Here is a 55,789-nt window from a genome sequence, read left to right on the forward strand (position 1 = left end):
ATCGATCTCGTGCCGCAAAAGCCGCGCAAACGCGAGATCAATGTCGTACTATCGAATTCGTTCGGGTTCGGGGGCACCAACGCATCGATGATCATGCAGCGCGTGACCAACTGACGTATCGTATCGACAAGAGTCCACCGTTTCGCCGCATTCGGTGATAAATCCTAGCCATGGACGCAGACTATCGGCCGCCGCGTGCATTTCGCGAGGCCGCGATTGAACCGACAGGATTCAGGTTGCATCGATGAGTGAGAGGCCGCCCATTTCACCGAGGAGTCCGCGCGCCGCGCTGGAGCCCGAGCAGGTTCCGCCGCCGCCGAAACGGTCCGACCGCGCCCGCAATCCGTTTGTCGTGTTCGGCAATGCCGTCATTACCATTGTGCTGGTCCTGATGATCGGCGCCGGCGGAGGCTATTTCTACGGCAAGCAGAAGATCGAGGCTCCGGGCCCGCTGCAGGAGGACAAGATCGTCAACATCCCGGCGCGCGCGGGCATGACCGACATCGCCGATATCCTGCAGCGCGAAGGCGTGATCGACAATAATCGCTGGGCCTTCATCGGGAGCGTGTTTGCGCTTAAGGCGCGATCCGAACTCAAGCCCGGCGAATACGCGTTTCAGAAGAACGCCAGCCTGCGTGACGTCATCGGCACCATGGTCGAAGGCAAGGTGGTCCAGCATGCCGTCACTATTCCCGAAGGGTTGACCTCCCAACAGATCGTGGCCCGCCTTTCCGAGAACGATATCTTTACTGGCGATATCCACGAGGTGCCGCGCGAAGGCACCTTGCTGCCGGAGACCTATAAATTCCCCCGCGGCACCACGCGCGACCAGGTGATTGCGCGCATGCAGCAGACTCAGAAGCGCGTGCTCGCGGAAATCTGGGAACGCCGCAGTCCGGATATTCCGGTCAAGACGCCGGAACAACTGGTGACATTGGCCTCGATCGTCGAGAAGGAAACCAGCAAGGCGGACGAGCGCAGCCGCGTTGCGGCGGTATTCGTCAATCGCCTGCGGCAAAAACTCAAGCTGCAGTCCGACCCGACCATTATCTACGGTATCGTCGGCGGCAAGGGGACACTGGGGCGGCCGATCAAGCGCAGCGAAATCCTGCAGCCTTCGCTTTACAATACCTATGTGGTGGACGGCCTTCCGCCGGGGCCGATCTCCAATCCCGGGCGCGCCTCGCTGGAAGCTGCGGCCAATCCGGCGCGCACGCGTGACCTGTTCTTTGTGGCGGACGGTACCGGCGGCCATGCCTTTACCGAAACTTACGACCAGCATCAGAAGAACGTCGCCAAACTGCGCGCGATAGAAAAGCAGGTTCCGAACGATACGGTTGAACCGGCGGACGATCCCCAGCCGGCTGCGGCGGCGGCGCCCACCGATGCTGCTCCGGCAACGCCAGCGGCGACCAAACCGGCCCCCGCGAAAAGGCCCGCTCGCGTCGCTCCAGCCCGGCAGGGGGCTGCGCAAACCACGGCATCGCCGCCGGTGGTTCAGCGATAACGGGACGCCGGCAACCGGCCGGAACCGAATTCCACTTTGCCTGAAAACGTCCTAAACTCGCGCCGTCCTTCAGCGAGTCTCAAGTCCGCCCTTTGTTAGGAGAATCTCACGCGATGGCGTTGTCGAGCATGACCGGCTTTGCCCGAAGCCACGGCGCCAGCGGACCCTATGCGTTCGAATGGGAATTGAAGTCGGTCAACGCCAAAGGCTTCGACCTGCGGATGCGATTGCCGCCCGGATGGGACGATCTGGAGGCTGTGGCGCGCAAGCGCGCCGGAGAACTGCTGTCGCGTGGCACGGTCTATGCCAATTTGAACGTCAAGCGCACAAGTTCGGTCTCGACCGTCCGTATCAATGAAGAGGTGCTGGCGTCGATCGTGAAGGTCGCAGGCGTGCTCGCCGGCAAGATCGATGCGGTGGCGCCGAGCATCGACGGGCTGCTCGGGATCAAGGGTGTCATTGAGGTCGTCGAGCCCGAAAGCAATGAGGCCGAAGACAAGGCCGCCAGAGCCGCCGCCGCAGCGGCGTTCGAGCAGGCGCTCACGGACCTCGTCGAGATGCGTCGGCGCGAGGGCGCGACGCTCGGGCAGATCCTGATCCAGCGAATGGACGAGATCGAGCGGCTGGCGAAAAAGGCCGAGGGCGCCCCGGGCCGCAAGCCCGAGGCGATCAGAGCGCGGCTTGCCGAGCAAATCGCGGCATTGCTTGAGTCCTCCGAACGCTTCGATCCCGACCGGCTCAATCAGGAAGCGATCATGATCGCGGCCAAGGCCGACATTCGTGAAGAACTCGACCGCATCGCCTCCCACATCTCGCAGGCCCGCGAGATGATCGGCAAGGGCGGGCCGATCGGACGGCGGCTCGATTTTCTGGCGCAGGAATTCAACCGCGAGGTCAATACCTGCTGTTCCAAATCGAACGATCTCGAACTAACCAATGCCGGCCTCGAAATGAAGAACGTGGTCGAGCAATTCCGCGAACAGGTTCAGAACCTGGAGTGAACCATGACGGCTGGCGGCCACGGGTTTGATGGGGTTGAGCGGCGCGGGCTGATGTTCGTGCTGTCGTCGCCGTCGGGCGCGGGCAAGACCACGCTGTCGCGCCTTTTGATCGAACGAATGCCGGGCCTGAAGATGTCGGTATCCGCGACCACGCGGCCGATGCGGCCGGGCGAAATCGACGGCCGCGATTATTTGTTTGTCGACAAATCCAGGTTCGAGGCGATGGTGAAGCGGGACGAGTTGCTCGAATGGGCGACCGTGTTCGACAATCGCTATGGCACGCCGCGCGAACCGGTCGAAACAGCCCTGTCGGCGGGGCAGGACGTGCTGTTCGATATCGACTGGCAGGGCACCCAGCAATTGCGCGAAAAAGCCCGCGCCGACGTCGTCAGCGTGTTCATCCTGCCGCCGTCGGCAGCCGACCTCGAGAAACGGCTGCATACCCGCGCGCAGGATGCGGACGCGGTGATACGCGGCCGAATGAGTCGCGCCACCCATGAATTGAGCCACTGGGCTGAATACGACTACATCGTGATCAACCACGATATCGACGAAGCCTTTGCCGAGGTGCAATCGATCCTGAAAGCCGAGCGGCTCAAACGCGAACGCCGTACCGGTTTGACGACGTTCGTGCGGGAGCTGCAACGGCAACTGGAGAAATAGCCGAAGCGCTCAGGCTGCGGCACTTCGCGACAGCCGCTCCAGCATTTCGGCGATCCTGCGGTTCGGATCATCCGCAGCGCGCGGATCGCGCGGGGCTCTCGGGATGGGCGAGTCCGGCATCGCATGGGCCGGCCGCGGTGGACGATCGGTGACGATCGAATCCCAGATCGCGCGTCGATCGCCTCGTACCACGCGCTGCCTCGCCCGTCGTCGTCGCAGGTTGAATCTGAAAATCGCGCGTCCCATCAGTCCGGCAAATGACAGCGCCCCGACAACGGCGATCAGCAGCATCAGGATCGAACGCGACTGCTTTTCGGAAGAAGATGAGTCGGCGGCGGCGAGTGAGACGGCAGCGGCCGCGACGGGCGGCCTCGTCGTCGGTGAATTTGACGGCGCGGTCACGCCGGGATTTTCGACCGCAAGTGCTGGGCTGGCCGATGATTCGACGCTCGACGGCTCAGGCCAGCGCGAAGCGACTACGGACGGCCGCGCGTTCGCATCCGGCGGGTTGGCAAGCGGGCTATTTTCGGGACCGGCCGCGCTGGCAGGCGCTGCCGGAACCGGTGGCCAGACGCTGGCCTCGGTTTTGTGCTCGACACGCGTCTGCGGCGGCAGTTCAGCGCGGGCATCCGCGATTGAATCTCGCACCGACGGTTCTGCTTTCGACGGCGCCGGCCTGGCCGTGAGCTGCGAAGACTTCTCGCCCTCGCGCCGCAGGTACCAGCAGTGCCGGTTGCTTGGATGATCGATGCGATAATACCAATGGCTGCCCTCAGGCACCTGGTCCTTTGGTTCGGAAAGACAATCGGCCGCCGCGCCATAGGATATCGTCGTGAGAGGGAGCCCTGCGAACAGGCTGGCGAAGATTGCTGACGCGAATTTCGCGGTTCGGTTTGGCATGTGCATCTCCGGTGATGATACGCAATACTTTCACGCGCCAAATCTCCGCAAAGACTTGGGTCGCAATGCGCCGCAATTCCGGACACGGCAGGGCTTAATTCAGGCTCGGATTCATGAGGCGAAAAAGTGGCGCTCTCGAAAGAGCGTCCCAACACCTTTTCGAATGTGAGGTTACTCGCTCGCGAGCACGTCGCTGAACAGCACGTAACGCTGTCCATCGAAACGCACCAGCCGCATCTGCTTGATCGGGCGCAGATCGGTCGGGCTGGTCCTCAGGCGGATACCAGGCAGCAGCAACGGCAACTCCATGTCCAGATGGGAGGCCTGCTTCATGATATTCTCGCGGGTGAGATCGTCGCCGCATTGCTTGAGAATCTGAACCACTGCAAAACCGATATTGTAGCCATAGGGGGCGTAATAGTCGCTTTTGTCGACGCGCGGATTGTATTTGTCCATCCATACGTTCCAGGCCTGCATGGCCGGATCGTCTTTCCACTGCGGGTCGGCCGGATCCTTTTGATAGGCCGCGGAGATGATACCCTTGGCTGCTTCAAACCCGGCCGGCCGAATTGCGCCCGCGATCGAGGAGCCGATGCTGACCACGAATTCCTGCGGGTGCCAGTCGATGTCGTAGGCCTTGCGAATCGCCTGCGCGGAGAATTTGGGCACCGTGACGATGAAGAATACGTCGGCACCGGATGACTTCAGCGAAACCACCTGGGAATCAACCGTGGGATCGCTGGTGTTATAGGTCTGCGACGACACGATCATCGTCGAGGCCTTGTCGCCGAGCCCGCGCTTGAATCCCAAAAGATAGTCGCGGCCGAGGTCGTCATTCTGCGACAGGATGGCGATCTTCGCGTCGGGTTTCACCGAAAGAATGTATTTGGCGTAGATCTCGCCCTCCGACGCATAGTGCGGCGTCCAGCTCATGGTCCACGGATAATGCGCGGGGTCGTTGAAGACCGTGGCGCCGGAGCCGACGAAAAGATGCGGCACCTTTTGCTGGTTGATGTACTTGACCACGGCCATATTGGTGGCGGTGCCGACGGGATTGACAAGAAACAGCACCTCGTCGCTTTCGATCAGGCGCCGGATCTGCTCGACCGTCTTGGGCGGGCTATAGGCGTCGTCGAGGCTGATGAAATTGATCTTGCGGCCATTGACGCCGCCCTGGTCGTTGATCATCGCGAAATAAGCCGTGGCGGAGACCGCGCCCGCCGAATAGGCCGATGCCGGCCCGCTGTAGGGCGTCGTGGTCCCGATCTTGATTTCGGTGTCGGAGGCGCCCGGCCCGTATTGTTTCTGCGCCAGCGCCGGCGTTGCGGCAAAAACAAATGTCAGTGCAGCCAAAACGCCCCGTACCAAGGCGCCCGGCGTCGCATGATTTCCCTGGGCCATTGGAGTCCTCCCTGTTGGCGAGGCTTACATGGCACTCTGCCTCCTTTGACGAGGCTTAAGAGGGCTCTGCCTCAGTTTTTCAATATGATGCGTCCGACGACTTTTCCAGCCCGCAATTGGTCTATCCATTTCTGGACGTCGCCCATCGGCTCTTCCTTCATCGGCGTCGGCTTGATCTTGCCGGCGCGCGCAAGCGCCATCAATTCCTGTCCCTCGGCCAGGGTTCCGACCATGAAGCCCTCGATGGTCATGCGCTTGTAGATCCATTGCACCATCGGCAGGCTGAAATTGCCGCCCATCAGTCCGGAGACCACGATCTTGCCGCCGCGCGCGATCGCGGCGACCGCAAAGGCCATCGATTTTTCGTTGCCGGCAAAATCGACGATCGCGTCGAATCCGCCCTCGGTCTCCTTGATGATGCGCTTGACCACGTCGGTCTCGCCGGGATCGTAGGCGACCGCGGCGCCGTTTTTCAGCGCGGTCTCGCGCGCGGCCGGGCTCAAATCCGCCACCGAGATCTTCTGCTTGAACATGGCTTGTGCGAAAGCCAGCCCCATCATGCCGACGCCGCCAAGACCGATCAGCAGCAAGTTGCGCTGTCGCGGCCGATCGACCAGGCGCTTCAGCGCGCCGTAGGCGGTCACGCCGGAGCACATCAAGGTCGCCGCCTGATTGACCGGCAGAGGGTCGTAATCCAGCAGATACCTGGCATCGGGTACCAGCACGTGGCTGGCGAAGCCGCCATCGATGGCGACTCCCAGAAAGCGCTGCTTGGCGCAGAGATTTTCATCGCCATTGAGACAGTCACGGCACTGGCCGCAACCGATCCAGGGGAATACCGCCTTGCTGGCGCCGATCAGGCTTTTTGGAACATCGGGGCCGACTTCCTCCACGATCCCGGCGATCTCGTGCCCCAGCGTGAACGGCAGCACCATGCCGCGTGTGGTGTCGAGTTTCTTGCCGCCGCCAAGATCGGCGTAACCGTCCTGGATATGCAGGTCCGAATGACACAGCCCGCAGCGCTCAACGCGCACCAGCACTTCCTTGCCCTGCGGCTTAGGTGTCTCGACAATGGTTTCGCACAGCGGCGCATCGAATTTGACCAGTGATTGGCGTCGCATCAGCGCCATGGCGTTTTCTCCTCAGGAAATCTTCAATTTGGTGTTTCGTATATCGGTCAATTCGCGGGCCATGGCAACAAAGCCGCTCACCGGAATGGTTTCGGCGCGCCGCGTCAAATCGACATCGGCTGCGGCGGCGAGCCGCGCCGGATCGACCGCCAGTGATTTGAGGCTTTGCCGCAGCATTTTCCGCCGCTGGCCGAAGGCCGCCGCCGCGACCTGCTCCAGCGCCTTGCGGTCGCACGCTTCCGGCGTGGTGCGAGGCACCAGGCGCACCACTGATGAGGTGACCTTGGGCTGCGGCACGAATGCCGCAGGCGAAATGTCGAACAGGATTTTGGTCTCGGCGCGCCAGTTCGCAAGCACGCCCAGCCGTCCATAAGCTTCGTCATCCTCGCGCGCCACGATGCGCTCGGCCACCTCGCGCTGAAACATCAGCACCATCATGTCGTACCATGGCGGCCACGGCTCGATCGACAGCCAGTCGATCAGAAGCGCGGTTGCGATATTATAGGGCAGGTTGGCGACGATTTTAGCGCGCACGCTTCCGAGCAATGGCCGCGGATCGAAAGCCTGCGCATCGGCACAAACAATCTCCAGCCGGCCCGGATATCGCCTCGAAATCTCTTCAAGTGCCGTCAAGGCCCGCTCGTCGCGCTCGATCGCGATGACGCGCCGCGCGCCCAAGGCCAATAGCGCGCGCGTCAACCCGCCCGGACCGGGACCAATCTCGACAATCGTTGCGTCTTCGAGCGGGCCCGCCGCGCGCGCGATTCGTGCGGTGAGGTTGAGGTCCAGCAGGAAATTCTGCCCGAGCGATTTGCGCGCCGATAGAGCATGCCGGCGAATAACGTCGCGAAGCGGCGGAAGGTCGTCGATCGCACTCATCACCGCTGGGCGGCCGACATGCGGGCGGCGAGCCGCAATGCCGCGATCAGGCTCGATGGGTTGGCCCTGCCAGTGCCGGCAATGTCAAATGCGGTGCCGTGATCGGGCGAGGTGCGTATGAAGGGCAGGCCCAGCGTCACGTTGACGGCGTCCTCGAACGCCAGCGTCTTGACCGGAATCAGCGCCTGGTCGTGATACATGCAGATCGCGCAGTCGTAGGTTTTGCGCGCGGCCTCGTGGAACATGGTATCGGCGGGCAGCGGTCCCCTGATCTCAATACCGTCGCCGCGCAGGATTTCCACGGCGGGCGCCACGATCGCCTGATCCTCGGTGCCGAGCGTACCGTCTTCGCCGGCGTGAGGATTGAGGCCGGACATTGCGATCCGTGGACGGGCGATGCCGAAGCGGGTCTTCAATTCCGCGACCACGATGCGGGCGGTCGAGACGATCAACTCACGCGACAGCCGCGCAACGGCGTCGCGCAGCGACAGGTGGATCGTCACGGGCACAACAACAAGGGCAGGGGACCACAGCATCATGACCGGTTGCGGCGGTTGGCCGCCGCTCGCCGCGAGTTCGGCGAGAAACTCGGTATGACCGGGATGCCTGAAGCCGGCGCGGTAGAGCACGTTCTTGGCAATGGGATTGGTGACGACCGCGCCGGCGCGGCCGGCTGTCACGTCGCTGACCGCCTGACGTATGGACGCCATGGCCGCATCCGCACTGGTGTCGTCCGGCCGGCCGGGTTCCGCAGTCGCCTTGTGGCCGGTGGATACCACCGGCAGCGCGTCCGCGAATGCATCGAGTGCATCCTCGGCGCGAACGTCGGCGAGCTTGACCTTCAGGCCGAGCGCGCCGGCGCGGCCGGCGAGCAAGTCGCGATCGCCGAGCAGGTAGAACGGCGGAAGGTTCAGTTCATCGCGGCGCAGCCACGCCTTGATCGTGATATCGGGCCCGATACCCGCAGGTTCGCCTGTTGTCAGCGCGAGGGGTTTTGCCATGCATCAACGATATTCGATCATCGCGGCTTTGCGGACTTCCTGCAGGTAGGATTTCGACTTTGCCTCGTATTTTGCCGCAAACATCTTGTCCCGGACTTCCTTTTTTTTCGGCGTATCGATGGTGGTCGGCTTTCTTCCGCACAACGCAACCATCTCGACGCCTTGTTTGGTCACCTCCGGCTCGGTCAAATGGCCGATCGGGGTCTTGTCGAGCATTTCACGAAGCGGCGCCGGCAAATCGGCCGAGGTCTTGGTCACCGCGTCGCGAATCGCGGCATTTTGCATCGTCTTGAAAAAACCGTTGGCCTCCGCGCAGGTTTGCACGCGGTTGCGCAAGGCTTCGGCCTCCTTGCGTCTTGCCTCGACCACAGCCGGCGCGGATCCCCGCTGGACGATCAAAACGATCGGCTGCATCTTGTATTCGAAACTCTCGGTGTCCGATTTCTCGTCTTCCTTGGCGGCCGCTACCACTTCCTTCTCGCCGACCTGCAGGCTCTCCTTGAAACGTCCGCGCACCAAACTGCCCCAGACCATGTCGGCTTTTATGCGCTCCTTCAGCGTTTCGGGCCGAACACCCTGAGCTTCCAGGGCTTTGGTCAGTTGGTCGGAGGTGATCCGCATCCTCGTGCTCATCTCGGCGTACGCCTGGTCGATATCGGAGGATGTGGGATCGACGCCAAATTTCTTGGCTTCCTTGATTTTCACCTTTTCATCGATCAATTCGTCGACCACTTCCTGTCGGGCGGGAGCCTTGTGGGTGGTCATGAATACCAGCTTGGTGCGCTGCTCGATATCGTAGTTGGTAATGGGGTCGCCGTTGACCATGACGGCGACGGTTTGCGCGTGCAAAGCCGAGCCATAACCCGCCAACGTCAGCGCAGCGGCACAACCCAGGATCAGAAGCGAAAGCCGGCGAGAGAATGTAGTCGTTGTGGTCATCTTCGCTATATCAACCTGCTTGAACTGGATTCGCACGGCGCGCGGAACTGGTCCCCCGACAACGTGACGACGCCGGTTCTATTGGATACCCGTCGCGACCCCGGTCGGACTGGGTGTCGAATTGGCAATGGTTCGCAGGCCGAGCTGCAGCATAAAGGCATGACCGAGCACCGGCGGCGAAGTCGTAGAGGCGTAGGAGTAGGACGTGACGTAGTTGGCGGCCAGCACGAAGCAGTCGTCGACATATCCGGCGCCGACGACATACTGGTTGATCTGGTTTGCTACAAGATCCCAACGCGCGGCTCCCGTCAGCACCCAGTTCGCTGCTACCTTGACCGACCCGCTGGCCAATATTCCTTCGCGGCGGTTCAGGTACCCCAGCTCCGGTTGTGGGGCATAGTTGCCGTACATCAGGCTAACCGACCAGCGGTCGAAATTGGCGCGGCCCTCGGCCTCGAAGCGCTGAACGTTCAGCGTTGCCTCGTCGAGGCGCGAGCGAACGCTGAACGAATAGGTCTTGTTGGGCGAATATTCGGCGCTGGCGACATAATCGGACCGCGCGGTCGCAAGGCCGGAGTCGACGGCGGTGTTGGTCACATCCTGGACCGCGAATGAATTGAGACCGAACAGCTGGTAGGACTGCCCGAACATTACCTTGACGGCGCCGCCCTGATCGAATTGCGTGGTCGCCTGCACACCGACATTGGCGCGACCGCCGCCCTCGACGCGGTCATAGCCTGAGAATTTGTCGACGCTGAACAGATTGCTGGTATCGAAGGTCATGCTCTGCGCGTCTTCGTTGGGAAGCTTGCCGGCATCGGGTTCGTTGGGGCGAATGATGACTTGTGCGATCGGTTCGATCGTCGTGGTGCCCCAGGGCTGGACGTTGATGAAGGGATAGCGATATTCGAGTCCGACCGTCGGCATCAAACGCAGGGCCTGGGTATCGCCGGTGGGGAGGAAGTTCGAAGTGCCCGGCTGGTTTGCGACCGAGGTGTCGATCGCATCGGCGCGGAGACTTGCAAACGGTGTCCAGATTTCGCCCAAGGGATCGGTGTATGACCGCCGCCAATCCACCTCACCTGTCAATCGCGTATAGGTGCCGGGCATGCCCCGAAGCAGGCAGTACTTGGGGATGGTCATGGCCGAATCGGCTGAGGTCGGCAGGCAGTAGCCGTTGGCGGCCGCCATCGGCGTGATCGGATCGAAAACCGCGGTGTCGCGTGTCAGGCTGGTGAAGTTGCCCTTGTAACTGAACTCTCCACCGAACACCGAGTGGTTGATCACGTTGGAATAGTCGATCACCGGCGCCACGACCGGCACCTGGGACTGATTGCCCGAAAGACTGAGATAGTAAATCGCGCGCGCGTCGAAATAACTTCGATTGCCGACGCCGGTCAGATAAAGCTGGGAAACGGCTTCGGTTGGCAGCGTGAGAAACGAGGCCATCGGGTCTTTGTAGACGGCCAGCCTGTAGTTCGACAGCAACATATAGTCGCTGAGCAAGACGCCATCCCAACCCCAAACCCATTTGTCATTGAGCGCGAACTGGCCCTTTGTTTCGACGCCGCCGCGGAAGGTGCGATCGCCGGGCTGGCCGGCGAAAGCTCCGGGATCCAGCTGATCGATGCCATAGGCGCGGATCTGGTACGCTCCATCCATCGTGCGTTGGCGGAATTCACCCTGGAACAACACGCCCTGCTTGGTGGTGAAACGCGGGTTGATGGTCACATCATAGTCGGGAGCGATCGCCCAGTAGAACGGCACCTCGAGGCCGAACCCGTAACCCGAGCCTTCCGTATAGAATGGCATCAAAAACCCGGTCTTGCGCTTTACCGTCGGATCGGGTGTCGAAAGATATGGCAGATACGCCATCGGAACGCCGAAGAACTCCAACTGCGCGTTCTCGAAGTACAGCATCTTCTCATTCGTGTCGTGAATGATGCGCGCGGCCTTGACCTGCCACAATGGCGGCTTCTTCGGGTCGTCCCTGCACGGCGCGCATGCGGTGTAAACGCCGTTCTCGAACACCTCGTAGCTGCCGCTGGAGCGGTCGGCGCGGGTCGCAGCCATTCGGGTGTGATCGGCGGTGTCGACGCGCAACGAGTCGACGAAACCGTCGCGGTAGTCGTCGCTCAAATCCATGATGTTCGCGTAGGTAATCTTGCCGTCCGCGTCGGTCATGCGGACGTTGCCTTCGGCATGGAGCCGTTTGGTCTTCTGGTCGTAAATAACCTTGTCCGCCTCGAGGTTGGTTCCGTTGTAAAACAACTGCACGTTGCCAACCGCCGATACCCGCGAGTTGTTGTAATCGTAGTCCACCTCGGTTGCCTGGACGAGCATCTGTCCGTCTTTCACGGCAGGAGCCGGCTTCGGCTTGGGAGGCATCGGATTGAAGGTGTAGGTTTGCGAAGAGGCCGGGGTTGTCGTCACAACACCGAATGCGCCGGCAAGGATGAACCCGAAAACCATTGCGAGCACGGGTCCGCGGGCGGCGGCCAAACGAGTCCGAGGACGGCGCACAGGGGTGCGCCGCCTGAACGCAGGCGACATACACTGGCGGGCGGCGACAACGGCCACTACCCGTCCTCCTGGTACAGCAAGGCCAAAAAGCCGGTGAGGCCGCCCACGCACACAGGCAGCCACGCCGAAGCGATCGGATGCATCAACTCAGCCTTGCTCAAATCATCGGTTACTTTCGACAGAACATAGAGCAGAAAGCCCGCTCCCACACCACTCAAAACCATTTTTTGGACTCCGCCGAAGCGGAAGAATCGCAGGCTGACGGACGCTGCCAGCAACACCATCGCGGCCAGCAAAAACGGCTGTGCGATAAGCTTGTGGTACTGCAACCGGTACCCGGCGGTCGCAAATCCGGAGCTTTCCGAGGATCGGATATAGCTCGGGAGTTGCCAAAAAGACACAGTCTCCGGCGTGGAGAAACTGTTGCGAACCTGAGCTGGCGTCAGAGTGGTCGGGAGGAAGAAACTGTCCTGGTCGACGGGAGGTGCGTCGAGGGAGTAGCGGCGGACGGATTTGAGCAGCCAGCGCCCCTTTTCAAGCGTCGCCTCCCGCGCTTCGATTCGTTCCCTGAACTGGTAGTTGGTATCGAACCTGAACAACGTCAGCCCGGTCAGCCGCACCCCCTGCTGCTCGCTGCGGGCCGCGTTGATGATGACCTGGCCATCGTTGTTCACCTGATTGATCCAGAAGCCAAAGGCGTCTTGTAGTCCTCCGCCGGGAGCGGAGCCGAACAATTCATCCTCCATGTGCTTGGCGAGTTCGCGCAGGTTGGCGGACATCGGGTTGTAGAGGGCCGTGGCGAGGACGCCTAGCATGAGCGCGCTCGCCAGCGCCGGCGCGATGAACTGCCATGCCGAAACCCCGGCGGCGCGCGCGACCACAAGCTCCAAACTCCGCGAAAGCGCCAGATAGCAGACCATCGCTCCGATCAGGATGCAAAACGGCATCAGCTTCTCGAGCAATTGCGGCACGCGGAACAACGACGTCTCCGCGACCATGATCGGAGACACCGAAGCAAGCCCCGACGTCTTCCGGACCATTTCGATGTAATCGACCAGCACGAGCAGGACGAAGATGCCGACGAACACGCCCAGTGCCGCGACCACGAAGCGGCCGGCAAAATATCGTCCAAGCGTGTTGGTCATTATGCTCATGCTGTGGCCGGCCGCCTGAAAAGCCGCCGGAACCGTGCGTTCGACCTTTCGGCCGCTTCCATTAGCCTGGCCGGCGGTTCCACCACGATGCTTCGGATGACGATCCAAAGGCTCACGGCGATAGTCGCCGCCAGCAACAGATACTGAACGAGGGCGGCCAGCGGCGAGGTTGCCGTCATCACGGAGCAGACGAATCCCGCCATGCGCACCGTGAACACCGCCAGGATCGAGCTGGTAATCGAAAAGTTCCGGCTCTGACGTGTGGTGCGCGGCGCACCGAGAAACGCGAAGGTCAGGATTGCAAATGCAAAGGGATAGATCGGCGCCAGGAAACGGTCATGCAATTCGGCGCGAAACTGTCCGGGCAATTGCACGTAAACCGGATCGGCCGGCGCCGGCCAAATCAACTCCGATAAATAGCGCTCGCGAATCCCCAGCGTGACGTCATGGCCCTGATTGGAGAATTTCGACATGTCGAACGCATAACGACGGAACGCCACCAGCGCGGGATCGCGCTTGCCGGCTTCGAAACGTTCGAGATTTCCGTCCTCCATGATCAGAAACGAACTGCCCTCGTTCTGCAGCACCGTCCCGTGATCGGCGATGATGCTGACGCGTTCCTTGGGATCGCGGCGGTCATCGATAAAGAGGCCGACAAGCACGCCGCCGGGCTGCCGCTCTCGAACACGGATGGTCAGGTTCTGGTCGAGCTGAGTGAAGCGGCCCGGTTGAAGGATGTTGGCAAGCACGTCCGCGGTGATTTCGGCGTTCCATTGTTTGAGGCGGCGCATTCCCTCTGGCGCGAGATAGGCCGCGATAAAGGCGACCATCAACGCTACCACGCAGGTGGCATAGAAGAACGGACGAAACAGCCGGACCGGCGAGAAGCCGGCCGCATTCATCACGATGATTTCGGAGTCGGTTGCGAGCTTGTTGAGGGTATGGGAGACCGCGATCATCAGCGCGATCGGTGCGATGATCAGTACCAGCGACGGAATGATCAGGCTGGTGATGCCGAGAAAGGTAAGGATTGTTTGACCCTGGCTCGTCATCAGGTCGATGCCGCGCAACGCCTGCGTAATCCAGATCACCCCCGTCAGGCTGATCAAGACCACCACAAACGACGCAAGCGTCGTGCGAAAAATATACTTGTCGATCGACCCCATCGTTACCGCACGATCCCCGCCCGCGAACCGGACCTGCTGCTTGCGACCAAATCCCCAAATCGGGATCCCTCTGGCCGTGCCGCGGTCGTCCAGCCGCTCACCCTCTCACTACCATCCCTTTGATCCGTCAACAAAATGGCTGCGCGATGGCGCTCTTCAGATATGGTTAATAATTCAGGGTTTGTGGCCTTCCGACCACGGGAACGCTTGGCATCGCGGTCGCTGACAGGTCATAGTGCCATGGACCAACCTCTTGACGGACGCAAAGCGGGCCGAAGAGAACACTCACAGAACGCCCCCCGGCGGGTTCCCGACCCAGCGAAAGCCCTGATTTTTGGAGGATTACCCATGCCCGACGCCGTCAAGGTCGGCTTTGTTCCGCTTTCCAGCGCCCCCCGCGGTAGCCTGGTAGTATTCTGCGATGACGGGCTGAAATTCGGTGCGGCGACCGATCGAGCGCTCGGTGCGACGGCCAATATCGTCAAGCGCGCCGCTGAAACCAACCAGTTCAAGGGAAAAAACGGCGCGACGCTGGATATCCTGGCGCCACAGGGCCTCAAGATCTCACGCCTGATCGTGGTCGGCGCCGGCAAGCTCTCGACCCTCAAGGACAATGATTTTCTCAAGCTTGGCGGCGTGGTCGCCGGCAAATTGCGCCCCGGCAACAACGCGGTGACGGTCATCGCCGAACTATCGACCGGAGCCATGAAGCCCGATCAGGCGGCCGCGGTTGCATCGGGCATCCGGCTGCGCGCCTATAAATTCGACCGCTACAAGACCAAGAAGAAGGACGGTGAGGACGCCGCGTTGCGCGCCGATGTTTCGCTGGCCGTCGGTGACGTCGCGGCTGCGCGAAAGGCCTTCGCTCCCGGCGCTCACATCGTCGATGGCGTCATCACCGCGCGCGATCTCGTCAATGAGCCGCCCAACGTGCTGTTTCCGGTGGAATTCGCCCGCCGCGCCAGCCAGTTGCGCAAGCTCGGCGTCGAGGTCGAAATTCTCGACGTTAAAGCGATGATGAAACTCGGCATGGGAGCGCTGCTTGGCGTCGCCCAGGGCTCGACGCAGCCGGGCAGGACAGTGATCATGCGCTGGAATGGCGGCAAGCGCGGCGGTCAGCCCGTCGCCTTTATCGGCAAGGGCGTTTGTTTCGATACCGGCGGCATTTCCATCAAGCCCGCCGCCAGCATGGAGGACATGAAGGGCGACATGGGCGGAGCCGCCTGCGTGGTCGGATTGATGCATGCGCTGGCGGCGCGAAAGGCGAAGGTCAACGCGGTCGGCGCCATCGGGCTGGTCGAGAACATGCCCGACGGCAACGCGCAACGCCCCGGCGATATCGTAACCTCGATGTCCGGCCAGACCATCGAGATCATCAACACCGACGCCGAAGGCCGGCTGGTGCTGGCCGACGTGCTCTGGTACGTGGCCAAGAAGTTCAAGCCGAAATTCATGGTCGATCTGGCGACGCTCACGGGCGCCATCATGGTGGCGCTCGGCACCGAATACGCCGGAATGTTCTCCAACAACGACCAATTGGCGGGACGGTTGACCGAGGTCGGGCTTGCGACCGGAGAACGGGTCTGGCGCATGCCGCTTGGCCCGGAATACGACAAGCAGATCGACTCGCAATTCGCCGACATGAAGAACACCGGTAGCCGCAACGGCGGTTCGATCACCGCCGCGCAATTTCTGCAGCGCTTTGTCGACGACACACCGTGGGCGCATCTCGATATCGCGGGGACGGCGATGGGCGCCCCGAAAACCGAGATCAACCAAAGCTGGGGTTCAGGGTATGGCGTTCGCCTGCTTGAGCGGCTGGTTGCGGAGTACTATGAAGCCAAGAAATAGTTGAGAACCGGATGACGGAAGTTCTGTTCTACCATCTGCAGGACATGTCGCTCGAAAGCGTCTTGCCGCCCTTGCTCGAAAAATCGCTGGAACGGGGCTGGCGGGTTGTCGTGCAGTCGACGTCGGAAGAGCGCGCCGAAGCGCTCGACGCCCATCTGTGGACCTATCGCGAGGACTCATTTTTGCCGCACGCCACCTGGCGCGCCGGCGATGCGCAGGATCATCCGATCGTGCTGGCGGTGGCAGAGGCCAACCCGAACGGGGCCAATGTCAGGTTTTTGATCGACAACGCCGCCTTGCCCGCCGATACCGACAGCTACGATCGGGTGGTTCTGGTTTTTAACGGCGAGGACGGCGACGCGCTCGCAGCCGCCCGCGGCGCCTGGACGGATTGCAAGGCGCGGGGGTTCGAGGTCACATACTGGCAGGCCGACGAGCGGGGCCGGTGGCAGCGGCGGGAATAGCGATATCGGGCGATTAATGATAATCTGCGGTTTCGGCTCCAGCGCTTGCGCATAGCCATGGTCGTGCCGCAAAGTGATGTTGGGACAACCGCTTAGAGCGGACGGGGATTGAGTTCATCGTGCGAGACAAATACCGTCATCGAAATCGGCTGTTGGCGTTACTGTTGCTCGCCCCCCTGATGGAGGGCTGCGGTGGCGGCGTATCCGATATGTTTCAGTCCGATCTGTTGTCGAAAGACGCGGAATGGTTCTCGCGTCCGAGCAGGCTGTTCATCAGGGCCGTTTCGATTGAAACCCCGCCGCTCACTCCGAACAAGCCGGTTACGGCAGACGATCTGGTCAACGCCGACGGGATCTGTTCGGGAATGGCGCCCTCGGACGCTAACGCCCTGACCGAGGGAGCGGCCGGCGCGCCCCCGGCTCCCTCAACAACGGGAACGGTGGCGCTTGGTCATACCGAATGCGATGTCGTGCGCGGCATTGGTGCACCTGACAGCGTCAATCTCTCGAAGAACGAGCGTGGCGATCGGCTGATGGTGATCAATTATTCGCGCGGGCAACGCGCCGGGATCTACACCTTCACCTCTGGACGGCTGTCATCGATCGAGCGCTGGCCCGAGCCGGCGGCGCCGCCGAAGGCGGTGAAATCCAAGGTGAAGAAGAAGCCGGCGGCGACCTGATCGTTTTCCCGGTGTGATCTCGATCGGGCGGCGTGGCTTAGCCCGCTGCTTCGTCATATTGCGAACTTGCCGCCAGCCATTCTTCCTCGGCCCGCAGCAGCGCGGTTGCCGCACCGGCGCGCGCCTTGCTGAGCTGGGTTGCCTGCTTCGGATCGCGCCTGAACAGATCCGGCAGCGCCAGTGCGGCATCGATCTTGGAAATGATGCCGTTGATGCGCGCGATTTCCGCCTCGGCCTCGGAAATTTTCTGCTTGAGCGGTATGCGCTTTTCACTCCGGTTGCGCTGGGACTTTTCGCGGCTGTTGCTGCGTTCATTGTCATTGCGCTCGCGCGAATTGGTGCGCATGCCGCGCGCCGACAGCACCATGCGGCGATAATCGTCGAGGTCACCGTCATAGGTCGTCACGGTGCGGTCGGCGACCACCCATAGCTGATCGGCGCAGGCTTCGATCAGATAGCGGTCATGGGAAACCATGATGACCGCGCCGGGAAAGTCGTTGATCGCCTCGGCAAGCGCGGCGCGGCTGTCGATGTCCAGATGGTTGGTCGGCTCGTCGAGGATGATCATGTTGGGGCCGAAGAAGGTCGCGAGCCCAAGCAACAGCCGTGCTTTCTCGCCGCCCGACAGGCTTTTCACCAGGGTGTCGCCAGCCTTGCCGGAGAAACCGATCGCGCCGGTGCGTCCGCGCACTTTGGTTTCGGGAGCGTCCGGCATCAGCTTGCGGACATGATCGTAAGCCGAGCCGTCGAGATTGAGTTCATCGACCTGATGCTGCGCGAAATATCCGACCGAGAGTTTTTCCGCACGCGTGACGTGGCCGGAAAACGGCCGCAGCTTGTTGGCGAGCAGCTTGACCAGGGTGGACTTGCCGTTGCCATTGGCGCCGAGCAAGGCGATGCGGTCATCGGTGTCGATACGCAAGGTAACCCGATTGAGCACTGGCTGTTTCGGATCGTAGCCGACCGAGACGTCGTCGACGGCGATGATCGGCGGTGACAACATCTTCTCGGGTATGGGGAATGAAATCTCGCGCACGTCCTGTGTCACCAGCGCGGTGACCGGCTTCATCCGTTCCAGCATCTTGACGCGCGACTGGGCCTGACGAGCCTTCGAGGCCTTGGCCTTGAAGCGATCGACAAAGGCCTGCAGCCGCTTGCGCTCGTCGGCCTGCCGCTTGGCGTGCTTGGCGTCCAGCATTTCGCGGGTGGCGCGCTGTTCCTCGAATGACGAATAGGTGCCCTTGTAGAGCGTCAGTTTGCCGCGATCGAGATGCAGGATCTGATCGACCGAGGTGTCGAGCAGGTCGCGGTCGTGGCTGATGACGATCACGGTGCGCGGATAGTTGGCCAGGTGATCTTCAAGCCACAGCGTGCCCTCGAGATCGAGATAGTTGGTGGGCTCGTCCAGCAGCAATAGATCGGGGGCGGCGAACAATGTTGCGGCAAGGGCGACGCGCATCCGCCAGCCGCCGGAAAATTCCGAACAGGAGCGAGCTTGATCGGCGGTGGAAAATCCGAGGCCGGAAAGGATCGCGGCGGCGCGGGCAGGGGCGGAATGGGCCTGGATGTCCACCAGCCGGGTTTGAATGTCGGCAATTCGAACGGGATCGTGCGCGGTTTCGGCCTCGCGCAACAGCGCCTCGCGCTCAAGATCGGCTTTCAGCACCACGGCGATGAGGCTTTCCGGGCCATCCGGCGCTTCCTGGGCGAGACTGCCGACACGCCAACGTGGAGGAATCGCGATGGTGCCGGCCTCAAGGGGCAATTCGCCGCGGATCGCGCTGAACAGCGTGGATTTGCCGACACCGTTGCGGCCGACGAAACCAACCCGCGCGCCGGGGACGATTTGCGCCGAGCTATTGTCGATCAGGAGCCGTCCGGCAATCCGGACTGAAATGTCGGTGATTGAAAGCATGGGGGCTTTTCACCGGAGCCGTCCAAAAACGCAACCGGTTTATCGGCGGACATCGCTCGGGTGTCCCCGATATGCCGAAAATATGCTCAGTTGGTTCGAGAACCTCGGGGGTCCTCGCTATCGCGCTTGCTCAATTCATCCATCAGATGCTGCAGGTGAGACGACAGACGCGAGGACTCGGGGCGAAGATTCTGCTGCAGCCGTTCGCCCACAGCGTCGCAGATCGATCGGCTGGTTTTGCGATCGATTGGTTCGCTGGTTTCGGTGATTCGGCTATTCATGGGACGAGTTCCGCTTCCTTAGGCCATTCCGATAATCCAATAAGGTGACGCCAAACCAATTCACCCGACACGAAATGGTTGCCCGTCGCGGGCCGGTCGTGTCTCTTTTTCGTAAATATCGAGTGAACGCCTGGCGGTTCCATCCGGCCGGAATCGTGCAAAAGGCCCCGGCCGCGACCGGCTGGGGCCTTCAACGACGGGTCGGGAAGATCAATAGCAGCGATTAATCAGGCGCCAGCGGGGTCCCCACGGTGTCGGGACCAGTCGCCGCGCGTAGCAGCCGCCGTAGCCATAGCCATAATAGGCCGGGCCTCCGACATAGAAACGGGGACCACCCCATCCCCAGCCGCCGCCGCGCCAGCCACCGTGCCAACCGTGGCCGCCAAAGGCGGAGGCGGAAGTCGGCGCCAAGGCGGCCACACCGAGCGCAGCCGCGGCAACTGCAACAAGCGAGAGTTTGCGTAACATGGTCGTCTCCTCAGGTTCGGCGCGAGCGGCGCCATCGGTGAAAATGCCGTCCCGAACGCTCCCGGCTTTTCGAGGCGTTCGATCGAGCAAATCCTAAGCCTGAGAACCTGAATGAAACCGGGACGTTCGTTTCAGAGTGGGTTCACCTTCGTGAAATTGTTGTAATTTCAGGCTGCGGTTGCCGGCGCGGGTGAGCCTGCGCATTCCGCCAGATCGCTTGCCGTTCTCCGGCGGCGTCGATATAAGCGCGGCAACTCCCATCAGCGCTTTTCAAGGACGAAATCATGGCGATTGAACGCACCTTTTCGATCATCAAGCCCGACGCGACCGAGCGTAATCTGACCGGCGCGATCAACGCGCTGATTGAGAAGGCCGGACTTCGGATCGTTGCCCAAAAACGCATTCACATGACGCGCAAACAGGCCGAGACCTTCTACGCCGTCCACAAGGCGCGGCCTTTTTTCGGCGAACTGGTGGATTTCATGATTTCGGCGCCGGTCGTGGTTCAGGTCCTTGAGGGTGAAAACGCCGTCCTCAAGTATCGCGACGTCATGGGCGCCACCGATCCGTCGAAGGCGGCCGAGGGCACGATCCGCAAGCTGCATGCAAGGTCGATCGGTGAAAACTCGGTGCACGGCTCCGACGCCGCCGAGACCGCCGCGCTCGAGATCGCCCAGTTTTTCTCGGGCAACGAAATCGTCGGCTGAGCGACCGACGTTGCCGCGCAACCGGCCGGCAATGGCTTGCGCAGGCGCGCGCCCGCGCCAAAGGGGTAGGCTGTGAATTTTCTATCGCAGGTCTTTGATCCCGCAAATATCAGCGCCCTGTTTTCGCAGCTTCAAACCGACGTGCACACGCCGGCGTTCTGGCTGGCGGTCGGCAAGATCATCTGGATCAACGTCCTGTTATCGGGCGACAACGCGCTGGTAATCGCGATGGCGTGCCGTGGCCTGCGGCCCGGTCAACGGCTGTGGGGCATGGTGATCGGCGCCGGCATCGCGGTGATCCTGTTGATCGCATTCACCGGGGTCGTCGCGACCTTGATGGTGCTGCCTTACCTGAAGCTGGTTGGCGGATTGGCGCTTCTGGTCGTCGCCGCCAGGCTTCTGGTGCCGGAAGATCAAGGCGACGACGTTACCGCGGGCACCAGTCTTTGGCACGCGGTGCGGATTGTCGTGATCGCCGATATCGTCATGAGTCTGGACAACGTCATTGCGGTGGCGGCTGCCGCGAACGGTCAGCTTTCGCTGTTGATCCTCGGCCTTGCCATCAGCATCCCCATGATTGTCGCCGGAGCGGCATTGATCATGATGGTGCTCGACCGGTTTCCAATTCTGGTCTGGCTGGGCGCAACCTTGCTGGGCTGGATCGCGGGCGATGTGATCGTGACCGATCCAGCCGTGCAACCCATCCTGCACCGGCTGCTCGACGGCCAGATCGCACTCCATCTCGACGCGAACTCGGCGGTTTTCGACGTGTCGCCGCATGTCAGTCTCGACGGCGATCTCGTCGAGACCATCTGCTCGGTGCTTGGCGCAACCATCGTATTGGTGGCGGGATCAATCTGGCGACGGCGCAAGCTCCGACGCGCCGGACATTCCGCGGACGTTGCCGCAAGCGAGACAGTTTAGCGGATCGACCAGCGGTGGCGCGAGGAAGGGGTCGAGACCGCAGACCAGCTGGAATTCCTCAGGCGGGAGCGCTGCGACGAAGTGCAAGGCTATCTGATCGGTCGGCCGCAACCGATCGAAAGCTATGCGGCAACGGTCGGGCAGGAAGCTTCGATGCCATACCGGGTGGAAATGGGGCGCTGAGATCCTAGCGCCGCATGATCGATCCGGAGCGGCCGACCAGCCTTGCCAATTGCTTGAAGCGGCTGCCGACGCGATCGGCGACGAGATCGACCATCCTGTGCTCGAACACCAGCAACAGCTTGCGGCCCTGGCTTCGAAAATGGGTTGCCGGCAACACGCCCGGCCGCGCCGCCGAGATCAGGTGGGCGACGCGAAATGCCGCGCCGAGCACGCGCGCCCGCTCGTCCATCGCCGGCGGCACCAGTTCCCGAATCAGCGCCGGCGGTTCGTTTTCTTCGCTCAGGCCCGCATAGCGGTAGAACACAGACAGCGCGACAAAGGCCTTGCCTTGGTGGCTGATCGAGCCGAAATTTCCATTGGTGATGAGATTGAGCGTCTGCTCGCCGCGATAGTCGGGATGCACCCGCCATCCGATGTCCGACAGCAGGCAAGCCGCATGGCGCAGGCGGCGTTCCTCCTCGGTTTCGCGCAGCTTGACGACCCGGACAAAGCGGTCGGTCCATCCGATCAATTCCTCGGCGTGGCGCGCGGATCGCGACAATAATTCGTTGAGGGCTTGTGCGGCGCAGATCAACCCGTCCTTGGCGCGCTCGGCCTGCGGCAGCATCCCATAGAGCAGACCTTCGCGAACCCCAAAGGTCGAAAACACGATGGTCTTCGGCTTGGCGACCCGAATGATGTATTCGAGGACCAGCGCCGCATAGGTCAGGAGCGGCCGTCTTGCGTCGGCCACGACTTCGATATTGGCCAGCATATTTGCGGACGCCAGACGACGCAGGCGCCGCACGAAATCGAGCGCGTCCGGCGCCGGTATCGAATAGTCGTGCATCACTCGCAGCGGATAACCGCTCTGGATGATGTGGATGCGCGCCAGCGCCCTCCAGGTGCCTCCGACCGCATAAAAGGTTCGGCCGCGGCCCGCCTTGAGCGGCGCGATACCGGACAAATCGGTCTTGACGATGCGTTCGGCGCGTTTCAGCGATTTATGCGACATATCCTGCAGCGCCAGGCTCCCGAGCGGGAGTGTCACGCCGTGGCGAACGCGGTTGCCGCGCACGTCGATCAGTTCCAGCGAACCGCCGCCGAGATCGCCGACGATGCCGTCCGGGTTGTGGATGCCGGAAACAACCCCCAGCGCGGACAATCTTGCTTCGCGCGGACCCGACAGGATTTCGATGCCGACGCCACAGATGCGTTCCGCCTTGGCGATGAAATCGGGGCCGTTGCTGGCGTCGCGGCAGGCGGCGGTGGCGACCGCGTACACGCGGCCGACCTTCATCACCCGGCATAGCGCGCGAAAACGCCGCAGCGACGTCAGGGCCTTGGCGACGGCATCCGGCGCCAACAGGCCGGTGCTCTGAACCTCCCGCCCGAGACCGCAAAGCGTTTTCTCGTTGAAGATAGAGACAAGGCTGCGTGTCATCGATTCATAGACGACGAGACGCACCGAATTCGAGCCGATGTCGATGACCGCGACGCTGGATGCGCGCTTGCGCGGCCGCTTCACCGTTTGTACCCCTTATGAAGATTGCTGACGTTCGTTACGGCGCGTGAGGCGGCGCGGCGAAGATTCCTTAAGCGACTTTCCACGGCCAGACAGACTCGGATTCGTCATGAAATAATTATGCAGATTGAAGGGCTCTTCGCCTTTCGCGGCCTTCATACGCGTTGACGATCCATCCGGCAACAACCGCCAGCTTTGCTCGGTATCCTTGAGGTTGGCGACCATGATCTGCTCGAGAACCTGCTGATGCACCGTGGGATTTTGCAGCGGACAGAGGATTTCGACACGCCGGTCGAGGTTGCGCGGCATCATGTCGGCGGACGAGATATACACAGCAGCTTTTGCGCCGGGCAGGCCTTGTCCCATCCCGAAGCAATAGATTCGGCCATGTTCGAGGAAACGGCCGATGATCGACTTGACGCGAATATTCTCCGAAAGTCCCGATATGCCCGGCCGCAGGCAGCAAATTCCGCGCACCACGAGCTCGATCGCGACCCCGGCCTGCGACGCCTCATAGAGGGCGTCGATGATGTCGGGATCGACCAGCGAGTTCATCTTCATCCAGATCGCGCCCGGCTTGCCGTGACGCGCATGGCTGGTCTCGCCGTGAATATGTTCGAGGATGCGCTTGCGCAACGTCAGGGGGGATACCGCCATCTTCTCGATGTCGCTCGGCTCGGCATAGCCGGTGATGTAGTTGAAGACGCGCGCGGCGTCGCGTCCGATGATGGGATCGGATGTGAAGTAGGATAGGTCCGTATAGATTCGCGCCGTCACCGGATGATAGTTCCCGGTGCCGGTATGGACGTAGGTCGTCAGACTGCCGCCCTCGCGACGCACGATCAGCGACAGCTTGGCGTGGGTTTTCAGCTCGATGAATCCGTACACCACCTGCACGCCGGCGCGTTCGAGGTCGCGGGCCCAGCGGATATTGGCTTCCTCGTCGAACCGGGCCTTGAGTTCGACCAGCGCGGTCACGGATTTTCCGGCTTCCGCGGCCTCCGCGAGCGCCCGCACGATGGGGGAGTTGTTCGAGGTACGATAGAGTGTCTGCTTGATGGCGACGACGTCGGGGTCGCGGGCGGCCTGTTGCAGGAACTGCACCACGACGTCGAACGATTCATAGGGGTGATGGACGATCAAATCCTTCTGCCGGATCGCGGCAAAGATATCGCCGCCATGATCGCGCACGCGCTCGGGATGACGCGGCACATAAGGCACGAATTCGAGGTCGGGCCGGTCGAGCCGGGTCAGTTGCGACAGCTCGTTCATCGCCAGCACGCCGTCGACCAGCAAAACCTCGTCGTCGGCGGTGGATAAAGCCCGCTGAACGAAAGCCCGCAGTTCTTCCGGCATCTTGGCCTCGATCTCGAGCCGGATCACCGATCCACGCCGCCGCCGTTTCAGCGCGGTTTCGAACAGGCGGACCAGGTCCTCCGCCTCTTCCTCGATTTCGAGTTCGGAATCCCTGATGATGCGGAACGCGCCTTGACCCTTGACGACATAACCGGGAAACAAGCGGCCGATGAACAGGCCGGTGGCTTGCTCCAGCGTAATCAGCCGTACCGCGCCATCCTTGCTCGCGGACATGCGGATGAAGCGATCGATCTTGCCGGGCATGCGAATGAGCGCATTCATCGGCTTGCCGTCGGAAACCCGTGCCAGATGCAGCGCTACGGTAAATCCGAGGCTCGGGATGAATGGAAACGGATGCGCCGGGTCGATTGCCAGCGGTGTCAGCAGCGGGAAAATATTATGGAGGAAGTGATCCTCGATCCAGGTCCGCTCGGCCTTGGTTACGTCGCGGCCATCGACGAGAACGATGCCGACTTCGGCCAGCGTGCCGCGCAGATCGCGCCAGATGGACTGCTGGTCGTTGGCAAGCTTTGAAACCGTTTCGTTGATCAGGACGAGTTGCTCCGACGGGGTCAAACCGTCGGGACTACGCTCGGTGATGCCCTCGCGGACCTGGGCCTTGATGCCGGCGACGCGGACCATGAAGAATTCATCAAGGTTATTGGCGGAAATCGACAGAAATCGCACCCGTTCAAGCGCGGGGTGGCTGGGATTGACCGACTCCTCCAGCACCCGGCGATTGAAGTGCAGCCAGGATAATTCGCGGTTGATGAAGCGTTCCGGGCTGGCGCCCATCGCTGGACGGGTCTCGGAATCTGCTTCTTTTTCTTTTATTACAATAACTTGTGCGGATTCCATAAAGTTCTGGTCCATCCCCGAGCAGGTGGTAACGCGACCGCGGACGATGCCGGCCAAAGCATCGGTTACAGCGATGACGTTTCAAAGACATTGACGTTCCCGGCGCATCCGCCGTCAAGGTGTGGATGTGCCCCTGGATCAGGTATTCCGCAGCAATTCGGCCGCCAGCGCCCTAGTCACCGGCCGGCCCAGCCGCAGGGCTTCGGCGTCCAAAAGCTCGACCGCCTGCCGCGCGGCGGCGTAGGACCGCTCGATCCGGGTCGTGAGATAGCTCACCACGGTTTCGTCGACGGCCAGTTGACGGTCGGCACAAAATTTGACGATCAGCGCGCGAAACAACTGATCGTCCGGCGACAGCAGCGACACGACAGGCACGGCGCGCAGACGCGACCGCAGGTCGCGCAGCTCGATGACAAAAGCCGACGGCGGCGTGCGGGCGGTGATCAGAACAAACGCCTGGTCCTCCCGCGCCAGATTCATCAGGTGAAACAGCGCGCGTTCATCGAAGTCGGATGATTTCAAGTCTTCGACCACCAGCGCCCCGGTCGCCAATGCGCCAGGCACCGAGGCTGCGGTCAGCACATGCGCCGATGTCGAACGAGCGCCGGCCTGTTCGGCCCAGATGGCGGCAAGGTGGCTCTTGCCGGAGCCTTCCGGTCCGACCAGCAACATAATCCGGTTCGGCCAGTCGGGCCAGCTATCGATCAGCGCCAGCCCCGCCTCATTGGCAGGTCCTTCGAGAAAATCGTCGCGGGTGAGGCTTTCTGCGTGCGGCAGCGCAAACGCAAGCTGACGGGGTTGGACGCGGCCGGCCACGCAAGTCTCCATGCCGGGATAGCCCGGCGCATGATGGTCTCTGGTTAACCTAGCCTGCTTCGATGGTGCTCATATGGCGCACCCACTCGACGAGATAGAGCGACACGGAAACCAAAGTAAAGACCGTCACAAAACCCATCAGGATCAGGTCGTACGGCGTCGACTTGAAGCCGAAGCCGAGGGCTGCCAGCACCAACGCCGCGAATGCCACCTGGGCCACCGTATTGAGTTTCGATACCATCAACGGCTTCATCGGGATTGGTTTGCCGAACAACCATGACACAATCACGGCGGCGACGATCATGATGTCGCGGGAGACCACCAGGATAACGATCCAGCGCGGCACCGCGCCCCAGATACCAAGCGCCACATAGATCGAGACCAGCAATGCCTTGTCGGCGAGGGGATCGAGCAGCGCGCCCAGTTCGCTGGCCATGTTGAAGCGCTTGGCGAGAAAGCCGTCGACCGCGTCGCTGACGCCGGCAATGATAAAGATCGCAAATGCGATCTCCATCTGGCTGGAGGCGATCGCCCACACGATGAACGGCACTAGCAGGATGCGGCCGAGGGTAATGATGTTCGGAATACTCACGCGGCGCTTCCCGGCTACCGGCCTGATTTCGCGAAAGATCCGGCCCTTTGCAGCCCGAACCGGTTCCTGTCTACATAGTATATGCGCGGCCCTGTTGCGAGCCATTGCGCATCGGCGGATTCCGACGTAACCAGCCGCCATCATCTGGAATTGGGCATGATCGACCGCAAGAACGGGCTCACTTACGCGGATTCGGGCGTCGATATCGATGCGGGCAATCGGCTGGTCGATCTCATCAAACCGATGGTTCTCGCCACCGCCCGCGCCGGGGCCGACGCCGAAATCGGCGGGTTTGGCGGCTTGTTCGATCTGAAGGCGGCGGGTTTCAAGGACGCGGTCCTGGTCGCGGCCACCGATGGCGTCGGTACCAAGGTCAAGATTGCCATCGAGACCGGCCTGCATGGCAGCATCGGGATCGATCTGGTCGCGATGTCGGTCAACGACCTGGTGGTGCAGGGCGCCGAACCGCTGTTCTTTCTGGACTATTTTGCCTGCGGAAAACTCGATCCGGAGGCCGCCGCCGCCATCGTCGCAGGGGTGGCCGAAGGCTGCCGTGAATCCGGCTGTGCGCTGATCGGCGGCGAAACCGCCGAGATGCCCGGCCTTTACAGGGACGGCGATTACGACCTGGCAGGCTTCGCGGTCGGTGCTGCCGAACGCGGCACGCTGCTGCCGCGTCCCGATATCGCGGCGGGCGACGCGGTGATCGGTCTGGCTTCGTCGGGCGTGCACTCCAACGGCTTTTCGCTGGTTCGCAAGATCGTCGAGACTTCGGGCGTAGGCTTCGAGGCGCCGGCGCCGTTTTCACCGGTGATGACGCTGGGTGGTGCGCTGCTGACCCCGACGCGGCTTTATGTCAGGTCTTGCCTGCGTGCGGTCCGCGAGACCGGTGCGGTCAAGGGCCTGGCCCATATCACCGGCGGCGGTTTCACCGACAATATTCCCCGGGTGCTGCCGAAGCACCTCGGCGTCGGCATCGACCTTGCGCGCCTTCCGGTCTTGCCGGTGTTCAAATGGCTGGCAGAGCAGGGCGGCATCGCCGAACTCGAACTGCTGCGCACCTTCAACTGCGGCATCGGCATGATCGCCATCGTGAAACAGGACGCGATCGACGAGGTTACCGACATTCTCGTCGAGAGCGGCGAGGGCGTTGTCCTTCTCGGCGAGGTGATCCCGGCGGCGGGCGAACACCGTGTGGTCTATAATGGTCATCTCGATCTGGCATGGTGAATGAGGCCATGAAGCGTCGCGTCGCAATCCTGATTTCCGGACGCGGATCGAACATGTCCGCGCTGACCGAGGCGGCAAAGGCCGCGGATTTTCCGGCTGAGATAGTCGTGGTGATTTCCAACAAAGCCGACGCCGGCGGCCTTGCGAAAGCCAGGCAAAGCGGCATTCCTGCCGTCACCATCGAAAGCAAACCCTATGGCGCGGATCGCGCCGCCTTCGAGGCGGCTTTGCAATCGGTGCTGGACCGGAACAAGGTCGATCTGATCTGTCTCGGTGGTTTCATGCGATTGTTCACCGCCGAATTCGTGCAGCGCTGGTACGGCCGGATGCTCAACATTCATCCCTCGTTGCTGCCGTCGTTTTCCGGTCTCGATCCCCACGGCCAAGCGCTGCGCGCCGGCGTGAAGATTTCCGGCGCAACCGTCCATTTCGTTATCCCGGAAACCGACGCCGGCCCGATCGTGATGCAGGGCGCGGTCGCGGTCCGCGACGACGACACGCCGGATAGCCTGGCCGGGCGGATCCTCGGCGTCGAACACCGCATCTACCCGGATGCCTTGCGGCTGGTCGCCAGCGGCCGAACCCGTCTGGAGGGTGGTGTCTGCAGAACGATGGCAGGTCCCGCTGCCGACGCCCTTCTGATTTCGCCTGACGCGAGCTAGGTAGAAAATAAAATCCCCCGGCGAGGCCGGGGGCGCATCATGATTGCTCGCGCGGATCGTGACGACGTTTAGGAGACCTTCAGGTTTTCCGCGGAGCTCTTGCCGCGATTTTCCACAAGGTCGTATTCGACAACCTGATTTTCATTGAGGGTTGTGAGCCCGGCGCGCTCGACCGCCGAGATATGGACGAACACGTCCTTATCGCCGGCCATCGGCTTGATGAACCCATAACCCTTGGTCGGGTTGAACCACTTGACGGTGCCTTTGTGCATCGCCTGTCTCCTGGTCTAGTCATAAAAAAGACGCGGCCACGCTTGTTGCGTGCCACGCCACAAGCGGGCTTCCGGATGTCTGTTGAATCTCCTAGTCGCGAAACGCACAGTCGAACGGCCTAAATCCGATTGTGCCGGATATTGCAACACGAAATTTGTACGTTAGCAAGCCTCGGGCCAGCGGCGGCAAGCCTCGGGCCAGCGAGTTGTGCCTGTGGCCGCAGAACAACAATGCTTGGCAATCGCGGTCCGCAGCCGGTTGCTGCCGATTGACGCTCCGCCGCAAGTCAGCGCAAATCAAACGGTTGATGGGATCTGGCATTTTGTTGGCGTCGTTTTTTCCGGGAATTTGCAGTCATGCGCGATCCGTCGCGGCTATCGCGAGCAGATGATACCCGGTTCGGCGCCAAGTTTTGCCTGGTGTTGGCGCTGGTCGTTGCCTTGGGCGTCATCGTCGCGCCGTCGCCCGCCCGGGCACAGCTTCCGGCGCCATACGCAACGCCGGTGCCGACGGAAATCAATTCCGATATTTCGGCCGGCAGCACCGTTGCGAACCTCGGCAGCAGTTTCCTGGAGCGCCTGGGAAACCAGGCGACAAGCGGTTTTGGCAATGCGCTGCGGCGTAATCCGGGCGGCGGTGGCGCCTCCGAAGCCACCGATGAGCCGCGTTTCCGGACCTGGGGGGAAGCTTACGGAATCTCGGCCACCACCGGCGCGCAGGGCCCGTTCTTCGGCGATCACCGTCAAACCTGGGGTGGTGTCGCCGGTTTCGGCGCGCGTCTGGCGCCCGGCGTCAACGTCGGCGTTTCGGTCGACCAGAGTCATACGGGCATCGACGTCCCCCTGGCGTTTCAGTCAGCCTCGCTCGATCTGACGCAGATCGGCGTCAACGCCTCGGTGGACAAGGGACCGTGGACATGGGCCGCCGCGCTGGTCCACGGCTTTGGAAAAATCAATTCGAGCCGGGACACCGGATTTGGCTTTGCCATGGCCGGCTACGACGCCCAGATCGACGGGGCGCTGACAGAACTCAGCTATTACTGGACCAGCGACCAGAGCCGCATCGTGCCGAAGGCCGCGTTCGAATATGTCCGCGCTACGACCGGATCGTTTCAGGAGTTCGGCGGGATCGACCCGATCACGGCGACCGGTTCGACGGCGGAGCGCGCGCGGATCCTGATCGGCGCAGAGATCGGGCACTACTGGATTTTCGACCGGAAGATTTTCGATCTGTCCGCCTACGGCAAGTTCGTCGACAATGTCGAACAGGACTTCAGTTCGACCACCGTCAGCCTCGGCCCCCAGAGCATCACCGTGCAGGGCATCGGCGAAAGCCGGTATGGTGCGGATGCCGGGGCGTCCGCCTCGCTCAGCCTGAGCAATACCGCGCGGGTCTATATCAACTATGACGCCAAGCTGCGCGCCGCGATGCAGTCGCACCAGGGAACCGTCGGCGTCGAATTCAAGTGGTAGGCAGCGGATCGGCGCCGCGCGCTGTGCGATCGATCACAGCAGGTGCTTGGTACCCTCGAACGGGTTGGCGGCTATCCCGCGAGGAAGATCTCAATGAACTGGCGACTACCCTCTCAGCGGCGATCGAAAAGGTTCGCGAGCTAAAGCTACCTACCAGCGCTTATATTCTATCCATGGCCCTGGTGGAAGTAACGGAAGCGGCGAAGGCGGCGGCTGACGACAGCGAGGACGACGCAGACTGATAGTGCGGCTCTTGAGGCGGCCACGAAGCGACAGAATTTCAGTTTCGATCGACCCGGATAACGCGGCCCTTTTCGATGGCGAGCGCCAGCCGGCCATGTTTCAGCGCCAGCGCCGCTTCGCCGAACAGTTCGCGGCGCCAGCCATGCAATGCGGGTACATCCGCGTTATCGTCAGCCGCGATCTGTTCCAGATCGTCCACGGTTGCGATCACCTTGCTGGCGACCGCGTGGCGCTCCGACGTCATCCGCAGCAGAACTTTCAAAAGCTCGACGATCGCCGCACCGTTGGAATTGCCGCGCGGCTTTTCGATTTTCGGTAAAGTGGAGAGGTCGCGTGCGAGGCCGCGCTGCACCGCCGCCACGATATCGGCGCCCCATTTCGACCTGTCGAAGCCCTTCGGCAGCGAGCGCAAATTAGCCAGCCGCTCCAGGCTGGTCGGCGCATGGGTAGCGATGTCGCCGACGGCGTCATCCTTCAGCACGCGGCTGCGCGGAACGTCGCGGCTCTGCGCCTCCTGTTCGCGCCATGCCGCGACTTCCATCAATACCGCGAGCTCCTTCGGCTTGCGGATCCGGGTCTTCAGCCGCTCCCAGGCGCGCTCGGGGTGAAAATCGTAGGTCTTGGGCGAGGTCAGAACTTCCATCTCCTCGCTCACCCAGTCGCTGCGGCCGCGTTTCTTCAGGTCGGCATCCAGTGCGGTGAACACGTCGCGCAAATGGGTGACGTCGGAGACCGCATAATGCATCTGGTCGGCGGTCAGCGGCCGGCGCGACCAATCGGTGAAGCGGTGGGTTTTGTCCGGCCGATGGCCGGCAATGCGCTCGACCAACTGATCGTAGGCGATGGAATCGCCATAGCCGAGCACCATGGCCGCCACCTGGGTGTCGAAGATCGGGTGGGGGACGATCCCGGCCTGATGCCAGACGATTTCGATATCCTGACGAGCGGCATGGAACACCTTCAGCACCTTCTCGTCGGCCATCAGCGCAAAGAACGGCTTGAGGTCGATGCCTTGAGCCAGCGTATCGATCACGACGGCTTCCTCGGCGCTGGCCATCTGGACCACGCAGAGCAGCGGGTAGTAGGTGGTCTCGCGCAGGAATTCCGTATCGACGGTGATGACCGGGTGCTTGGCGAGGCGGGCGCAAACAGCGGCTAGCTCGGAAGTGCTCGTAATCAGATCCATGAATAGTCCATCACGCTTGTGAGACGGCGTTCTGCCGAAAGCGCTGATATGTCAAGGGTCTTGCCACGAATTCGAGCCTTGAATCTTAGCCGGTGGCGACTTTTCGCAAAACTGCCGCCGCCAGATGGCCCCGGACCGCGGTTGGGATCAGCCGGCCACCCCCTCGTCCGGAAATGAGACCGGTCAATAATCGCGCGCGTGCTGCCGAACAGGCCGCCGCCGCGAAGGAAGCGCGAGCACGATTACGCACAGCGCCACCATCGCCAATCCCATAAATTCGAATACCAATGCGTCAAACACGGCAATTCCCCCCACCAAACCCGTAGACTTGTAAGGAAGGGATTGACCGTTTCTTAATTTCGGGGGGCGGGGCGGCGAGCGCTCCGGCAATAGTCTGATCGACGGTTAATAATTCACGTTCCGCAAAACGTCTGGAACACGCGCTGATCCGGTTCGGGCGGGTCGGCATAGGATGCGAATGCCGGCTGATCCTCATACGGCTTGGACAGTACCGTCAGAAGCCCTTCGAATGGTGCGAAGTCGTCCCGGTTTACCGCAGCTTCGATCGCCGCCTCGACCCGGTGATTGCGGGGAATGAATGCGGGATTGACCGATTGCATCGCGTCTCGCCGCGCAGCGGGATCTTGCGGTTCGTCGCCGGTCCGTTGCCGCCAGCGGACCGCCCATTCGTCGTAAGCGGCGGGGTCGGCGAACAATTGCCGGACGCTGACGTCAAGGGCGGGGTCGAGCGCCGCATCGCTCAATCGCCGAAAGGTCAGGGTGAAGTCGGCCTGGTTTTTGGCCATCGCGTCCAGCAGGTCTTGCGCAAGCGCATCGTCGCCGTCGCGCGCCCCAAACAGCCCAAGCTTGCTTCGCAGCCCTGCCTGATAGGCGGTGTCGAACTTCCCGGCGAACTCGCCGAGTGCTGCCTGCGCTTCGGCTATGGCCTTTTCCTGATCGTCGGAGAGCAATGGCAGCAGGCATTCGGCGAAGCGCGTCAGGTTCCAGAGCGCGATCCGCGGCTGGTTGGCGTAGGCGTAGCGGCCTTGTTCGTCGATCGAGGAGAACACCGTCGCCGGGTCGTATTGGTCCATGAAAGCGCAGGGACCGTAATCGATGGTCTCGCCCGATATCGAGGTGTTGTCGGTGTTCATGACGCCGTGAATGAAGCCGACCAGCAGCCAGCGCGCAACCAGCTCGGCCTGGCGTGCGACGACGCCTTCAAGCAGCGCATGATAGGGGCGGTCGGCCCCTGCTGCCTGCGGATAGTGCCGTGCGATGACGTGATCCGCCAGACGCCGCACGCCTTCGGCGTCACTGCGCGCCGCGAAATACTGGAACGTTCCGACCCGAATATGGCTGGAGGCGACGCGGGTGAGGACCGCACCCGGCAGCAGCGTCTCGCGCATGACGCTCTCGCCGGTCACGACCGCTGCGAGCGATCTCGTGGTGGGAATGCCAAGCGCGGCCATCGCCTCGCTGACGATGTATTCGCGCAGCACCGGACCGAGCGCCGCACGGCCGTCGCCCCGGCGCGAAAACGGGGTCGGACCCGATCCCTTGAGTTGAATGTCGCGGCGGACCCCGTCGGCGTCGATCACCTCGCCCAGCAGGATGGCGCGGCCGTCGCCGAGTTGCGGAACGAAATGACCGAACTGGTGGCCGGCATAGGCCATTGCAATCGGGTCGGCTCCATCCGGGATACGTTTCCCAGCCAGAATCTCGGTTCCCTCGGGGCTACTGAGCCTGTCGGGATCGAGGCCGAGATGGATCGCCAACGGCCGGTTCAGCTTGACCAGCCGCGGCGAAGCCACCGGCGTCGGCGCCACCCGCGCGAAGAAATTGTCCGGTAGCGCCGAGTAGGTGTTCTGGAAGGGAAAATGGACCGTCATGACCTTCAACATAGGCATGGAGTGGAATTAGACAATCGCCTCGTGAGAGCGCGGGTTCGATAGCTGCGTTGTTTTTCCGTCACTTTTCCGGCTTTGCCGTCATTTTCCGAGGATGCGGTCGGTTGCCGCGCCTGAAAGCCTCGGGTAAACCCTCAACCTCTTCGGGGCTGGCTCCGGTCCCCCGATTCGATCCTCCGACATCTGCTTTTGGGAAATCCATGCATCGTTACCGGTCCCATACCTGCGGCGCGCTCCGCGACAGCGATATCGACCAGACGGTTCGTCTGTCGGGCTGGTGCCATCGCATCCGCGACCATGGCGGACTGCTGTTCATCGACCTGCGCGACCACTACGGGCTTACGCAATGCGTGGTCGACCCGGATTCCGCGGCCTTCAAGGCTGCGGAAAGATTGCGCTCGGAATGGGTGGTGCGGATCGACGGCAAGGTCCGTCGCCGTCCTGCCGGCACCGACAATCCGGAATTGCCGACAGGCGCGATCGAGATTTACGTCAGCGAGATCGAGGTGCTGGGTGCTGCCGACGAGTTGCCGATGCCGGTGTTCGGCGAGCAGGAATATCCTGAAGACATCAGGCTTAAGTACCGTTTCCTCGACCTTCGCCGCGAGCGGTTGCACCACAACATCATCAAGCGCGGGCAGATCATCGATTCGATCCGCAAGCGGATGAAGCAACAGGGCTTCTTCGAGTTCCAGACCCCGATCCTGACGGCTTCCTCGCCGGAGGGCGCGCGCGACTTCCTGGTGCCGTCGCGGCTGCATCCGGGCAAGTTCTACGCGCTGCCGCAGGCGCCGCAGCAGTTCAAGCAACTGACGATGATTGCTGGCTTCGACCGCTACTTCCAGATCGCACCGTGCTTTCGCGACGAGGACGCGCGCGCCGACCGTTCGCCCGGTGAGTTTTATCAACTCGACGTCGAGATGAGTTTCGTGACGCAGGCCGACGTGTTCGACGCGGTCGAGCCGGTGATGCGCGGTGTGTTCGAGGAATTCGCCGGCGGTAAGCCGGTGACGGCGAAATTCCCGCTGATTCCCTATGCGGAGTCCATCAGGAGGTACGGGACCGACAAGCCAGACTTGCGCAATCCGATTGAGATGGAGGACGTCTCTGATCATTTCCGTGGTGGTGGGTTTACGATCTTTGCACGAATTCTAGAGACACAGCCCGGCTCCGTCGTTTGGGGAATTCCGGCCTCCAATGGAGGATCTCGTGCCTTTTGCGACCGCATGAATTCATGGGCTCAAGGCGAGGGCCAGCCCGGGATGGCTTGGGTTCTTTTTCAAGAAGAAGGAATCCCCGAAGGAACAGACCTTACAGGGTCACCGGCAGGAAAAAAGCTAACTTCGACGGACCCAGAAATGATCGAATGGGCGAAGAGCGTCGGCAAGTACAGCAATGAGATCGTTGGAAGAGGACCGGTCGCGAATAATTTAGGTAGAGAACGGACAAAAATTCTGCGCGAGCGACTGGGTCTCGGCGTAGGTGATGCGTGCTTTTTTGTCGCTGGCCAGCCGAAGGATATTTATAGGTTCGCCGGCAGCGCGCGCACCAAGATCGGCGAGGACCTCAACCTTATCGCGAAGGATCGCTTCGAGTTTTGCTGGATCGTCGATTTTCCGATGTTCGAGTGGAACGAGGAAGACAAGAAGATCGACTTCTCGCATAACCCGTTCTCGATGCCCAACATGGAGCCGGATGCGTTTCTCGCGCTCGATCCGAACGACGCCGAGACGATTCAGAATATCAAGGCGATCCAGTACGATATCGTCTGCAACGGAATCGAATTGTCATCTGGCGCGATCCGCAATCATCGTCCCGACGTGATGAAGAAGGCGTTCGGCATCGCGGGCTATCCGGAGGACGTGCTGGAGGCGAAATTCGGCGGCATGCTGCGCGCGCTTTCGCTCGGCGCCCCGCCGCATGGCGGCATAGCGCCCGGTATCGACCGGATCGTGATGCTGTTGTGCGGCGAGGAAAATCTGCGCGAGGTGGTGCTGTTTCCGATGAACCAGCGCGCCGAAGACCTGCTGATGGGGGCGCCCTCGGACGTCACGCCGAAGCAGTTGCGCGAGCTTCACATCCGGCTCAATCTGCCGTCAAATTAATCCATTATGGACCGGTCACCGAAGCCTGAAGTTCGGGGCTAGGGGAGCCTCGGGGGAAATGCATGGCATCCTATTCTGAAGATCTCCATTCCGCGGCGCTGGCTTACCACCGGCTGCCGCAGCCGGGTAAGCTCGAGATTCAGGCGATCAAGCCGCTCGCCAACCAGCGCGACTTGGCGCTGGCTTATTCGCCGGGCGTGGCGGCGGCCTGCATGGCGATATCGGCCAACCCCGCGGAAGCGGCCTCGCTGACGATCCGCGCCAACCTGGTCGCGGTGGTCTCCAACGGAACCGCCGTGCTCGGCCTTGGCAATATCGGCCCGCTGGCGTCGAAACCGGTGATGGAAGGCAAGGCCGTTCTGTTCAAGAAGTTTGCCGGCATCGATGTATTCGACATCGAAATCGCGGCCGACACCATCGAACGGGTGGTCGAGACGGTGGCAGCACTTGAGCCGACCTTCGGCGGCATCAACCTGGAGGATATCAAGGGTCCGGAGTGCTTCGAGATCGAGGCGCAACTCAAGGCGCGGATGAAGATCCCGGTATTCCACGATGACCAGCACGGCACCGCCATCATCGTCGGCGCCGCCATCACCAATGCGCTGCTGCTCAACGGCAAGAAACTCGCTGACGTCAAGATCGTCGCCTCAGGCGCGGGTGCCGCGGCGATCGCCTGTCTCAATCTTCTGGTGTCGCTCGGCGCTCAGCGCAAGAATATCTGGGTCTGCGATATCGACGGCGTGGTGCATGAGGGTCGCAACACGCTGATGGACCGCTGGAAGTCGGTCTATGCGCAGAAGACCGACAAGCGCGTGCTGGCGGAGGTGATCGGCGGCGCCGATATTTTCCTGGGGTTGTCGGCCCCCAATGTACTGACCCCAGACATGGTCAAGGCGATGGCCGACAAGCCGTTGGTGATGGCGCTGGCCAACCCGACGCCGGAAATCATGCCGGATGAAGCCCGCAAGGCACGTCCCGACGCCATGATCTGCACCGGCCGCTCCGATTTTCCCAACCAGGTCAACAACGTCCTGTGCTTTCCGTTCATCTTTCGCGGCGCGCTCGATTGTGGCGCCACCGCGATCAATGAGGACATGAAGCACGCCGCAGTGGAAGCGATCGCGCAGCTGGCGCGTGATCCGCCGGTGGACGCGATCGCGCCCGGTTTCGACAGCGGCGAAGTGCAAGGATTCGGCCCGGGCTCGCTGATCCCAAGCCCATTCGACCCGCGGCTGATCCTGCGCATCGCGCCGGCGGTGGCCAGGGCGGCGATGGCCTCGGGCGTCGCCTCTCGCCCGATTGCCAACTTCGAGGACTATGCCGCGCAGCTCGAGCGCTTCGCGTTCCGCTCCGGTTTGGTCATGAAGCCGGTATTCGCCAAGGCCAAGACCCAGCCGGTCCGGGTGATCTATGCCGAAGGCGAGGACGAACGGGTGCTGCATGCGACCCAGGTGGTGCTGGAGGAAAAGCTGGCGCGGCCGATCCTGGTTGGCCGCCCCTCGGTGGTCGAGGCGCGGATCAAGCGGTTCGGCCTTGCCATCAAGGCCGGCCAGGATTTCGATCTCATCAATCCCGAGGACGACCCGCGCTACCGGTCCTACGTGCAATCCTATATCGACGTCGCCGGCCGGCACGGCGTCACGCCCGATGCCGCCCGCACGGTGGTGCGCACCAATGCCACCGTCATCGCCGCGCTCGCGGTGGTCCGCGGCGAGGCCGATGCCATGATCTGCGGCGTCGAGGGCAGCTACCGGAGCCATTTGCGCCATGTGCGCGAGATCATCGGCTTTCTGCCGGGTGTGAGCGATTTTGCGGCCCTGGCGCTGATGATCACCAGCAAGGGCGCCTATTTCATCGCCGACACCCAGGTAAGGCCCAACCCCAGCGCCGAGGAACTGGCGGAAATGGCGGCGCTGGCGGCGATCCATGTTCAGCGCTTCAATATCAAGCCCAAAATCGCGTTCGTTTCGCATTCGGATTTTGGCAGTTACGACACCGATTCCTCGATCAAAATGCGCCGGGCCACCGCTTTGTTGAAGCAGAACCATCCGGAAATCGAGGCGGACGGCGAAATGCAGGGCGATACCGCGTTGTCGGAAGCCGCGCGGGCGCTGATCCTGCCGCATTCGAAGCTGGAGGGCGTCGCCAATATCCTGATCATGCCCAATCTCGATACCGCCAACGTCGCCTACCAGATGATCAAGTCGCTGGCCGATGCGTTGCCGGTCGGGCCGATCCTGGTCGGCCCCTCGCGCCCGGCGCATATTCTTACGCCGTCGGTGACCGCGCGCGGCGTTCTCAACATGACGGCCGTGGCCGCGGTCGAAGCCCAGGAGCGCGCCGGACGTCAGCAACCGACGTTATTTGGGTGAGGCCCAATTCGGGTGGGACCGTGAAAATCGAGTCCGGCCGGGAGCGGCGGCGATCGATTGACCGTTTGAAAACCTGTAGCGGAACGCTCATAATCGCTCCGCCGAATAGCGACCCCGCACTTGCAGCATTCCAGTGAGGCCGACCATGCCAGCGTTTGTTACTTTCGGGCGAATTGTGTTCGCCGTGCTGTTTATCTTTTCGGGGGCGGCCCAGCTTCTGGATTTGGCGGCGACGGCGCAAATGACGGAAAAAATCGTTTTACCGGCAGCACTGGCAACCTACACCGCACAGCTCGAAGGCATCACCGGCATGGCGATGCCGCAGATGCTGGCAATTGCGGGCGGCTCGCTTCAACTGATCTGCGGCGTCATGATCGCGTTGAATTTCGGCGCGCGCTTTTTTGCGATCCTGCTGATCCTGTTCGTCGCCGTCACGACCTTCTACTTTCACGACTTCTGGAACCAGACCGGTGCCGACGCCAGGAACAACCTGGTCCACACCTTGAAGAATCTGTCGATCGTCGGCGCACTGTTCATGATCGCGGGACAGGGACGGAGTGCGCGGACGGAGGACGCCACCTATGGCGATGTCTAGTTGCTAACCGCTGCGCCGCCACGGGGTGACGATGACACCAGCGGCGGCATCCAGGATTTGTGTATCGCCGGCCTTCAGGCCGTGGGCGGCGAGAACATCCTGCGGTGAATGGCGAGGTACGCCGGGGAAGCACGGCGTACCATCGGGTATCCGCACCAGCGGTGCCTGCGACAGCCAGAATGTGTCGTAGCGATCCATGAACATTGCGAATACGTCGGGTCCGCCGATGATCGCGACCATGCCGGAACTCACGCCGGCGCGGGCACAGGCCGCTTCGAATGAGGCGCCGGCCGGATTCCAGAGGGTGGCGTTGGGATTGGATGGTTCGGGTGCGAGCGCAGGTATTTTCGACGTGAGGATGAGGCGCCTTCGCTTCGGTGAGTTCGGCTGATCCTCATGGGAATTCCGCCCATGCACGATCAGGTCGGCGCGATCGAGGGCGGCGCTGAAGAATTGCTTGTCGCCCTCGAATTTCAGTTCATCCGGCATCACCCGATCGGCGTTCGCCAGCATGCCGTCCGCCGACACGATGACATAGCCTTCGATGCGCAATCCCGCCACGCTGGGCAGGCTGGCGCGGCTTACTGCGACACGTCGGTGACAACGCTCGACACCGGACGCTGGCTCAGCGTCGGCAGCTTGACGTCCTTCATCAACTCTTCGTCGTATTGCGGCAGGCTCTTCACTGGCGCCTTAGCCCGCATGGCCACGACCTTATACCCTTCAGTCTTCAACCGCTTCAGGATGTCGGGCAGAAGCGCCGCGGTCTCCTTGTGGAAGTCGTGCATCAGGATGATGCCCTTGCCCTTCTTCTCCAGCCCCTTGAAGATGAGGTTCATGACCTTCTTCGGCTCGTGGTACTTGAAGTCGAAGGAATCGATATCGCATGAGAACATCGCGATGTTGCGCTCGCCGAGATAGGTGACCATTTCAGGCGGATGTTGTAGCGCAGGGAAGCGGAAGAACGGCGCCGGCGAAACCCCGCCCAGCGCCCACTTCACAGCGCTGATACCTTTCTCGATCTCTTCCTTGCGCTGGTCTTCGCTGAGCTTCTTGTTGACCAGCGTTGCATGCGACCAGGTGTGCGTGCCGATGGTATGACCGGCTGCATAAACCTGCTTGGCGATTTCAGGATAGTAGGTCGCGTGCTTGCCTATTTCGAAGAAGATGCCGGTGGTGCATTCATCCGCCAGCGCCTTGAGGACCGCCGGCGTATTGCCCGGCCATGGACCGTCATCGAAAGTCAGCACGACCTCCTTGTCCTTGAGAAAGTCCAGTTCCTTGAAGTGCTCGAAGCCGAAGCCGGGACCGCCGGTAGTGTCGATTTCCACGGTACGAGCCACGCCAAGGGCACCGGGATTGGTGCAGGGAGCTCTTGTCGGGGCAGCAGCTGCCGGGACGGGCGCCGCCTGCGGCGCCACTTGCGGGGCTGCCGCTACCGCGGGAGCCGGGATCTGGGCCCAGGCCGCACCCGACACACACAGCGAAACCGCACTTGCAAAGATCAAACCTGCCGCAATACGCATCTTGTTTCCCTTACACTGATCCCGTGTCCGATCCTGGCTTTTCTGCCATGGCCCGAGCCGTTTTTCCACCTCGATGCATAATAGCGTAGTCAAACCTGTGCCGCCACGGCAACGGCTTTATTACTTTGAACCGATTTGCCGGCCGGTTCGGTTAATTCCACGGGCCAACAGGCCGGGGGCGCGTCAGGAATCCGCGAGCGCTCGCGCGATAGCGGTTTTTATTCGGGTATCCGTCGGTTCGACGGTTTCGGGGAACACGTCGGCGATATAGCCCTCGCGGCCGATCAGATATTTGTGGAAGTTCCAATGAGGAACATCGTTCGGTCGTGCTTCGGCCGCCCATCGGTAGAACGGATGTGCATCAGGGCCTTTCACGACGGTTTTTGCTGCGATCGGAAAGGTAACGCCATATTGGTGTTGCGCGGTGTTGGCGATTTCCGCCGAACCGCCCGGTTCCTGTCCGCCGAAATCATTCGAGGGAACGCCGACGATGACGAACCCTCGATCATGAAACCCGGTCCATAGCTCCTGCAATCCGCCATATTGCGGCGTGTAGCCGCACAGCGATGCTGTGTTGACGACCATCAGCGGATGTCCGGCGAAATCGGCGAGCCGGATATCGCCGCCGACCAGCGCCGGGAACGAGAACGCATAGGCGGTGATCCGGCTCATAGCCACTTGCGCCAGGACCCTCCGTATCGGGGCTGGAGCCGCGATCGCGGCCAGCGCTGCGGTCATGACGGTCCTGCGGTCGATCACGGCCATCCCCCGGAGCGATTTAGGCGAGCGGCAAACATAGGCGGTCGGCGACCGCCGCTCAACAAGCCATCACGGCCGGCCGGACCAAGTCTTTGCAGCCTAGCGCAGCGACACGATGAAATCGGTTCCCTCGCCGGTTTCGCCGGCGTTGATGCCCTGATCGGAAACCACGATCGAGCCGCCGGTCGAAAGCGACTCGGCAATTCGCGCCATGGCATCGGCAGGTATGGTGATACGATTCAAAGCCTCGGCAGGGCTATCCGGGACCGGCATTACCTTTACTTCGGCGGCCTCGGTTGTCTTCTTCCGCCGCCGCGACACATGCTCGTCCTCGTCCCGCCGCTCGACATGCCGGGCCGGGATCGAAACCACCGACCAGTGCAGCAGGTTGGCGTCGTCCTTGTCGACTTGTGCCGTGAACACATGGGTTCCCAACGGCCGGTCGTCCGCTGCGATCGTCACCGGCACGCTGAACAGCGGCTTGAAATTCTGCCGCACATAGAGCTTTGAGTCCTTGCGGCTGATGAACACGGCGATCTGACCGGTACGCTTTGGCGCGGCTGCCGTTACCGGGTCCGGTTTCGGGGCGGCGGCTTTCTCCGTGCTCTGCAGGCGGGTCTGGTCTTTTTTCGCATCGGGGATGGCGGCGGTGTCCGCCGCTGGCGGGGTTTTCTCGCCAGATTTTTCAGCCGGCTTGGTTTCGACCGACTTGACTTCGGCCGGCTTGACTTCGGCTGGCTTGACTTCGGTCGATTTGGCTTCAATCGGCTTGGGCGTGTCGGAAACGGACGTCTTGAGGTCATCCACCTTTGCCTCGACCCTGGTCTCGTCGGCTTTGGTATTTTCGGTGGCGGACACTTCGGTCTTTGCCGTATCGCTGCTGGCTTGTGCAGAGACAGTAGCCTCGTCCGGTTTCTGGCCTGGATTGTCAGAGGCATCGGCTTCGACAGGCTTGGTGGTAGAGGTCGCCGATTCCGACGATTTAACCTCGGCCGGGCTGTCATCGGACGGAGCCTTCTCGCCGGGCTTCTCGGCGGTGGATTCTGTTTCCGATTTTGCAGTTTCAGAGGTGGCAACTTCGGATTTCACGTCGGCATTCGGTGCGTCGCCGCTCTTGACGGCATCCACTGTGCCTGCCGGTGCAGGCTCTGTTTCGGCGGTTGCCGCCTCATGCGTTGGCGTGTTGCCGCTGGATTGGGTGGCATCCGACATCGTGACCGGCGCCGTCGTTGCCGGCAGGGAAGCGCTGGCGTCGGCGGTGTGGGTCTGTTCGCGCAACGGCGCGGCGTCGGCTGTCTTCTCGGGCTTTGCGGGGGCGTCCACCATCGGCTCGACGGCAGCCGCCGGCTGTGGCGGGACTTTCTCGGTTGCGAGCAACGGATGTGAAAAACTCTCGGGCGGAGTTATCTCGCCCGGCGTTACGACGACCCGGGCCCCCATCTTGGTCCAGCCCCACATCTTCACCGCAAAGGCCGGGGGCATGCGGATGCAGCCATGCGAGGCCGGATAGCCAGGGAGCACGCCAGCGTGCATCGCAACGCCGGACCATGTGATCCGCTGCATGTACGGCATCGGTGCGCCGCTATAGATGTTGGAATGGTGGTATCGGTCCTTTTCAATGACGCTGAAGACACCCATCGGCGTCGGATGGCCCTTCATGCCGGTGGAAACCGGCGCTTCGGCGAAAAATCCGTTGCTGTCGTAGATTTTCAGTTTCTGCTTGTCGATCGAGATCGCAATGATCAGCGGTCCCTGCGGTTTCGCGGATTCTTTTTCTTTTACCGTTGCGTCGATCTTGCGGGCCGAATGGCGATGCGCTCTATGCCGCCGCTGTGGAGTGGGCCGTGAAAATCCGGCGTCGGAATCCGACCACGCCACCGCAGCTTCCGCATAAGAAGTGCCGCCGATGACGCCGGCGGCCGCCAGGACGGCAATCCGCCACAGGGATTTGGCGAAAGCTGCGTGGCCCGGTGCCTGATTTTCGCGCGGGGACGGCCGCAGTCGTCCATCCGCAATCCCCGCCGCCCGATCCTTGCCCACGCCCATGATCCTCGAATCTCAGCCTTGATATTTAGTCGTATTTAGTTGTCGCAGACGGGAAACGCGTTCACCAGCATAAGGCCGGCAATCCCGGCGATTTTAGCTCCAAGCGTAGCAAAAAAGCCTCACATTCGGTTAACCGGCCCGTACTCCCTCAGCGGATTAGCCTTCCGATGGGGCATCTGTGCAACTACATCGGCGGAAGCCCCGCCGACGGAGAGTTCCATGACATCCCAAGCCATTGGCCACCAGAGCTGGAGAAACGCGGCTTTTTTGGTGCTGCTATTGACGTTTTGGGCCGGTTCGCCGGCCTCGGCCGCCGACGAGCCGGACCTGATCTTCCGCCGCTCGACCGTGTTCAAATTACTGAGCCCGAATGACAAGCTTGCGACCTACGGCATCGACGACCCCGAGGTCGAGGGAGTGGCCTGTCATTTTACGGTGCCGGAGAAGGGCGGCTACAAGGGCTGGCTGGGGATTGCCGAACAGGTCTCGGATATTTCGCTGGCGTGCCGCCAGATCGGCCCGATCCGTTTCAAATCCAAAATGGAGCAGGGCGACGACATGTTTCGGCAGCGGCGTTCGCTTTTCTTCAAGAAAATGCAGATCGTCCGGGGCTGTGACGCCAAACGGAACGTGCTGGTCTATATGGTCTATTCCGACAGACTGATCGAGGGATCGCCGGAGAATTCGACCTCTTCGGTGCCGATCATGCCTTGGGGAGCCGCCGATACCGCGATCAAGAAATGTGGCGAGTTCATCCAGTGACCGCAATGATTCTGGTCGGGATCCTGTAAACTACCTCCTTACCGGCTTCGGGCGTGGCCCGACCCAAGCCTCGTGCCGGGCCTTGGGATCGCGATGGCCCACCAACTGCACGAATTTCTGCGGTGCCGATTCATCGCCGCGACCGCTGTCGCAGCGCTGCTGCGTCATCGCGCCACAAATTCCAGGCCGCGCGGATTTCGCCGGGCCGGATTTGGGCGTCGCGGTTTTCTTGCCAACATCGATGTTGTCATTGCCCACGACTGCTGTCCTTTGTTGAGGTCAAGATTACAACGCGCCACTGCTTGGAAAGGTTGCAGGTTCGCTCAAGTGAGTCGGCCGGGCCAATGCTTCGGTTCACCCTCGCAAAGGGCCCGCCAACGGGCTTCTCACCAGAGAAACGTTAAATATTTCAGCCGGTCTGGCTCCGCCGGCTGGACCCATGGTCGCGGTAGGCCGTTGAACCACCCCGGATTCGGCCATTGGACGAGCCGATCAGGGGCGAAGGTCGTCGATTTCTGACTGCGGATGAAGCTGCCAACTGGACCCGTTCGCTGCCCGTCGAAGCTCTTATCTAATTGAAATAATTGTGTTTTATTTCGATTGTTTCGTCGACCTCGGTCGATGAAACAATTCTCCCGGCCGACGAAACCATTTTTCCCTTTTGCGCAAGCATCCGGAAACAGCGGTTGGTTATCAGTTTCGCCAACGAAAACGGCGGGACAACGCCGGCCACAAAACCGGAGACAGTCAAATGCGAGCCCTCAGCTTCGTCCTTGCGTTCGCTTTCGTGCTCGCCGGTCCGTCACTGGCGGGATCACCGGAAAACGGGCTTCCGGGAGTCGGTACCTTCGCCTATAGCGGCACGCCGATCGCGGCCACCCACGCCTTGCTCGTCGCCGCCCGCTAAAACTAGCCCAAGCCTAAAAGGTTGCCGGTAGAACTTCATTCTTTTTCGCATCAGCGCAGCGCCAGTGCACCTTCATGCGAATCTGCCGCTATTGTAACCATTGAACGACCGTCCGCTTTGATCGGTCAGCGTGGAGCAATGGATGCGGCCGTGCCGAAACCTGATGTGGTGCGCAGCGTTTGTCGCGCTGGCGTCTTCCGCCGCTGCCGCTCCCGACGAAGACCTGTTGGGCAAGGCGGCCGGTTATCCGGTCGGCACCCGGGGCAGCTGGTTCTATGACGAAGGCGTGCGAATCGGATCCTTCAGTCATCTCGACACGCTGCTACCCCATTACACCCTCAGGAAGGCGGCTTCGCCGTTGCCGTTGCCCGCCGCCGCAAGTGAATTGAAGATCGACTACCGGTTCAAGGACCAGAACTATACGCTCGACGATTTTCTAGATCGCCAGCGCATCACCGGTCTGCTGGTGATCAAGGACGGCGAGATTCTGTGCGAGCGTTATCAGTACGATCGCAAGCCGGTGGACCGCTTTGTTTCGCATTCGATGGCGAAATCCATCGTCAGTATTGCGGTGGGAATGGCGCTCGCCGAGGGGAAAATAGCCTCCCTGGACGACCTCGTCTCCAAATACGAGCCGAAGCTTGCGGGCAGCGCCTATGGCGACACCTCGATACGGAACGTGTTGCGCATGTCATCCGGCGTGCCGTTCAACGAAGTCTATGACGGCAAGGACGACCTGACGCGGTTCGGCAACCTTCGCGGTTCGCAGGGGTCGATCGCCGCACTGCGCGCGTTCGGGCCCCGCGAAGTCGAGCCGGGCACGCGCTTTCATTACGCCTCCAGCGAGACCGTCATCCTGGCGGTACTGCTGCGCGCGGTCACCGGAACCACGCTCAGTGAGTATCTGACGGAGCGGCTCTGGCAGCCCATGGGCGCCGAAGCCGATGCGACCTGGATCAGGTCGCGCGATGGCACCGAGGTCGCCGCGGGAAGTTTCAACGCGATCCTGCGCGACTACGGACGTCTTGGCGTGCTGCTGGCCAATGATGGCGCGGTCGGACCGAGACAAGTGGTGCCGAAGGAGTACCTGCTCGACGCGACCGATTGGCACCGGCAACCCGAAGCGTTCACGCCAAGGCGAGCCACCCCGTATTTTGGCTATGGCTACCAGTTCTGGCTTTTCCCGGGCGAGAAGCGAAGGTTTGCATTGCTCGGCGTTTACGGTCAATCGATCTTCGTCGATCCCGAACTCAAACTCGTCATGGTGGTGACGGCTGCTGCGAAAAATGCCAGCGTTGGAAAAGAGCCGCTGGCTGCGGAGCGCGACGCCGTCTGGCGCGGGCTGATCGGCAAATATGGCAACTGGTAGGGTGTGAGGCGATCCGGCTCATCGCGGCCGTTAGCGCGGTCGGTTCAGCTTGGGTCCCAAGCGCGGAATACATTTGCTGGTGCGGACGATTCCCGTTGAGATCATCTTGGTGCCGGAGACTTCCTTGATCTGGCCGGCGGGACAGGTTCCATCATCGACCTTGATACGCTGGCCGAGCCGCAAATTGACGATATCCTGCACCCGCGCCACCTGATCCGCCCTGGTCGCTGGCATTAGGGAAAACAGCACGAGACCGCCGAGCAGCAGCAACGAAAAACGCATGAACTGTGAAACCTTCACGATCGATGGTGCAGCTTGTTTCACTTGTTCTGGATCTTCAGCCCGTTCGGGCCGACGTTGATCTGCAGGCCCTCCGGCTGCTTCTTGGTCTGATAGAGATTGTAGCCGAGCACACCCACCCCGACGATCAGTGCGCCGATAATGAGATACAAAATGTTGCGGTTGGCGGGCATTGAGTTCTCCGTTGGGAGTGAGAATTTCGCCTGCATTGTATGGAGGCCTCGGCGATTCTCATAGCGGCCAAAAACACCTGCGAATCCCGACCGGATATGATTTGATCCCGGCCGTTGCCGCGTTCCCTCCGCGGCAGCGAACCGGAGCCACGACACGATGAGCGCCATGGATGCCAGGCAAAAAATCCTCGACGCCGTCGACGCCGGTTTCGACGCGCAGTTGGCCACCACGCGGGATTTTGTCGCGATTCCCTCAACCCGCGGCGCCGAAGGGCCATGCCAGGACATGATCGGCGATCTCTTGCGCCAGCGCGGCTATGAGGTCGACGACTGGCATATCGATGTCGACGATCTCAGGGATTTGCGCGGCTTCGGCCCGATCGAACATGATTTCTCCAGGGCGCGCACAGTGGTCGGCACTTATCGGCCGACCAGCAACGCCGGCAAATCGCTGATCCTGCAGGGGCATTGCGACGTGGTGCCGGCCGGCCCGCTTGAGATGTGGGAGACGCCGCCGTTTTCCCCGATGGTAAAGGACGGCAAGATGTACGGCCGCGGCGCCTGCGACATGAAGTCCGGCACCATCGGTGCGCTCCATGCGCTCGATGCCATCAAGGCCGCCGGTTTCAAGCCGACGGCGCGGATTCACTTTCAATCCGTGATCGAGGAGGAGAGTACCGGCGTCGGTGCGCTCTCGACCTTGCAGCGCGGCTATCGTGCCGACGCCTGCTTCATCCCCGAGCCGACCTCCGGCAGAATGGTGCGATCGCAAGTCGGCGTGATCTGGTTCAGGCTCAGGGTACGCGGCCATCCGGTGCATGTGTTCGAGGCAGGCTCGGGCTCCAACGCCATCACCGCGGCCTATCACTTGATTCACCGCCTGAAGAAGCTCGAAACCGAATGGAATGAAAGGGCGAAGAGCGATCGCCATTTCAAGGCGGTGACGCATCCGATCAACTTCAATCCGGGCATCATCAAGGGCGGTGATTGGGCCTCCAGCGTGCCGGCGTGGTGCGATGTCGATTGTAGAATCGCCATTCTGCCGGGTTGGTCGGTTGCCGACTGCCAGGCCGAGATCCTTGGCTGCGTCTCCTCGGCCGCGCGCGATCATCGTTTCCTCTCCAACAATCCGCCCGACGTGGAATGGTCGGGGTTTCTGTCCGAGGGATATGAGTTGAAGGACTCCGCGCAGGCTGAAGCCGCATTCGGCAAGGCCTACAACGCGGTCTATGGCGGCGCGGTGCAAGACCTCGTCTTCACCGCGCTCACCGATACGCGGTTCTACGGGCTGAACTACAACATCCCAAGCCTGTGCTTCGGCGCCAGCGGGGCGGCGATGCACGGCTTCAACGAATATGTCGATCTCGATTCGCTGCGGAAGTCGACCAAGGCTACCGCGTTGTTCATCGCCGAATGGTGCGGCGTCGAGGCGCTTTAGCCGGAAGGTGGCCACAACGCTGCGACAATTGCATCCAGCCCGTCGGTGAGCGCAGCCGGACCCGGTTGCAGGATCACTGGCGATTTGATTTCGACGATGCGGTCGTTGCGCACCGCCGGAATCTGGTTCCAGCCCGGCCGCTTTCTGATCCTGTCCGCGACGACTTTCTTGCCGCACCACGACGCCAGGATCACATCGGGCGCCGTGGCGCGCACGGTCTCCGGCGAAACGATCCGGTCCCTGGCGGCCTGTTGAAATCTCAGGTCAGGCAGCACGTCTTCGCCGCCGGCGATCTCGATCAGTTCGCAGACCCAGCCGATGCCGCTGATCAATGGATCGTCCCATTCCTCGAAATAGACTCTTGGCTTGGGCGATGGCCGGGACGTCGATGCGATGCCGGCTAGACGCTGTTCATAAGACGTTGCAAGCTGGTCGGCTTTTTCAGCCGCGCCGACCAGCGCGCCCAGGGTGCGGATCATCGCCAGGATGCCCGCGACGTCGCGCTGGTTGAAGACATGGATGGCGACGCCGGCGCGGACCAGGTCGGCGACGATCTCCGCCTGCAGGTCTGAGAAAGCCAGAACGAGGTCCGGTTCGAGGCTGAGGATTCTGGGGATGTCCGCCGAGATAAACGCCGACACCCGCGGCTTCTCGCGCCTGACCCGCGGTGGCCGCACCGCATAGCCGGAGACGCCGACGATCCGGTCCTGTTCCCCAAGTAGATACAGCGTCTCCACGGTTTCTTCGGTGAGACACACGATCCGGCAAGGAGGGAATTGACGCATGGCAAATGATATGCCGAAGAATAAATCGCTTGTCACTGCGGTCGCTTTGTCGTTGCCGGGCTTGACCGATCCGGTAAAGCCTTTTTGCGAGATCGATGGATACGCGGGTCAAGCCCGCGTATGACGATGGGAGGAGGACTACCGATGACGCCGCTTGAAAAAGTCAAATCAATGAAGATGCCGTTTGCCGAATTGAAAGGCGTGACATTCACCGAAGCCGAGAAGGATCGCGTGGTGGCGCGGATGCTGGTACGACCCGATCTCTGCACCCTCAACCGCAACATTCATGGCGGCGCGGTGATGGCGTTCGCGGATTCGGTCGGTGCGGCTGCGACCGTGATCAATTTGCCGGAGGATGCCAAGGGTACCACTACGATCGAGAGCAAGACCAATTTCATCGGGGCGGCAAGGGAAGGGACCACGGTGATCGCCACTGCAACGCCGGTGCATCGGGGACGGCGCACCCAGGTATGGCAAACGCGGCTGGAGACCGAGGAAGGAAAGCTCGTCGCGGTGGTGACCCAGACGCAGATGGTGCTGTAAAACGGCGCCGAAGCATTTCGTTAACCGTTTATTTGTAACTGGATCGGGCCTTGCAATTCATGTTGCGATGCACAATATTTATGGACTAGGGATTCGACGCCTCCTCGAGGGCTATCCAAGAGGAGTTATGATTTGAGCTACGAGAGCACGACCCGTTCCGCGCCCGCGAAGGGCACCGTTCGCACCCTGCGCCAGCACGAAGAATTGCCGCTGCTGCGCGATCATCTGTTGCGGCTCGATCCGGAGAGCCGCCACGACCGCTTCCACGGCTTCATGGATGACGGCTTCATCGAACGCTACGCCGCCAAATGTGCCGGCGACGGCACGATTGTCATCGCCTATGTCGAAGACGGCGTGGTGCATGGTGCTGCGGAACTGCATCCACCCGACCGATTGCCCGGCGCATTGCCGGAGATCGCATTCAGCGTGGAAGCGTCCGTGCGGCGGCAGGGCGTCGGCAGCATCCTGTCCAGGAAGTTGATCGCGGAAGCGCGAGCGAAGGGCTACCAGAGCTTGCGGATCACCACCGGTGCGCAGAACCAGGCGATGCGGGCGCTGGCCAACAAGTTCGGCGCGCACCTGACATTCCGCCACGGCGAATCCACCGGCAGTATCGATTTAAAGCCGCAAATCCAGCCGCAATTCGCAAAGCTCTACGTTGTAACGCCGCTCGATGCGGTGCGCGCGATGATGCATTTCAACCGCATGTACTGGAAGCTGGTTCTTGGCATGTACGGCCTGGGCCGAACCGCATAAACGAGCCCGCAAGGGCTCGCTTTGCCGTTCAGCGATGACGCAGATCGCAGGCGCCTGTCTTCGAGCGGACCCTCAGGTTCCGGTGCGCTTGTCGTTGCCGAATCTCCTGATGACCCGGCGCTCAACCACGACCGAGCGCTGCGCGCCCTGTTCGCCCGCGATCACCCGTGTCGAAGATCGCGCCGCGGTGCGGCCGGCTTTCTTGACTTCGGACTGGACGGATTCGATCGGCAGCCCCATCAGGGACGCCGCGATTTCGGCCTGAGCTTCCTGATCGTCGGTAATACCGATCGCGGCGAAGATGGCTTCATCCAGCGTCGGCGGATCGCGGCGGACGCGCCGCGTTCCATATTTCGTATTCCAGTCTTCGCTCATTTCGCCCTCTTGTCTGATCCCAGATACCTATGCGCCCCTATGTTGCATTGCAATATGAAATTGATATGGCAATCCAGCCATGCATCCGGCGATTCAGAGCTTTTCCAGTTTGGCCGCATCGTAAATCTCAATGGTCGTGGCCGCTGCGGCTAGCGGCTGCAGGGCGCGGACGAAATGGCGAGAGGCGGGGATCGCGAAATGCGCCAGTAGCGCCGCGCGATCGGCCCATTGTTCGATGAACACCAATCGTAGCGGGTCTTCGCAATCGACATGCACCGCGTGCGAGATGCATCCGGGCTCCTCGCGCGAGCGCTGCACGTGTTCGAGGCTCAATTTCTGAACCTCGTCGAAGGAATCTTCCCGCGCCGTCACGCTGCCCGTCACCACGATCATCTTTTCCCCCCAATAACCAATTGTTTCGATGGCAGGTTCGGCACCAGCCGGCCGGCGTCGATGACCTCGATCGGCTGTTGTGGCCATCGCTTCAGGGCCGCATGTCCTGCAGCGGTCAGTTCATAGATGCCGCGTTCGACGCGGATGAACCAGCCATAGACATTGTGCAGCAGGATTTTTGCCGCGTCGGGACTATCGGCCTTGAGGTCGCGTACTTTCCGGGGGCCTTGCACCAGTGCCGCGGCGCAGGACAGCGCCTGCTGACGATAGGCCGTCATGATCGGCGAGCGCGTGCTGCCGCCCAGGACCGGGTCGCCCTTGCGCCGCTGATGTTCCGAAACCAGCCGCGAACGTTTCTTCGGATTGCGGCGCGGGGCAGTGGTGGCTGGCTTGACGATGACCTCGACATGGCCGCGATCGGTGACCGCGAGCATGCCGAAGCCGAGCCGGCGGCAGAGATTGCGATAGCGCGCGTCGCTCTCGCGGCCCTTGCCGCGTGCCGAAAGTTTGGCTGCGATCCAGACCTCGTCGCAGGCGCCGGCGCGATCGACCGCCTGCAAAACCAGTTCGAGATTGAAGGAAAGCTTGAGTTCGCCGATCACCACGACCGGCGGGTCGTCACCGCTCAGCGCGACAAGGTCGCAGCCGCCGATCTCGCCCTTGACCGTAAAGCCGAGATTTTCAAGGAAGCGTTTGACGGGAAGGTAGAGCGCGGTTTCCAAGGGGACTCCAGTGTCGCGCCTGCGACTCACTGTGCTGAGTCTAACCCGAATTGGGTCCTGGGATTCGATCAAACGACGCGGGCGTGGGGGGCGAGAGCTACACCCGTCCACTCACCGGCAGCAACGCGCCGGTGACGGCGCTGGCGGCGTCGCTGGTTAGAAATAGGATGACGTCAGCCAGTTCCTGCGGCGCCACCCATTTTGCGAAATCCGCCTTGGGCATGCTGGCGCGATTGGCCGCGGTATCGATGGTCGACGGCAGCACGGCATTGACGGTGATCTTGCCTTTCCATTCGGCGGCAAGCGCTTCGGTGAGGCGATGTACGCCGGCTTTGGATGCGGCATAGGCGCCCATGCCGGCGCCGGCCTGCAGCGCGCCCATGGCGCCGACATTGACGATCCGCCCGGCGCTGGAAGCGGCCAGGTGCGGGATCGCCGATCGTGACGCATTCAGTGCGGTGAGGACGTTCAGCGCGTACATGCGCTGCCAGGTTTTCGTATCACCCTCGGCAACCGGTTCGAACGCAAACCCTCCGGCGATGTTGACCAGCGCATCGAGCCTGCCGAAATGCGCCGCCACCGCGTCGATGGCTTTTTTGGCTTGCGCCGCATCCGTCAGGTCGACGCCGCCAAGTTCGATCCGATTTTCCGTCGCCGGAAGTTGCGATGCCGCGTGATCCACGCCGGCCACCCGCGCGCCCCGCGCCAGCGCGACCTCGGCAACCACCTTGCCAAGCGCACCAGAGGCGCCGGTGACGACGATGACTTTTCCGTTCATGGCGGGCCCTCCGGGCGAGTGCTGATTCCTGTGCAATCGATCAGCGAATTTGGTTTGCAATACTGCGAAATTTTCCGCCCAAATGCACGCGACGACGGATCGTTCCCGCAAAACGGATGTTCACATGTCTGAAACCACAAATGACCTCGTTCGCTTCAAATATCCGCTTCCGCACCTGGCGAAGAGTCTCAAAAGCCGGCGCAAGGTCAAGATCGTGGCGATCGGCTCGTCCTCGACGGCCGGCGAGGGCAAGATATTGCCATATCCCGGCCGGCTGGAAATGGTCTTGAGGAGCCGCTTTCACGACCGGATGATCGATGTGGTCAATCGCGGAGTCAGCGGGCAGGAGGCGACCGACGAACTGTCCCGCTTCGACCCCGATGTCATTGACGAAGCGCCCGCGCTGGTGATCTGGCAGGTTGGAACGAATGCGGTGTTTCGTAACCAGGACTATAATCCGGATGACGTGATCGCATCGATCGTGACCGGACTCGAACGGCTCAGCAGCCTGCCGATGGATGTGGTGCTGATGGACCTGCAATACACCACCGCCATCGTGGGTACCGACAAGCTGAAGCTGTCCGAACAGATGGTGGCGCGGATCGCGGACGCGGCGGGGAAGGCAAACGTCAACGTGTTTCGCCGCTTCGCCCTGATGCGGCGCTGGGTCGATGATTGCATCCCGATCGAGAACCTGATCGATCCGGCCGACGGCAGTCAATTGCACATGAGCGATTGGTGCACCGGTTGCATTGCGCAGGTGCTCGACATTGCGATGGCAAGCGCGCCGGTGGCCTAAACCCCGGCGGTCGCGATAAGCTGCCAATCGCTAAAATTTGCCGGAGTTTTGTAAGCCGAATGCAGAAACATCACGCTAGGTTGCCCATCGCCCGATCCATGGGCACGGGGTGTACGAGCATGAGATATCTACCTGATCACGGTTTACCACTTGTTCAGCTTAAGGAGCAGCGGCGGGACTTGGTTGTCGCGCTGCAAAATCGCAACGGACCGGTCAGCGGCTGGGAATTGATGCAGATTGCGGCGGTTCAGCAGGCGATCTCGGCCTTCGAGGACGTCATTTCCGACCTCGACGCGGAGATGGAGGCGGCGGCGTAGAGCAGTTTGCGTTGTCCCCCGCCTTCAGCGAGCAAGAAAGTCAGGACTCCAGATAGCAAGCCTGCAGCGCGGCGCGCTGGCGCGGCCCGAGGCCGAGACCATCCCCAAAATAGTTTTCCAGAGTGCCGTAATCGGCGCGGATGACTTCGAATGCGGCGGCGAGGAAAGATGCCTCCACCAGGGCAATCGTCTGCCTGACGTCGTCAGGCAGGTCGGAGCTGACGGAAGGATCGCGCCGGTAGAAGCGGTTGGTGAGCAGGTAATCCTCGGCGATCACGTCATCGGAGACGCCGAGCGCATGCAGAATCAGCGCGCAGGCAAATCCGGTGCGGTCCTTGCCGGCGGTGCAGTGGATCACCAGCGGCGCGCGGTCTTCCAGCAGATGCGCGAACAACGCGCGGAAACGCGGCGTATTGTGCCGAACATAACTGCGGTAGGAATCGCGCATGACCTCCAGCGCTTCGGCCGACGAGATCGGCGCGCCGGCGGCGCGGATCGCGCGCAGCGTCGCCACCACGGTCGGCTCGATCGGCAGCGAATGGACCGTGATCTCCTCGAGGCTGCAGGCCGCGGCCATGCGCTCCTCGGTGCCGCGAAAATCGAACGCGCTCTTTAGTCCGAGGCCGCGCAGCACGCCGATATCGGCCGCGGTGAGGTGGCCGAGATGATTGGACCGGAAGATCTGCCGCCAGCGCACGGTGCGACCGTCCCGGCCGGGATAGCCGCCAAGGTCTCGGAAATTGCTGGCGCCGGCGAGATCGAAGTGACGGACGGGGGAAGCTGACATCGGGACGATCTTAAGCCATCCTCCGCGGCAGGGAAATGACCGGCAGGGTGTTCCGCCTTTCCGGTCGCACTAGGGGGATGAACATGAATCGGCGCAGGGCTGCTATTTTCGCCGCCGCACTGGTTGCTGTCGCGGCGGGCTCATCGCCCGCATCGGCGCAGACCTTCCAGAGCTATCGTTGCGCCGACGGCACCCAGTTCATTGCCGGATTTTTCGATTACGATAGCCGCGCGCATCTGCAGATCGACGGACATGCGGTCACCCTGGCGCGGCGCTTTGCGTTTTCCGGTTCGCGCTATTCGGGCGGCGGCGTCACCTTGAAAATGACCAAAGCGGGCGTCCTACTGAAGCATGCGCGGCGGCCGGTCACGGCTTGCGAGGCGATATGAAAAGGGCCGAAACATTTTTGTTTCGGCCCTCTTTACGCTTTCGTTATCGCACCAAAGTCCCGTAACGGATCGGCACCGGGTTCGGCTGGCATCAGCGCACCGGTTTGGATGGCTTGGATTCCTGGACGGCCGCTTCGTGATACCAGGCGCCGCCGACGACCGCTTCGCTCACGCGCGATGAGGCGAGGTCCGCGGCGGTCTTGATCTCGTCATGGCGACGTCCGGCAATGGCCGAGCGACCGCCGACCGGGAATTGGTAGATCCTTGCGGACCCCTGATTGAAACTCGTATTCATCTTGGTCTCTCCTGAAGCCGCGACGCATGCACTCATGGTGCGCCCGACTCGTTCTTGAGTGGTTACTAGAGCCGATATCGGCCGTGCCCTCGGCTGATGCAACCTGATCAAAACAAAATCATTCGATGTATAAATTGTGGGCATTCTTGATTTTGCACCGTGGAAAGCAACTGCGGACTGGCTAACGCTTGGGCTATCGCCAAGGTTGCGGGAGCGACCTCGCTTTCTTGAAGAATGTTGCCGGCGATTGCTGCGGTTTTAATCGGACCCACCAACGGAACGCGAACTGCCGTGGAATCGGGCGTAGTTTGGGCCGAAGCCTAGCCGCCGAAGTGCCGGCAGCCGCTGCGACCCGCGCGCCTTTGCCGCACCTGAAATGCCGTTCGGTAAGGGCAGGCCGCAGCCGATTCACCCGCCTTGGCAGGGTTCCCGGCGCCGCCGATTGGCACGTTAAATGCTTGGTAAGAAACGGCCGATGGTGGCCGGGTACACGCGTGGGGCGATCAGCGCTTCGGTTCCTCACTTTCGCATCATCATCAACTCAAGAGAGAGCTCAATGACAAAGTATAAGCTCGAGTATATCTGGCTCGACGGGTACACGCCGACCCCGAATCTGCGCGGCAAGACACAGATCAAGGAATACGACGTGTTCCCGACGC

General features: G+C 61.7%; 58 protein-coding genes (1 of these 58 cut by a window edge). 25 read left to right on the forward strand and 33 right to left on the reverse strand.

All coding sequences use genetic code 11. The annotated features are described in order from the left end of the window. The first annotated feature begins 244 nt into the window (after window positions 1-244). The 3 genes from mltG (at window position 245) to gmk (ending at window position 3,171) form a co-directional block, all read left to right on the forward strand. Entirely contained in the window at window positions 245-1,507 is a 1,263-nt protein-coding gene (gene mltG, locus E7813_RS16120; protein ID WP_291575499.1) for an endolytic transglycosylase MltG, read from the forward strand. Between the two features lie 113 nt (window positions 1,508-1,620). Next, on the forward strand, window positions 1,621-2,508 hold the full coding sequence (locus E7813_RS16125) for a YicC/YloC family endoribonuclease (RefSeq protein WP_291575501.1): 888 nt from the start codon (window positions 1,621-1,623) through the stop codon (window positions 2,506-2,508). 3 nt (window positions 2,509-2,511) lie between these two features. Continuing rightward, entirely contained in the window at window positions 2,512-3,171 is a 660-nt protein-coding gene (gene gmk, locus E7813_RS16130) for a guanylate kinase (RefSeq protein ID WP_291575503.1), read from the forward strand. Window positions 3,172-3,180: 9 nt separating this feature from the next. Here the strand turns inward: gmk and E7813_RS16135 are convergent, their stop codons facing one another. The 9 genes from E7813_RS16135 to lptF all read right to left on the reverse strand — a co-directional run bounded on the left by E7813_RS16135 (window position 3,181) and on the right by lptF (window position 14,264). Then, window positions 3,181-4,071 carry a hypothetical protein gene (locus tag E7813_RS16135; RefSeq protein ID WP_291575505.1) on the reverse strand — a complete coding sequence of 297 codons (891 nt, stop codon included), beginning with the start codon at window positions 4,069-4,071 and terminating at the stop codon, window positions 3,181-3,183. A gap of 171 nt (window positions 4,072-4,242) precedes the next feature. Beyond that, window positions 4,243-5,472: an ABC transporter substrate-binding protein gene (locus E7813_RS16140; protein ID WP_291575506.1), complete on the reverse strand. Its 1,230-nt coding sequence runs from the start codon at window positions 5,470-5,472 to the stop codon at window positions 4,243-4,245. Between the two features lie 71 nt (window positions 5,473-5,543). After that, on the reverse strand, window positions 5,544-6,602 hold the full coding sequence (locus tag E7813_RS16145) for an alcohol dehydrogenase (protein ID WP_291575507.1): 1,059 nt from the start codon (window positions 6,600-6,602) through the stop codon (window positions 5,544-5,546). Between the two features lie 12 nt (window positions 6,603-6,614). Further along, window positions 6,615-7,481, reverse strand: coding sequence for a 16S rRNA (adenine(1518)-N(6)/adenine(1519)-N(6))-dimethyltransferase RsmA (gene rsmA / locus E7813_RS16150; RefSeq protein ID WP_291575508.1), 867 nt, complete (start codon window positions 7,479-7,481; stop codon window positions 6,615-6,617). Beyond that, on the reverse strand, window positions 7,481-8,482 hold the full coding sequence (gene pdxA, locus E7813_RS16155; protein WP_291575509.1) for a 4-hydroxythreonine-4-phosphate dehydrogenase PdxA: 1,002 nt from the start codon (window positions 8,480-8,482) through the stop codon (window positions 7,481-7,483). The genes rsmA and pdxA overlap by 1 nt, the downstream gene beginning before the upstream one ends. 3 nt (window positions 8,483-8,485) lie before the next feature. Next, window positions 8,486-9,421: a SurA N-terminal domain-containing protein gene (locus E7813_RS16160; protein WP_291575510.1), complete on the reverse strand. Its 936-nt coding sequence runs from the start codon at window positions 9,419-9,421 to the stop codon at window positions 8,486-8,488. A 78-nt stretch (window positions 9,422-9,499) separates the two neighbouring features. Next, window positions 9,500-11,893: an LPS-assembly protein LptD gene (locus tag E7813_RS16165; RefSeq protein WP_291575511.1), complete on the reverse strand. Its 2,394-nt coding sequence runs from the start codon at window positions 11,891-11,893 to the stop codon at window positions 9,500-9,502. 107 nt (window positions 11,894-12,000) lie between these two features. Further along, complete coding sequence (gene lptG, locus E7813_RS16170) at window positions 12,001-13,098, reverse strand: LPS export ABC transporter permease LptG (protein ID WP_291575581.1); 1,098 nt, start codon at window positions 13,096-13,098, stop codon at window positions 12,001-12,003. After that, window positions 13,095-14,264, reverse strand: coding sequence for an LPS export ABC transporter permease LptF (lptF, locus tag E7813_RS16175; protein WP_291575513.1), 1,170 nt, complete (start codon window positions 14,262-14,264; stop codon window positions 13,095-13,097). The genes lptG and lptF overlap by 4 nt, the downstream gene beginning before the upstream one ends. 348 nt (window positions 14,265-14,612) lie before the next feature. On the opposite strand from lptF, the gene E7813_RS16180 reads away from it, so the two are divergent. The 3 genes from E7813_RS16180 (at window position 14,613) to E7813_RS16190 (ending at window position 17,259) form a co-directional block, all read left to right on the forward strand. Beyond that, complete coding sequence (locus tag E7813_RS16180; protein WP_291575514.1) at window positions 14,613-16,115, forward strand: leucyl aminopeptidase; 1,503 nt, start codon at window positions 14,613-14,615, stop codon at window positions 16,113-16,115. A gap of 11 nt (window positions 16,116-16,126) precedes the next feature. Further along, on the forward strand, window positions 16,127-16,579 hold the full coding sequence (locus E7813_RS16185; RefSeq protein WP_291575515.1) for a DNA polymerase III subunit chi: 453 nt from the start codon (window positions 16,127-16,129) through the stop codon (window positions 16,577-16,579). Between the two features lie 179 nt (window positions 16,580-16,758). After that, window positions 16,759-17,259, forward strand: coding sequence for a hypothetical protein (locus E7813_RS16190; RefSeq protein WP_291575583.1), 501 nt, complete (start codon window positions 16,759-16,761; stop codon window positions 17,257-17,259). A gap of 37 nt (window positions 17,260-17,296) precedes the next feature. Here the strand turns inward: E7813_RS16190 and E7813_RS16195 are convergent, their stop codons facing one another. The 3 genes from E7813_RS16195 to E7813_RS16205 all read right to left on the reverse strand — a co-directional run bounded on the left by E7813_RS16195 (window position 17,297) and on the right by E7813_RS16205 (window position 19,923). Then, window positions 17,297-19,174, reverse strand: coding sequence for an ABC-F family ATP-binding cassette domain-containing protein (locus E7813_RS16195; protein WP_291575516.1), 1,878 nt, complete (start codon window positions 19,172-19,174; stop codon window positions 17,297-17,299). An 86-nt stretch (window positions 19,175-19,260) separates the two neighbouring features. Then, the gene (locus E7813_RS16200) at window positions 19,261-19,455 is read right to left on the reverse strand and encodes a hypothetical protein (RefSeq protein WP_291575518.1); all 195 of its coding nucleotides are present in this window, start codon (window positions 19,453-19,455) and stop codon (window positions 19,261-19,263) included. Between the two features lie 210 nt (window positions 19,456-19,665). Continuing rightward, entirely contained in the window at window positions 19,666-19,923 is a 258-nt protein-coding gene (locus tag E7813_RS16205; RefSeq protein WP_291575519.1) for a sulfur globule protein precursor, read from the reverse strand. A gap of 284 nt (window positions 19,924-20,207) precedes the next feature. Between E7813_RS16205 and ndk the strand changes: the two genes are divergently transcribed. Together ndk and E7813_RS16215 are read left to right on the forward strand one after the other, a co-directional pair. Continuing rightward, the gene (gene ndk / locus E7813_RS16210; RefSeq protein ID WP_291575521.1) at window positions 20,208-20,630 is read left to right on the forward strand and encodes a nucleoside-diphosphate kinase; all 423 of its coding nucleotides are present in this window, start codon (window positions 20,208-20,210) and stop codon (window positions 20,628-20,630) included. A 72-nt stretch (window positions 20,631-20,702) separates the two neighbouring features. Beyond that, window positions 20,703-21,554, forward strand: coding sequence for a TerC family protein (locus tag E7813_RS16215; protein WP_291575522.1), 852 nt, complete (start codon window positions 20,703-20,705; stop codon window positions 21,552-21,554). 187 nt (window positions 21,555-21,741) lie between these two features. On the opposite strand, the gene ppx is transcribed toward E7813_RS16215, so the two are convergent. The 4 genes from ppx to E7813_RS16235 all read right to left on the reverse strand — a co-directional run bounded on the left by ppx (window position 21,742) and on the right by E7813_RS16235 (window position 26,863). After that, window positions 21,742-23,244: an exopolyphosphatase gene (gene ppx, locus E7813_RS16220; RefSeq protein WP_291575523.1), complete on the reverse strand. Its 1,503-nt coding sequence runs from the start codon at window positions 23,242-23,244 to the stop codon at window positions 21,742-21,744. 12 nt (window positions 23,245-23,256) lie between these two features. Beyond that, window positions 23,257-25,455 (reverse strand): RNA degradosome polyphosphate kinase, encoded by a 2,199-nt coding sequence (locus tag E7813_RS16225; protein WP_291575524.1) that lies wholly within the window; start codon window positions 25,453-25,455, stop codon window positions 23,257-23,259. A gap of 138 nt (window positions 25,456-25,593) precedes the next feature. After that, entirely contained in the window at window positions 25,594-26,271 is a 678-nt protein-coding gene (locus E7813_RS16230) for a DnaA/Hda family protein (protein WP_291575526.1), read from the reverse strand. 49 nt (window positions 26,272-26,320) lie between these two features. Continuing rightward, window positions 26,321-26,863: a CDP-alcohol phosphatidyltransferase family protein gene (locus E7813_RS16235; RefSeq protein WP_291575528.1), complete on the reverse strand. Its 543-nt coding sequence runs from the start codon at window positions 26,861-26,863 to the stop codon at window positions 26,321-26,323. A 156-nt stretch (window positions 26,864-27,019) separates the two neighbouring features. Between E7813_RS16235 and purM the strand changes: the two genes are divergently transcribed. Then, the gene (purM, locus tag E7813_RS16240; protein ID WP_291575531.1) at window positions 27,020-28,093 is read left to right on the forward strand and encodes a phosphoribosylformylglycinamidine cyclo-ligase; all 1,074 of its coding nucleotides are present in this window, start codon (window positions 27,020-27,022) and stop codon (window positions 28,091-28,093) included. An 8-nt stretch (window positions 28,094-28,101) separates the two neighbouring features. Next, the gene (gene purN, locus E7813_RS16245; RefSeq protein ID WP_291575533.1) at window positions 28,102-28,755 is read left to right on the forward strand and encodes a phosphoribosylglycinamide formyltransferase; all 654 of its coding nucleotides are present in this window, start codon (window positions 28,102-28,104) and stop codon (window positions 28,753-28,755) included. A 68-nt stretch (window positions 28,756-28,823) separates the two neighbouring features. On the opposite strand, the gene E7813_RS16250 is transcribed toward purN, so the two are convergent. Next, on the reverse strand, window positions 28,824-29,027 hold the full coding sequence (locus tag E7813_RS16250) for a cold-shock protein (protein ID WP_291575534.1): 204 nt from the start codon (window positions 29,025-29,027) through the stop codon (window positions 28,824-28,826). Between the two features lie 357 nt (window positions 29,028-29,384). Between E7813_RS16250 and E7813_RS16255 the strand changes: the two genes are divergently transcribed. Both E7813_RS16255 and E7813_RS16260 read left to right on the forward strand, forming a co-directional pair. After that, window positions 29,385-30,500: an autotransporter outer membrane beta-barrel domain-containing protein gene (locus E7813_RS16255; RefSeq protein ID WP_291575535.1), complete on the forward strand. Its 1,116-nt coding sequence runs from the start codon at window positions 29,385-29,387 to the stop codon at window positions 30,498-30,500. A 32-nt stretch (window positions 30,501-30,532) separates the two neighbouring features. After that, the gene (locus E7813_RS16260) at window positions 30,533-30,742 is read left to right on the forward strand and encodes a hypothetical protein (protein WP_291575584.1); all 210 of its coding nucleotides are present in this window, start codon (window positions 30,533-30,535) and stop codon (window positions 30,740-30,742) included. A gap of 38 nt (window positions 30,743-30,780) precedes the next feature. On the opposite strand, the gene rnd is transcribed toward E7813_RS16260, so the two are convergent. After that, window positions 30,781-31,929, reverse strand: a complete 1,149-nt coding sequence (gene rnd / locus E7813_RS16265; protein WP_291575536.1) for a ribonuclease D — start codon at window positions 31,927-31,929, stop codon at window positions 30,781-30,783. Window positions 31,930-32,342: 413 nt separating this feature from the next. After that, window positions 32,343-33,821: a protein adenylyltransferase SelO gene (locus tag E7813_RS16270; protein ID WP_291575537.1), complete on the reverse strand. Its 1,479-nt coding sequence runs from the start codon at window positions 33,819-33,821 to the stop codon at window positions 32,343-32,345. 218 nt (window positions 33,822-34,039) lie between these two features. Here E7813_RS16270 and aspS point away from each other — a divergent pair, with 218 nt between their 5' ends. The 3 genes from aspS (at window position 34,040) to E7813_RS16285 (ending at window position 38,911) form a co-directional block, all read left to right on the forward strand. Next, the gene (gene aspS / locus E7813_RS16275; protein WP_291575539.1) at window positions 34,040-35,944 is read left to right on the forward strand and encodes an aspartate--tRNA ligase; all 1,905 of its coding nucleotides are present in this window, start codon (window positions 34,040-34,042) and stop codon (window positions 35,942-35,944) included. 62 nt (window positions 35,945-36,006) lie between these two features. Beyond that, window positions 36,007-38,316 (forward strand): NADP-dependent malic enzyme, encoded by a 2,310-nt coding sequence (locus E7813_RS16280; RefSeq protein ID WP_291575542.1) that lies wholly within the window; start codon window positions 36,007-36,009, stop codon window positions 38,314-38,316. A 145-nt stretch (window positions 38,317-38,461) separates the two neighbouring features. Then, the gene (locus tag E7813_RS16285) at window positions 38,462-38,911 is read left to right on the forward strand and encodes a DoxX family membrane protein (RefSeq protein ID WP_291575544.1); all 450 of its coding nucleotides are present in this window, start codon (window positions 38,462-38,464) and stop codon (window positions 38,909-38,911) included. A gap of 3 nt (window positions 38,912-38,914) precedes the next feature. On the opposite strand, the gene E7813_RS16290 is transcribed toward E7813_RS16285, so the two are convergent. The 4 genes from E7813_RS16290 to E7813_RS16305 form a co-directional block, all read right to left on the reverse strand. Continuing rightward, the gene (locus E7813_RS16290; protein ID WP_291575586.1) at window positions 38,915-39,481 is read right to left on the reverse strand and encodes a dihydrofolate reductase; all 567 of its coding nucleotides are present in this window, start codon (window positions 39,479-39,481) and stop codon (window positions 38,915-38,917) included. A gap of 11 nt (window positions 39,482-39,492) precedes the next feature. Continuing rightward, window positions 39,493-40,437, reverse strand: coding sequence for a polysaccharide deacetylase family protein (locus tag E7813_RS16295; RefSeq protein ID WP_291575546.1), 945 nt, complete (start codon window positions 40,435-40,437; stop codon window positions 39,493-39,495). Window positions 40,438-40,620: 183 nt separating this feature from the next. Then, on the reverse strand, window positions 40,621-41,196 hold the full coding sequence (locus E7813_RS16300) for a glutathione peroxidase (RefSeq protein WP_291575547.1): 576 nt from the start codon (window positions 41,194-41,196) through the stop codon (window positions 40,621-40,623). Between the two features lie 99 nt (window positions 41,197-41,295). Further along, entirely contained in the window at window positions 41,296-43,236 is a 1,941-nt protein-coding gene (locus E7813_RS16305) for a L,D-transpeptidase family protein (protein WP_291575548.1), read from the reverse strand. Window positions 43,237-43,461: 225 nt separating this feature from the next. Here E7813_RS16305 and E7813_RS16310 point away from each other — a divergent pair, with 225 nt between their 5' ends. Then, a complete protein-coding gene (locus tag E7813_RS16310; RefSeq protein WP_291575549.1) occupies window positions 43,462-44,004 on the forward strand; it encodes a CreA family protein in 543 nt (180 codons plus the stop codon). Between the two features lie 30 nt (window positions 44,005-44,034). On the opposite strand, the gene E7813_RS16315 is transcribed toward E7813_RS16310, so the two are convergent. Continuing rightward, entirely contained in the window at window positions 44,035-44,262 is a 228-nt protein-coding gene (locus E7813_RS16315) for a hypothetical protein (protein ID WP_291575550.1), read from the reverse strand. A gap of 493 nt (window positions 44,263-44,755) precedes the next feature. On the opposite strand from E7813_RS16315, the gene E7813_RS16320 reads away from it, so the two are divergent. Beyond that, window positions 44,756-44,911, forward strand: coding sequence for a hypothetical protein (locus E7813_RS16320; RefSeq protein WP_291575552.1), 156 nt, complete (start codon window positions 44,756-44,758; stop codon window positions 44,909-44,911). 142 nt (window positions 44,912-45,053) lie between these two features. Next, complete coding sequence (locus tag E7813_RS16325; RefSeq protein ID WP_291575554.1) at window positions 45,054-46,280, forward strand: serine hydrolase; 1,227 nt, start codon at window positions 45,054-45,056, stop codon at window positions 46,278-46,280. Between the two features lie 30 nt (window positions 46,281-46,310). Here the strand turns inward: E7813_RS16325 and E7813_RS16330 are convergent, their stop codons facing one another. Beyond that, window positions 46,311-46,562 (reverse strand): DUF6719 family protein, encoded by a 252-nt coding sequence (locus tag E7813_RS16330; RefSeq protein ID WP_363331181.1) that lies wholly within the window; start codon window positions 46,560-46,562, stop codon window positions 46,311-46,313. Window positions 46,563-46,600: 38 nt separating this feature from the next. Beyond that, the gene (locus tag E7813_RS16335; RefSeq protein ID WP_291575556.1) at window positions 46,601-46,753 is read right to left on the reverse strand and encodes a hypothetical protein; all 153 of its coding nucleotides are present in this window, start codon (window positions 46,751-46,753) and stop codon (window positions 46,601-46,603) included. 157 nt (window positions 46,754-46,910) lie between these two features. Between E7813_RS16335 and E7813_RS16340 the strand changes: the two genes are divergently transcribed. Continuing rightward, a complete protein-coding gene (locus E7813_RS16340) occupies window positions 46,911-48,191 on the forward strand; it encodes an ArgE/DapE family deacylase (RefSeq protein WP_291575558.1) in 1,281 nt (426 codons plus the stop codon). On the opposite strand, the gene E7813_RS16345 is transcribed toward E7813_RS16340, so the two are convergent. After that, window positions 48,188-48,976: a cobalamin-binding protein gene (locus E7813_RS16345; protein WP_291575560.1), complete on the reverse strand. Its 789-nt coding sequence runs from the start codon at window positions 48,974-48,976 to the stop codon at window positions 48,188-48,190. The genes E7813_RS16340 and E7813_RS16345 overlap by 4 nt on opposite strands. Window positions 48,977-49,120: 144 nt before the next feature. Here E7813_RS16345 and E7813_RS16350 point away from each other — a divergent pair, with 144 nt between their 5' ends. Both E7813_RS16350 and E7813_RS16355 read left to right on the forward strand, forming a co-directional pair. Then, on the forward strand, window positions 49,121-49,519 hold the full coding sequence (locus tag E7813_RS16350) for a PaaI family thioesterase (RefSeq protein ID WP_291575561.1): 399 nt from the start codon (window positions 49,121-49,123) through the stop codon (window positions 49,517-49,519). 132 nt (window positions 49,520-49,651) lie between these two features. Beyond that, window positions 49,652-50,275 carry a GNAT family N-acetyltransferase gene (locus E7813_RS16355; RefSeq protein ID WP_291575562.1) on the forward strand — a complete coding sequence of 208 codons (624 nt, stop codon included), beginning with the start codon at window positions 49,652-49,654 and terminating at the stop codon, window positions 50,273-50,275. A gap of 72 nt (window positions 50,276-50,347) precedes the next feature. Here the strand turns inward: E7813_RS16355 and E7813_RS16360 are convergent, their stop codons facing one another. The 4 genes from E7813_RS16360 to fabG form a co-directional block, all read right to left on the reverse strand. Beyond that, entirely contained in the window at window positions 50,348-50,650 is a 303-nt protein-coding gene (locus tag E7813_RS16360) for a hypothetical protein (RefSeq protein ID WP_291575563.1), read from the reverse strand. 93 nt (window positions 50,651-50,743) lie between these two features. Beyond that, on the reverse strand, window positions 50,744-51,043 hold the full coding sequence (locus tag E7813_RS16365) for a putative quinol monooxygenase (RefSeq protein WP_291575565.1): 300 nt from the start codon (window positions 51,041-51,043) through the stop codon (window positions 50,744-50,746). Beyond that, window positions 51,040-51,765 (reverse strand): DUF2161 family putative PD-(D/E)XK-type phosphodiesterase, encoded by a 726-nt coding sequence (locus tag E7813_RS16370; protein ID WP_291575567.1) that lies wholly within the window; start codon window positions 51,763-51,765, stop codon window positions 51,040-51,042. Before E7813_RS16370 ends, E7813_RS16365 begins: the two co-directional genes overlap by 4 nt. 97 nt (window positions 51,766-51,862) lie before the next feature. Continuing rightward, entirely contained in the window at window positions 51,863-52,543 is a 681-nt protein-coding gene (gene fabG / locus E7813_RS16375) for a 3-oxoacyl-ACP reductase FabG (protein ID WP_291575569.1), read from the reverse strand. 124 nt (window positions 52,544-52,667) lie between these two features. Between fabG and E7813_RS16380 the strand changes: the two genes are divergently transcribed. Both E7813_RS16380 and E7813_RS16385 read left to right on the forward strand, forming a co-directional pair. Further along, window positions 52,668-53,342, forward strand: coding sequence for an SGNH/GDSL hydrolase family protein (locus tag E7813_RS16380; RefSeq protein ID WP_291575570.1), 675 nt, complete (start codon window positions 52,668-52,670; stop codon window positions 53,340-53,342). 179 nt (window positions 53,343-53,521) lie between these two features. Beyond that, window positions 53,522-53,659: a hypothetical protein gene (locus tag E7813_RS16385; RefSeq protein ID WP_291575572.1), complete on the forward strand. Its 138-nt coding sequence runs from the start codon at window positions 53,522-53,524 to the stop codon at window positions 53,657-53,659. Window positions 53,660-53,699: 40 nt separating this feature from the next. Here E7813_RS16385 and E7813_RS16390 read toward each other — a convergent pair whose 3' ends face one another. Continuing rightward, complete coding sequence (locus E7813_RS16390) at window positions 53,700-54,446, reverse strand: tyrosine-protein phosphatase (protein ID WP_291575573.1); 747 nt, start codon at window positions 54,444-54,446, stop codon at window positions 53,700-53,702. Between the two features lie 83 nt (window positions 54,447-54,529). Here E7813_RS16390 and E7813_RS16395 point away from each other — a divergent pair, with 83 nt between their 5' ends. Beyond that, on the forward strand, window positions 54,530-54,835 hold the full coding sequence (locus tag E7813_RS16395; protein WP_291575574.1) for an MliC family protein: 306 nt from the start codon (window positions 54,530-54,532) through the stop codon (window positions 54,833-54,835). Window positions 54,836-54,926: 91 nt separating this feature from the next. Here E7813_RS16395 and E7813_RS16400 read toward each other — a convergent pair whose 3' ends face one another. Further along, window positions 54,927-55,130 (reverse strand): DUF2735 domain-containing protein, encoded by a 204-nt coding sequence (locus E7813_RS16400; RefSeq protein WP_291575575.1) that lies wholly within the window; start codon window positions 55,128-55,130, stop codon window positions 54,927-54,929. A gap of 556 nt (window positions 55,131-55,686) precedes the next feature. Here E7813_RS16400 and E7813_RS16405 point away from each other — a divergent pair. Continuing rightward, window positions 55,687-55,789, forward strand: partial view of a glutamine synthetase beta-grasp domain-containing protein gene (locus tag E7813_RS16405; RefSeq protein WP_291575576.1) — the start only. It continues 935 nt past the right edge of the window; only the first 103 of its 1,038 coding nucleotides appear in the window; the start codon lies at window positions 55,687-55,689; its stop codon lies beyond the right edge, outside the window.

This window comes from Bradyrhizobium sp., from assembly GCF_004799405.1.
Classification (GTDB): Bacteria; Pseudomonadota; Alphaproteobacteria; order Rhizobiales; family Xanthobacteraceae; genus Bradyrhizobium.

Bases quoted from the DNA above. Each gene is read 5' to 3' on its own strand.
- mltG (WP_291575499.1), top strand. From the start codon at position 245: ATGAGTGAGAGGCCGCCCATTTCACCGAGGAGTCCGCGCGCCGCGCTG.
- E7813_RS16125 (WP_291575501.1), top strand. From the start codon at position 1,621: ATGGCGTTGTCGAGCATGACCGGCTTTGCCCGAAGCCACGGCGCCAGC.
- gmk (WP_291575503.1), top strand. From the start codon at position 2,512: ATGACGGCTGGCGGCCACGGGTTTGATGGGGTTGAGCGGCGCGGGCTG.
- E7813_RS16135 (WP_291575505.1), bottom strand. From the start codon at position 4,071: ATGCCAAACCGAACCGCGAAATTCGCGTCAGCAATCTTCGCCAGCCTG.
- E7813_RS16140 (WP_291575506.1), bottom strand. From the start codon at position 5,472: ATGGCCCAGGGAAATCATGCGACGCCGGGCGCCTTGGTACGGGGCGTT.
- E7813_RS16145 (WP_291575507.1), bottom strand. From the start codon at position 6,602: ATGGCGCTGATGCGACGCCAATCACTGGTCAAATTCGATGCGCCGCTG.
- rsmA (WP_291575508.1), bottom strand. From the start codon at position 7,481: ATGAGTGCGATCGACGACCTTCCGCCGCTTCGCGACGTTATTCGCCGG.
- pdxA (WP_291575509.1), bottom strand. From the start codon at position 8,482: ATGGCAAAACCCCTCGCGCTGACAACAGGCGAACCTGCGGGTATCGGG.
- E7813_RS16160 (WP_291575510.1), bottom strand. From the start codon at position 9,421: ATGACCACAACGACTACATTCTCTCGCCGGCTTTCGCTTCTGATCCTG.
- E7813_RS16165 (WP_291575511.1), bottom strand. From the start codon at position 11,893: ATGGTTTTCGGGTTCATCCTTGCCGGCGCATTCGGTGTTGTGACGACA.
- lptG (WP_291575581.1), bottom strand. From the start codon at position 13,098: ATGAGCATAATGACCAACACGCTTGGACGATATTTTGCCGGCCGCTTC.
- lptF (WP_291575513.1), bottom strand. From the start codon at position 14,264: ATGGGGTCGATCGACAAGTATATTTTTCGCACGACGCTTGCGTCGTTT.
- E7813_RS16180 (WP_291575514.1), top strand. From the start codon at position 14,613: ATGCCCGACGCCGTCAAGGTCGGCTTTGTTCCGCTTTCCAGCGCCCCC.
- E7813_RS16185 (WP_291575515.1), top strand. From the start codon at position 16,127: ATGACGGAAGTTCTGTTCTACCATCTGCAGGACATGTCGCTCGAAAGC.
- E7813_RS16190 (WP_291575583.1), top strand. From the start codon at position 16,759: ATGGAGGGCTGCGGTGGCGGCGTATCCGATATGTTTCAGTCCGATCTG.
- E7813_RS16195 (WP_291575516.1), bottom strand. From the start codon at position 19,174: ATGCTTTCAATCACCGACATTTCAGTCCGGATTGCCGGACGGCTCCTG.
- E7813_RS16200 (WP_291575518.1), bottom strand. From the start codon at position 19,455: ATGAATAGCCGAATCACCGAAACCAGCGAACCAATCGATCGCAAAACC.
- E7813_RS16205 (WP_291575519.1), bottom strand. From the start codon at position 19,923: ATGTTACGCAAACTCTCGCTTGTTGCAGTTGCCGCGGCTGCGCTCGGT.
- ndk (WP_291575521.1), top strand. From the start codon at position 20,208: ATGGCGATTGAACGCACCTTTTCGATCATCAAGCCCGACGCGACCGAG.
- E7813_RS16225 (WP_291575524.1), bottom strand. From the start codon at position 25,455: ATGGAATCCGCACAAGTTATTGTAATAAAAGAAAAAGAAGCAGATTCC.
- purM (WP_291575531.1), top strand. From the start codon at position 27,020: ATGATCGACCGCAAGAACGGGCTCACTTACGCGGATTCGGGCGTCGAT.
- purN (WP_291575533.1), top strand. From the start codon at position 28,102: ATGAAGCGTCGCGTCGCAATCCTGATTTCCGGACGCGGATCGAACATG.
- E7813_RS16250 (WP_291575534.1), bottom strand. From the start codon at position 29,027: ATGCACAAAGGCACCGTCAAGTGGTTCAACCCGACCAAGGGTTATGGG.
- E7813_RS16255 (WP_291575535.1), top strand. From the start codon at position 29,385: ATGCGCGATCCGTCGCGGCTATCGCGAGCAGATGATACCCGGTTCGGC.
- rnd (WP_291575536.1), bottom strand. From the start codon at position 31,929: ATGGATCTGATTACGAGCACTTCCGAGCTAGCCGCTGTTTGCGCCCGC.
- E7813_RS16270 (WP_291575537.1), bottom strand. From the start codon at position 33,821: ATGACGGTCCATTTTCCCTTCCAGAACACCTACTCGGCGCTACCGGAC.
- aspS (WP_291575539.1), top strand. From the start codon at position 34,040: ATGCATCGTTACCGGTCCCATACCTGCGGCGCGCTCCGCGACAGCGAT.
- E7813_RS16280 (WP_291575542.1), top strand. From the start codon at position 36,007: ATGGCATCCTATTCTGAAGATCTCCATTCCGCGGCGCTGGCTTACCAC.
- E7813_RS16285 (WP_291575544.1), top strand. From the start codon at position 38,462: ATGCCAGCGTTTGTTACTTTCGGGCGAATTGTGTTCGCCGTGCTGTTT.
- E7813_RS16295 (WP_291575546.1), bottom strand. From the start codon at position 40,437: ATGCGTATTGCGGCAGGTTTGATCTTTGCAAGTGCGGTTTCGCTGTGT.
- E7813_RS16310 (WP_291575549.1), top strand. From the start codon at position 43,462: ATGACATCCCAAGCCATTGGCCACCAGAGCTGGAGAAACGCGGCTTTT.
- E7813_RS16320 (WP_291575552.1), top strand. From the start codon at position 44,756: ATGCGAGCCCTCAGCTTCGTCCTTGCGTTCGCTTTCGTGCTCGCCGGT.
- E7813_RS16325 (WP_291575554.1), top strand. From the start codon at position 45,054: ATGCGGCCGTGCCGAAACCTGATGTGGTGCGCAGCGTTTGTCGCGCTG.
- E7813_RS16330 (WP_363331181.1), bottom strand. From the start codon at position 46,562: ATGCGTTTTTCGTTGCTGCTGCTCGGCGGTCTCGTGCTGTTTTCCCTA.
- E7813_RS16335 (WP_291575556.1), bottom strand. From the start codon at position 46,753: ATGCCCGCCAACCGCAACATTTTGTATCTCATTATCGGCGCACTGATC.
- E7813_RS16340 (WP_291575558.1), top strand. From the start codon at position 46,911: ATGAGCGCCATGGATGCCAGGCAAAAAATCCTCGACGCCGTCGACGCC.
- E7813_RS16345 (WP_291575560.1), bottom strand. From the start codon at position 48,976: ATGCGTCAATTCCCTCCTTGCCGGATCGTGTGTCTCACCGAAGAAACC.
- E7813_RS16350 (WP_291575561.1), top strand. From the start codon at position 49,121: ATGACGCCGCTTGAAAAAGTCAAATCAATGAAGATGCCGTTTGCCGAA.
- E7813_RS16360 (WP_291575563.1), bottom strand. From the start codon at position 50,650: ATGAGCGAAGACTGGAATACGAAATATGGAACGCGGCGCGTCCGCCGC.
- E7813_RS16365 (WP_291575565.1), bottom strand. From the start codon at position 51,043: ATGATCGTGGTGACGGGCAGCGTGACGGCGCGGGAAGATTCCTTCGAC.
- fabG (WP_291575569.1), bottom strand. From the start codon at position 52,543: ATGAACGGAAAAGTCATCGTCGTCACCGGCGCCTCTGGTGCGCTTGGC.
- E7813_RS16380 (WP_291575570.1), top strand. From the start codon at position 52,668: ATGTCTGAAACCACAAATGACCTCGTTCGCTTCAAATATCCGCTTCCG.
- E7813_RS16390 (WP_291575573.1), bottom strand. From the start codon at position 54,446: ATGTCAGCTTCCCCCGTCCGTCACTTCGATCTCGCCGGCGCCAGCAAT.
- E7813_RS16395 (WP_291575574.1), top strand. From the start codon at position 54,530: ATGAATCGGCGCAGGGCTGCTATTTTCGCCGCCGCACTGGTTGCTGTC.
- E7813_RS16400 (WP_291575575.1), bottom strand. From the start codon at position 55,130: ATGAATACGAGTTTCAATCAGGGGTCCGCAAGGATCTACCAATTCCCG.